The sequence below is a fragment of the Salinimicrobium sp. CAU 1759 genome, from assembly GCF_054482715.1.
The window spans coordinates 1,229,603-1,287,273 of sequence record NZ_JBTLRK010000001.1 but is presented as its reverse complement, the minus strand read 5'-3'; the positions used below and the strand labels follow the sequence as shown (position 1 = coordinate 1,287,273).

The following is a 57,671-nucleotide window of genomic DNA, read 5'->3' as shown; positions in this document are numbered from 1 at the left end:
CCGTTGGGTGATCTTCATGTCCATCAAATACAATTCTTCCGGGTCCTGTAGTTTTTGTTCCTTCCCAGTTCATGGGCTTCAGCACAAGAATACTTTTAATTCCTGCCCGACTTCCGGCGAAAGCGTGAGATAAATAGGCCTTGCCATCTTCGTCCCAGAGCGGCGCAGGATCAATAAGTCCTTTTCCGGATTCAACAAGAACGGGCTCTTCCCATTCGCCGGCGGGATCATCAGTTTTTACCATATAGATCCCAATATCGGGATCTCCCCAGTAGATATAATACTCTCCTTCGTGGTAACGGAAAGCAGGCGCCCAAACTCCGTTTCCATGCTGGGGGGAGCTGAAATGTTCGTCGGGCACCTGTCGGTCTAATGCATGACCAATAAGCTTCCAGTTAACAAGGTCTTTGGAATGTAAAATCGGCAAAGCCGGTGCCGAATTGAAAGACGATGACGTCATATAGAAATCATCACCAACCCGCACAACATCAGGATCCGAAGAATCTGCATGAAGAACAAGGTTCTTATAGGTGCCGTCTCCCTGGTCGGCCACCCAGACTTCTGACTTAAAATTTTCCTGAGCATTTGTTGTTACTCCCCCAAAAGCTGAAAGAATGATAATTGCCGCTAAACTTTTAAGTCTGTTCATCTTATTCCAATTTTCCGGCTTCCTGAAGTCTATTTAAATGCTCATCAAGTTCAGTCAAAAACGCCTCTTTTGTAGTTATCCCTCCCGGCTCCTGTTCCCAGGCGGCAAGGAAATAGTAGGTTACCGGGTCAGTAGTTTCATTAAAGATCACCAGGTGGTCGTGCGGACCTTCCTTTACTTCCTTTACATCCTTAGTTTTATAGAATAAGGCCATTCCCAGTTGGTCGGTGTCATTTACCAGAGTCTGACTTCCATAGGTAGCGATATAAGCCCATTCTCCTCCTTCACTTTGCTTCTGAAGCAGCTCGATATTTTCAGCTTTTACGATCCCCGTAGTTAAACCTGCAAGTGGTTCAGAAAGGTCAAGAGTCGCTTTGGTATATCTTCCTTCCGGAAAAATAGTGAGCGTAGAAGTAAGATCAACTGTATCATTTCCTGTCGCCCAATCTGTGTATTCAATTTTCACTTCGGAAGACGCTTCAGCATTAGAAACCTGAGCGTAAGTATTACCAACACTTCTGAAGTGAGCTACCGTATCATTCATAAACCTTCCGTAGCTACCGATTCCGAGGGACTTTCCGGCTTTTAGGATGTCCATTCCCCAGGCTGCTTCCTCGTGGTAAGAATCAAAACCATCCTGTCCTACTTGCGGCAGCACCATGGTATCTGTCTTCTTTCCGAAGACATCTATGGCGTTTCTCCAGTCGAGATACAGGCGATATCCCACCTGCGGGTTTTCCCAGCCCGGGCCTTCATACCTTATGTAGTAAGAATGATCTGTATGCTCGGCTGGCAGTGTTAGCTCCTCAACATTTTCAAAAGTACCACCAATATATTCCCGGCCTTCCCACTGACCGCCAGTCTTTACAGAAATTTCAGCATAAGTTTTTTGCGCTACCTCCTGGCTTTCAGGAATAAGGCGGGATTTTTCATCATTATTCTCCTTACAGCCCACTCCCAGAGTTAAAAGACTAAGTAATAAAGCTTGATTAAGTTTCATGTAATAATTATTGTTGGTTCAACTCTTCGTATTCTAAGGAGGCCAGGATAAAAGGCCCCACTCCTTTTGGATCATTGTCTCTTATGATCTCATTGATATAATATTCATAAGAACCGTCCCGGTATGGATCTCCACCCAAACCAGCGACTCCATTCACATCGGTAAGGCTGATAGTGCCATCCTCATTTTCCTCAATGAACTGTTCTAAAATCCCTTCATAGGCTTTAATTCCTGCGTCGCGGTATTTTGAATCCAGGTAACCCTCATCCACTCCTTTCAGAAGGAAATATGCAAACATGCTCGATGCGGAAGCCTCTAAATAGTTACCTTCTCTTTCGCCCTGATCCACTACCTGATACCACACTCCCGTTTCCTCATCCTGATATCTTACTATCCCGGCTGCGAGTTTCTGGGCAATGTTGATAATGTTTTGTCTTTCGGGGTGATCTTGTGGAAGAAAGTCCAGCACGTCTACAACGGCCATTGCAAACCAGCCGATACTTCTTCCCCAGTAATTGGAAGAAAGACCTGTCTCAGGATCTGCCCAGCGCTGCTCCCGGCTTTCATCCCAGGCGTGATGGAAAAGACCTGAATCTTCGCTATAGTGATACTTATTGACCAGTGCGAATTGATTAGCTACATCGTCAAAAAGTTCAGGTTCATCAAAGGTTGCGGCGTAGCGGGCAAGAAATGGTGAACCCATGTACAAACCATCAAGCCACATTTGATAAGGATAGATCTTCTTGTGCCAGAATCCACCCTCAGAGGTCCTTGGATGCTCCCGCATTTGATCTCTCAGGATTTCAACTGCCTTTTGGTATCTTTCCTCTCCGGTTTCTTCATACAGGCCTATCAGGAATCTGCCTCCCTGCACCCTGTCAATATTGTAATCAGATTGTTTATAGGTTTTGATCACGCCTTCTTCATTGATCATGAATTCAGCAAAATTCTTGATGTAATCAAGATATTTTTCTTCTCCTGTTGCATCGTGCAGCTTCTCCATAGAGGTCATGATAAGTCCATGGGTGTATTCCCATTTTGGCTTTTCATTAAAATCAAGAGTCCAGCCTTTCGGGTTTCTCTTAATTTCTGAGTCGGCCATCCAGGTGGAATATTTAAGCTGCTCTTCTACGGTACCTGCTGTGGCAAGCTTATTTTCTTCAGCTCCTTTGCACCCGGTTAAGAGGGTGAAAGCTGAGAAAAGGTAAAATCCAGGTTTGAGAAATTTTTTCATCTTTAAAATTGAATTATAGATTTTCTATTTCAGTAGGATTCCAGTGATCAGATCCTGCCAAAACATTTTTTACAGTATATTTCTTGGCTTCTTCGGGGCTAAGAATTTCTGCCCATTTTACCCTTTTTGAGGGGGTATATCCGGGTCCGCTATTGTTGCTTTCGGCGTAGAAGACTGTTTGCTCAGCATGGGGTTTGTTCCAGTTATGCCAGCCTTCATTTTTGATATGCGGACCCATCTGGGTATTTAAAAACACGGTCTTAGCAAAAGGCCTCCACGGCCGACCCAGATAAACTGACGCTACCGGAGCATTTCCGGTCAAATTACAATCCAGAAAAACAAAACCGTGTTCGGTACCTTCTTCGGTAGAAGCTGCCGTGATGTAATGCCTTCCTTCTTTTGAATAGATCTCGCAGTTTTCGAATACTGCTGTAGACCTTCCAAAAATGAAATCGGTAGTACCTTCTATATAGCAGTTGCGGTAATATTGCCTGCTGTTCTTGCCATGAGGGTATAAGGTATCCTGAAAGCCAAGAAATCTACAGGTGTCAAAAATGACTTTATCGCCATCAATTCTTACCGCCACTGCCTGCCCAATGGGACCAGCACTATTTTGAAAAGTGATATTGCTTGCGTGAAAACCATCTCCAAAAACGTAGAAAGAAGTAGAGCCTGTTGTACCGATCTCTTCCCCGAATTCATTCAGCTTTTGAGCAAAATCGTCGTAGGTGAGTATAGTCTTTTCCTGGTCCTCCCCAATAAATGTGACATTTGTCTTAGAAGCCGGTAATACTAGTTTTTCCTTATATGTTCCCCCTTTGATAAAGATCCTTGTCCGGTTTTTCCGGAAATCGGGAACGGCATTGATCGCTTCCTGAACGGTCTTGAAATCTCCGGAACCATCGGCAGCCACTATAAAATCATAAGAAGATGAATTCTTAGCAGTAATGCCAGACTTTCTATCAACCAGTTCATTCAAATAAATTTCAAGATTAGTATAAGCTTTGTCTAAAGCATGTGCCGAAGCATCATTTTGATTCGGATCCAGACCTTTTGTTTTTTCCCATGCATCGGGCATGCCGTCTTCATCGGAATCTTTTGGTGCAGTGCCAGCTTTCAATTTTGGCCAACCGCCCACCTGTTCCTGGGAATCAATGATCCCATTGCCATAGGTGGCTTTTCCGCTCCTGGTTTCATTAATGATCCTGATGTCCACGGCATCCCTGTTGAGACTGGCACCTGCTTTTTTCATCACCAGGTCCATGGCTTTACGGGCATCCTGAGTATCTACATTGTTGTTAATATCAAAAGGCTCATTAACACGGGTAGCTTCAGGATCATCGCCCTGCACGCCACCGTTCCAGTTGTTCTCGGTCACCTGCTTTGAACCTTCCACGAAATTTCCTTGAACGTAGAACTTTCCGTAGGGATCATAGGGCTCTACGATCCTTTCCTTATCTTCTGTCGCAGGACCGGGTTTGAAATAATTGTTGATAATATTGTACCGACCATTCTCACCTCCGTAGATGCTGTTATCTGCCCAATTGTAGATCACATTATTTCTGAAATCAACAAATTCGCCTTCCAGATTTTCAGTAGTCTTGGAACCGCTGAAGCGTGGATTCCTGCTGTAGTTATTTGCAATTAAATTGTGATGAAAACTTACATTTTCACCACCCCATATTCCGCCGTAACCGTGATCTCCCTTGGAATGTACCGAGCTGTTTAAAGCTTCAGAAATGATACACCACTGCATGGTGAAATCCTTATTTTGATAAAAAGAGGCGTTCTCGTCTGTAGCCCAGCTGACAGAACAGTGGTCTAAAATGACATTTTTGACATCTCTCCCCTTAAAGGAATCATCGGCAGTACCTTTAATATCCCCCATCCTGAAGCGCATGTACCGAATGATCACGTTATCATCCTTTACAGCTACAGGATAGCCCTTGATGGTGATCCCTTGCCCGGGGGCAGTTTGACCTGCAATGGTAAGATCTCCTTTGTTGATATCCAGGGGCCTCTCAAGTTCAATGGTACCCGAAACTGCAAAGACGATAGTGCGGGGACCATCCTTTAAAACACCTTTTCTAAGGCTTCCTTCTCCTGTATCATTAAGATTTGTTACCGTATAGACAATGCCTCCCCTGCCTCCTGAAGCATAGCGTCCAAAGCCTTCGGCGGTAGGGAATGCTAACTGTTGTGCCTGTAGCGGGAGACAGAACAAAAGTGAAGTTGCAAAAAATATTTTTAAAGTATTTAAAAAGAGTCTGTACATAAAAAATTTTCCTTCTTCTGTTCATTCAAGAATGCCTTTAGTTTTAGACATTTTTGAGATATAATTTTCAATACGTTTATTGGATCTTTTACAGGACTGTTCAACCTGAAAGCACGTTTGCCTCAGTTAGCTACAAAAAACTCCTGAAACTAAATAGGCACAATCACCCAATGATAAGATTGAGACGAGAGTGCCTATCTACTAAGAATCATTCAGCATAAAGCTCAATAATTCCCTTGTATCATGGCAGCTTAATATTCAAATGCTCCAAGATCTGGCGCAGAGCCGTTGTAAGGCAAGCCAACATCAACTCCCGCGTCTATCATATCACTGTCCGGTTCCAGGTGGAAAAAGTTTACATCGGGCAGGCTTCCATCAGGTTTTCTAGGTCCCGTTAGTTGTGAATAATCTATGCTCACAAAATCATCCACAGAAGATTCAATTCCTTCCATCCAGCTGTTATTGGTCACATCAAGAGTAGTTGCATTAATACTTCCAACTGCTCCAAGCACGTTGCTGTTCTTTATAGTCAGCTTTTCAAGAGGATTTGTACTGCCAAAGCCATAATTGGTTCCGTTATCATATGCAGAGCAGTTATAAAGTGTTACCTCTCCCCTGTTACTGTTATGGTCAAAACCATCAAACCTGTTACCTACTGCAATAGATCTTATGTAAATAGCATTGTGTTTTAGATCCTTATCATCACTTCCGCCTGTCTTGAAGCCGTTTCCGTCTCCGCCGCTTACAGATCCATCTTTTAAATAACCATTTTGAATGGACCAGCAATCTTCGTGAATTGTAGTGACATTATCTGCATTTCTAAGATAGCCATCCCATCCATCATCAAGGTTTTGCCATGCTCTACATCCTACGAACTTGTTGCCGGTGCCCACATCCAATTTACTTGCAAAACCATCGGCATTCTCTAAAGTTGAATCGGCATTGAAATAAGAATCTGAATTAAGAATAGTGTTATTGGATGCACCGCTTCCCAGCTGAAGTCCTGTATCTGAACATTCAGAAAAAGTACAGAATTCGATAAGGTTATTGTGACCTGTTATAAGCATCCCATTATCGCCGGCTTTGAAAACATCTATTCCTTTGATATGCCAGTAACTACCTTCCAGTTCTATTCCTCTGTTTGAAGAATTTTCAGTCATTGAGGAAAAGTCAAATTTAGGTCTTGTTTCATCTTCAGGATGTGCCAATAAGGAGATCACATTATCTTCACTACCACTAGCATTTATTTTAATTGTGGAATCAAAAACATATTCTCCTCCACGGATATAAATATTTTCACCAGGGACCGCAGCTGCAATGGCATCTAAGATCTCCTGGGGTGAACTTACCACCTTGCCCTGTACTGAAGAGGTGTTCTCTCCTGTCTTGAACGAGTAGGTGTTACTTATAGCTGTATTGCTTCCGTCGCTGGTTTCAACGTGCCAATAGTACAAACTATTGGGCTCCACCTCTATTTCCAAAGAATTTACCGTTAGACCTTTCCATTCTTCCGGAGGTTCCTGATTCCCATCAACCGTATCTGCAAATAGCGTAAAGACCAGAGGATCTCCATCTGTGTCCGTCGCGGCAGCTTCCCATTCAAGAGTAACTTTTCCATCAACAGGTGATACCGTTACTCCGGAGGTGGGTGTGGTTAGTGTTGCCGGAAATGGGACATTGTTAGAACCCGGCTCACCGGCAACATAGAACCTGAAGGAGTCTGACTCTGTAGTCTCTTCTCCAGAATTCTTTGAGATGATCTTCCAGGAATAGGCATGCCCTCTTTCCAATCTTACCATAAGACTGGTCTCCTTTAGATTTGGCCTTTGCTTTACTTCCTGAGTAGCTAAATTGGTTATTACCAGATCGTAGCTTTCAGCATCGGTGGCTTCATTCCATTCAAAAAACACTTCAGCCATATTAGCTACCACATCCCCTACTTCACATTGAGTGTTGTCCTGTGGAAGGACCAGGCTGGCTACCCCTGGAACTGCAGTGTTCACATCTAATTCATCATCATCGCTGGAGCAGGACACAGCTAAAGCAACTATGAAAAGAACCAGGAGACGTTGCATCTTGCTAAAAGGTATGTTTATAAATTTTTTCATGATTTAATAACTTTTAAAGTTCTGTTAACCGTAGCTGATTTTACTTGTAAAAAATATACTCCATTTCTAAAATTGCTAAGGTCAAGCTGAATAAGTCTGTCTGATGAAACATCCATCTTTTCAGAAATAAATTCAGTTCCACTGATATTTATAAGGGAAACATCTACTGTAGTGTCTGTTCCATTGATATAAACTTTCAGATCACCCTTGGTTGGGTTTGGATAAAGCACCACCTCTTCAGATAAAAAGACCTCATCAGAGAAAATACCCTGACAATCGGAATCTGTAGTTACAGTAAACCTGTTCATACCTGGTTTAAGATCTAAAGTTATTTTTGACTGGGATGTGGTGATATTGTTACCATTAAGCTGAATGTTATATAGTTCCGCTCCATCGAGAGACAAATTCATTGTATTATTCGCATAGTTGACATCCGAATAGGCTTCCAGAGGAGACGGCCCTTCTATGGTCACTCTAAAGCACTGTTCATAATCATCCCGGCCATCAACGGTAATGCATACATCATACGTTCCTGCCGGAAGATTTCCAATATTGGCTGAAAAATTATTTGATGATGATAAGGTTGCAGAACCTGTGGTAGGACCAAACACAGAAACTGAATAAGTATAATCAGGATCTTCAGCATTGACAGCAATAAAACCATCATTAGTTCCATTACAGCTTACCTCATGGGCGGTCAAATTATAATTATCTGCTGACAGGTTGAAAACTTCGCAGCCAAAGACATCAACAATTGCACCTTCGGGAGTATCCAGACAATTATCGTCATAATTTATAATTCCGTCTCCATCATCATCCTCACATACATCTCCAACACCATTTTCATTAACATCGGCCTGATCTGGATTAGGAGTTGAGACACAGTTGTCGACAGCATTGAGTATTCCGTCCCCGTCAATATCACCGTAAGGCCCGTTGGGTTCAGCCTCAAAGATTATATCACTTGTGGTTTCACCTGTAATCTCCAGAGTATTCTCGGGAATATAATATCCGTCTACACCATCAGCTGTAATGGTATACTGAATATTTGGCTCAAGTTTTACGCTGTAGGTACCCGCATCTGTATCGATTACAGGTTGCGGAATGTAAAGTGCACCAGTGCCGGCAGCCGGAGTAAACGTCAAGGTTAAATCTCCCACTTTTTCACCAAGACCTACAATTGACCCTGTAACAGGATAGATCTCAACTTTCTTAATACTAATCTCATGAGTGGATACACCTGTGGTGAGTTCCAAGGATGAGCCATTAGTAATCACATATCCATCTGCTCCTTCAAGAGAAATGTTGTAATTAAAATCCACCGGGAGTTCAAGCTGGTATGATCCATCGGTTGGATCAACCTTCCAGGTCTTACCTTCCTCAATAGAAAATACTATGGAATAATCTTCGGGAATTCCCGGTGCTTCGGTTAGATCAATGGTACCCGTCAAATTCACATAAGTGGCAGGCGTTCTAATAATCCTGAAATAACTTGGCTTATCAGCAGTATCATAAATGTGATAAGTTCCAGCGGCCTTTGCCACAAAACTCACTTCCTGAAGTTCGCCCCCCACACTTACAACATCATTCTGTATCTCAGGATTTGCAACATTCTCAAAATGAAGCTCACCATTTCCATCCTGGCCGAGCACCCATAGAGTAACCTTATCATCTTCCTCCAATTCCAGGCTCATGTAACGGTTGGTAGCACCTCTGGAATTTATATAAACTCTTCCTTTGAAATTTTCATACTCATCAATGTTCTCGTCATATCGGGTTAAATTGGTGTTGGTGGTACGCAGACGGTCACTTCCACCTCCCGTAAAGCTAAGATCTCCGGCTGTAAAGTCTGGTAAGGTATGGCCAGAGGTTCCAGGAGTAATTGATTCATCATACCAGGAGTTAATTCTGGCTTCATTCAACATGTTGTTGTATTGAGAATCGTCCAGTAGAGTTGCTCCAAAATCCCAAACATCTGGCAGCCCTTCTACATAGACCAGATCTTTACCTATATTGATATCGAATGAAGTAGTACTTTCTGTTACTTCGAGGCCTGCATTACCTTCAATAGAATAACCCTCAGCTCCATCCAGAGAAACTTCATATTGGTGTCCAACAGGAAGGACCACACTAAACGATCCTCCTGTAGTAAAAGGAAGTTCCCAGGTCTTTCCAAAATCATTCGTAAACACTATAGTGAAATCTGACGGAATACCCTCGGCTGCTGCCACATCGACGTTACCTGTTACAGTAGTGTAGGTCGCAGCATCACGTACAATCCTAAAGTAACTAGGCTTATCTGTGTCATCATAAATGTGATAAGTACCTGCAGCTTTAGCCATAAAGCTTATTTCTGTAAGCTCTTCTCCTACAGCAATAATATCATTTTGCAGGTCCGGATCGGCTACATATTCAAAATGAATATTTCCTGTACCGTTCTGCGTAAGGGTCCAAAGAGTGACCTCATCATCTTCGTTCAGTTCAAGGCTAAAAAATCTTCCAGTAGCTCCCGAAGAATTGATATAGACTCTTCCCTTCAAATCCTGATATTCATCAATGTTTTCGTCATAGCGGGTCAGGTTTGTATTGCTGGTTCGCAGACGGTCACTTCCACCTCCGGTAAAGCTAAGATCTCCTGCTGTAAAATCTGGCAAGGTATGACCTGAGGTTCCCTGGGTTATGGATTCGTCATACCAGGAGTTGATAACTTCGACGGAAAGCTGGTTATTGAATTGAGATTCGTCTAATTGTGTTGCTCCAAAATCCCAGACATCGGGTAATCCATTTCCTGTAGCTCCATCCTTTTGAACCAAAAGATTAAGAGCAGTATTTTCTGAAACCTGCATATTAGTACTTCCAATGATTGAGTAACCATCGGCTCCTTCTAAGGATATGTCATAGGTATAACCAGCAGGAACCTCTATAGTATAAGCACCCTCAGAAGGGGAAGAACTCCAGGAATCACCGTTTTCGTTGGTGAAAACGATTTGATAATCGGCAGGAATATCCGAAGCTGCTGCAACATCAACATTACCACTTACTGTAGCAAAAGTTGCACTTTTTCTAAGGATCCTGAAGTAACTCGGCTTATCGGTATCATCATAGATACGGTAAGTTCCCGCTGCTTTAGCGGTAAAGTTCAATTCGGTAATTTCTTCACCAACTGCTACCACATCGTTTTGTATAGAGGAGTCGGAAGCATTTTCGAAATGGATATTTCCCGTGCCATTTTGGGTAAGTGCAAAAATCGTTACCTCATCATAGGCCTCCAGATCAAGACTAAAAAATCTTCCCGCAGCCCCCGAGGAGTTGATATAAACTCTTCCTTTAAAATCTTCATGATCATCAATATTCTCGTCATACCGGGTGAGATTCGTATTGGTGGTTCGCAGACGGTCACTTCCACCGCCGGTAAAGCTTAGATCTCCAACAGTAAAATCTGGCAAAGTATGTCCTGAAGTTCCCGGCGTGATGGATTCGTCATACCAAGAGTTAATAATTTCTACTGATAGCTGATTGTTGTACTGAGACGCATCCAGTTGAGTAGCACCAAAGTCCCATACATCTTCAGCATTATCTGATTCTGCAGAACCGGTGCCGCTTTCTCGCATAATTCTGAAATAGCTCGGCTTATCACTACTATCATAAATACGATAGGTTCCGGCGGCCTGAGCAACGAAATTCAGTTCAGTGAGCTCTTCTCCTACAGCAACTACTTCATTCTGCAAGGACGGATCGGCAACATACTCAAAATGGATGTTTCCCGTACCATTCTGGGTAAGTGCCCAAATGCTTACTTTATCATTCTCATCTAAATTGAGACTGAAATATCTTCCTGTTGCTCCCGAAGAATTAATATAGACCCGACCTTTAAAATCCTCGTGTTCATCAATATTTTCATCATAGCGGGTAAGAGCCGTATTGGTAGTTCTCAAACGGTCGCTTCCACCCCCGGTAAAACTAAGATCACCTACAGTGAAGTCGGGCAAAGTATGGCCTGAAGTTCCCGGGGTAATAGATTCATCATACCATGAGTTGATAATTTCAACTGATAACTGATTATTAAATTGAGAATCGTCAAGCTGAGTAGCTCCAAAATCCCAAACATCGGGCAGATCTGAGGATTCCTGAGAAACTCCTGCGAAAATCCCCATTAAGAGGAAAAGGCATAATAAGTGTAATCGTTTCATCATTCCATAAAAGATTAAAGTTTATAATGTATCATATCCTGGTTTCGGAGTTGTTTAAATAAGCAACTCAAGTTGTTACATTCTGACATCAAATGCCCCAGGTCATAATCCAGAAATTAGATCATGATAAGTTTCAACTGTTACCACTTTGGGAAATAAAAAAGGGCGTACATCTTTATGATGCAGGCCCTTTCCCATATTTATTATTGAAATTCCATATTATCTCCAGCGAGGATCCCCCACCTGATTGTCTATTATTGTTTGGTTCGTCACAGTAAAATCTCCAGTTGATGGATCTACAAATCCAGGATCTAAAGTCGTGTAACTGCTGTCGTCGAAGATATACTGGTTAGTGTCATAGAATCCCGGTGCATTGAAATAATTGTTATTACTAAATGTCGGCGATTCATCTATTCCCTCTCTATCTGCGTAACCTTCAGATGCTGTATTCACTATCAAAGTATTCCTTACTGTTACATCATTGGAAACAAAACGAACATATAGCAATCTTCTACTGTCATTGTCGGAAACAGCATAAATTGTGTTACTGTCGATCAATATGTTGGAAGTCAAGCCTGTATCGTTAGAAGTTCCACTAGCATCCATTCTTATGAAGTCCCTCCCCGGAGCAACATTATAGAACGTGTTATCTATGAGGTTGATATTAAGCACATCAGAATTTCGAAAATCTATAAAATCCCCTCCTGAAGTAAAGATGTTGTAGACAATACTATTTTCTACAGTTAAGGTCTGTAAAATCGCATCAGTCTCATTACCTGCAATGAAAGAACGTGAATAGTCATGGATATTACTACCACTAATCAATAGAGAGTTATAATTTCCGGGGCCGGTATATCTCACCACATCCTGAAGTTCTGAAGAACCTTCACCCATTCCCATGAGATCAAGATCAATTAGTGCAACATCATCTGCTCCTCCTACTATTTCAAAATTCAGCTGTAGGAGTGGTTTGTCGTAACTTCTTAGACCGCGTATAGTTAAGGATTTATCAAGAGTTACTGTTCCAGTTTGGGCAGTATAATCACCGGGTTCAAGAACCAGGATATCTCCTGCACTGGCATCTGCTATAGCCTGTAATAAATCATCTTCAGCAGTAATTAATATTCCATCACCAATGTCAATGCCTGTGGTGAACTTTATAACACCTCTAATACTGGTGCCATTGTATAAAGTGGCAGTATATTCGGTTTCAGATGAAAGACCGCTAACTGTAGCTACACCACTCGCCATTTCTTCGGGGGTTATAGTATAGGTAATATCTCCCGGGCTTAAGCTTATTTCAGTAACATCACTTCCCGGCACCCATCGCAGGGTAGCTTCCTTGGCCTTAATATCTCCATCTTGACCTTCTATAAAGATTTGTTCGGTCAAGGTTCTAAAGGTGGTTACTGCCCAGGAGGAATCATCCAGCCCCCTGTCACTTATGGTTTTTACTCTAACAGAATATAAGGTTTCACTTTCTAAAGGCACCAGAACTGGCAGCTCATTTGGTTTCACCTCAAGGGTTTTTACTATGTTGTTGAATTGCAACGAATCATTAGCAAATTCTACTATATAACTGTTTGCATTTTCGTCTACCGTCCAGTTCAACTCTACATTTACCTGATTCCTAACAAAGGTTCTTAAATTAACCGGTGCAAATTCCCTGTTTACCGGAAGCTCTTCGATCAGCTCTTCATCATAATCGCAGGCTGTGACAGTCACTGCAACCAGAATAGCTATTAGTAAACTCTTAAAGATATCTTTTACTCTCATAACTTATAAATTATTCCGTTTTATTAGGTTCTAGTAACCGTAATCGTTTACTAATTGACCATTACTTGCATCTATGAAGACCTGCCAAATTGGCCAGAACTGTCTAGTATCAGGATCTACTCCCGGTTTGACAAGGGTATTTTGAATCTCCTCCAATGGTTGATCCCATGGGTATGCCGAATATTCAGGTCCGGGATTACCGGTTTCCCCTCTGTTTAAACCATAGATATCAAGAGTATAACCATCATCTTCATACTTATAATAAAGGGTGGTTGGCACATTTGCGTAGTCTCCTGTTCTGTTTGCAAGATTCTCCAACTCCTGTTTTTCTTCTTCAAGCTTTTCACTTAACAGGTTCCAACGGATTAGATCCATTTTTCTATCCATTTCCCCTGTGAATTCATACTTGTATTCTTCTACAATTGCTTTGAACATTTCTTCTTTAGAACCAAGGGCATCTACATAAGCATCTACTTTTTCAGCATGAAGTGCAGATGGAAAGGCTCTACGACGAATTTCCTTCAAATATGGTGCTGCCGCACCAGGTCCTTCTAATTCATTGGCGGCTTCAGCAGCAGTCAAGAGAACTTCGGCATATCTCATATAAATAAGATTAACACCATCATCATTGGTAGAGGTTACATAGCGATCCATCCATTCGTACCGATATTTCCCAAAATACCACATATCAATACCAGTTAGCTCCTGCTGTGCAACACCGTCTACAGCAGCACCCCATTGATAGGGCACAGCGGTGACATCTCTTCTGGTGTCATCCTCATCAAAATCGTAATAAACAGTTGGTGTAGGTCCCGCGGTACCACCTCTTGGCTGACCGGTAAACTGGTCTACACTCCGGTGACGTACGGCAAAGGAAAATAATACCCGTCCCCGTCCATCTGCAAAAGGAATTTCCCATAAAGATTCTCCACCTGCATTAATGTCTTCCCTATTGTACTTCCTCCAAAAAGTTTCAAAAGAAGGCTCTAAATGTGCTCTACCGCTATTAATGACAGATCTTGCTTCATCAAGTGCTAAACGATACATTTTGTCAACGGAAAGATCGGGATCGTTACTCCTTCTTACTCCGTCAGGATACTGTTGATAACCTGCTGCCACCAGGGCCAGTCTGGCTCTCAGTCCCTTTACAAATGCTTTGTTTATGCGCTCCACAGAGGAGGTGGCAGCGGTTTCGTTTGGCCATGCAACCAAAGTAGATGCTTCCCCTAAATCTGCAATAAGCTTTTTGTAGATGGTATCCCTGCTTGTTTTAGGTAAGTACAGTGTTGCAGAAGTAATTGGTTCGAAGCGAGCAGGAACATCCCCCCAGGCTTTCATAAGGTCGGCATAATATACTGCTCTATAGGTAAGTGCAGCTCCCAGAAGTTGTCCAAATTCGTTACCTGGCTCAGGATTTCCATGGTTTCTCAGACCCCGAATTACAATATTTGCCCGCTCGATCCCCTGATACATCATAGCCCAGGCATTATTGTCTGTATTCATCCTTGAGTTAGTTGGCTTGGCATCGTAATAAACAAGATCTGCATCTGTACCTTCATCCCCGGCACTATAATTATATTCTACATCAGTATTAAAGCCATAGTAAGGAATAAATCGACCACGGTAAGAATTTGTCTGACCCATTGGCTCTAAAATTCCATCCACAGCTCCTTTTGCCAAATCTACTGTAGAAAAAATTGTAGATTCATCAAGAGTAGATTTTGCCGGAGCTTCAAGGAAATCTCCATCTATAAATTCTTCCTCACAGGATGCCATCATGCATGTAAGGAGAAGTACCGAACAGATTTTAATTAAGTTTTTCATTTTCATCTAAATTTTTAAAAATTAAGGTTTAACCCAAATACCACTTGTCTACTTCTTGGGAACGGAGAATAATCAACTCCCGGTGTAAGCGGAGTTTTTCTTCTGGTAGAAACCTCGGGATCAAGACCGGAATAATCGGTAAGGATAAATACATTATTTGCCGTAGCGTAAAATCTTAATTTAGTAAGGTTAGCTCTGGATACCAGAGACGCGGGTAAGGTATAACCCAAAGTAAGTGTATTCAATCGCAGAAAAGAACCATCCTCTACTGCCCAATCACTAAAAACGTAATTACGCATATAAGGCGACCACATGGTGGTGCTGGCATTTGCAGCCGCAAGTGCATCAGGATCTGTAATGAGCTGTCCGGTTTCCGGGTTCAGATTTGTCCACCTGTTCCCATCGGCCATAATAGCACTTAGGTTACGATACTGACCATTTTCATTAGCAGTTGTAAATTGAACTTTATTCGCGTTATAAACATCATTCCCTACGCTAAAGTTAAAAGCAGCCGAGAAATCAAATCCATAAGCGTAAGCATCTATAACAAATCCACCTGTAAAGTCTGGATTGGCATCCCCTATGATGGAATTATCATTAATATCTACAACTCCATCTCCATTGATATCCTCTAGCTTTAAGGATCCAGGCATTAATTGTCCTACTACATCTGTAGCGTCCACGACATCGGGTTTTAAGGTATAAGAATTTGTAGCTGGATCGTAGTTAAAATCAGAAACCTCATATCTACCGTCGTTCCTGTAACCGTACATGGCTCCTACAGGCTGTCCCACCCATACTGCATAGTCACTTCCAATCTCTGATGATGCCCATCCGGAATAATCCTGATAATTTTCCAGGGAACCTAAGGAGTTGATCCTGTTTTTGTTTGCCGACATATTTAAAGCAAAACTAAGTCCATAGTCCTCCTCCATTATCGGGTTGTAATTTATTGCCCCTTCAATACCTGTGTTCTGGATCTCTCCCAGATTTCTATACTGAAATTCGTATCCCGAACCGGGAGTCCTAAAGGCCAGCAAGAGGTCTGTCGTGACATTTTTATAAGCTTCAATACTACCTCTTAACATGCCATTCATGAGTTCATAATCAAGACCGGCATTTTGCGTTACCGTTGTCTCCCATCTAAGATCAGGATTGGCAAGTACTCTTGAAGCAGACCAGTAGGTTGGAATACCATTTAGGTAAGTTGTAGTATTGGACTGAAAACTCTGAACCGTTTGCCCAGCAGGAATGTTATTATTTCCGGCTTCACCATAACTCAATCTTAACTTAAGCGCATCAAGCCATTCTACATCCTGCAGGAAATTCTCTTCGCTCATTTTCCAGGCTACTGCAGCCGATGGAAAATACCCCCAGCGATTGTCTCCTAAAAATTTACTGGAACCATCTGCCCTGTAAGTAGCTGTGATGAGATACTTATTCTTGAAATCATAATTCACACGGCCGAAGAAAGACAACAATTTATCATCTGGTCGATAAAAATTATCTACAGACTGGGGTATACCCTGGGTAGTTAGTTTCCTGGTAGTTTCAAAGTCGAAATCTTTCGGGAAACCCTGTATCTCAGCAGTCTCCTCGTTATCATTGGTGACGATCATCTCTTGCCCAAGAAGTAATTTCAGATTGTGATCTTCTCCAAGATATTCCTCAAAATTATAATTAAGTGTATTAGCATTTCTAAAGCTTTCCCGCTTACGATCACTGTAAACAAGTGAAGGTAATCCCTGATTATCAGCAGAAGGTCTGTTCCTGGAATAATAAGTTGACCTTCCATAGTAGCGGTAATCCTGCTCAATTCTATAATCAAGCCCGAAATCCGATTGGAACCTTAAATTATCCATTATGTCCCAGCCAAAGCTTCCCAGCATATTGTAATTTCTCCTCAATTGCTGTCTTTGATTATCGGAAGTTGCAACGAAAGGATTTACCAGGTAACCTGCCAAAGCCTCATCTGTGTTAGTTGTAGTAAGACCAGAAATAGGTATAGGAGAATACTGTACACTATATTTCAATCTGGAATCTGCAGAAGAGATCTCATTCTGCTCATTTGTCCCTCCCCCGTCGATCTCAGTATCTGAATATCTAACGGTAAAGGAAAGATCCACCTTTTCACCTGCCTGGCTCTTAAGTGCCAATGCAAGGTTATCCCTTTTGTAGGCCGAACCAATCATGATAGTGCTAACATCGTAATGGGCGTAATTAAAGTTATAGCTCGCCTTTTCAGATCCACCTCTAATGGAGATGTCATGACTTTGAACTTCACCCATGTTTCCATAGACCTGTTTTTGCCAGTTATTACCTTCCTGGCCAACATAGAGATCATAATCCTGCCAAAGTCCGAAGTAATTCTCGTATGAATCAATATTCTCAGGATCATCTAATAAGGCATATTCATACTGCCACTTAACAAAATCTGCAGGATCTAAAACATCAATAGTCTCTGCGATTTTTTGGAATCCGTGAAAAGCATTGACACTCACGCTTATCTTACCACTAACACCATCTTTAGTTGTGATGATAATAACACCATTGGCTCCCCGCGAACCATATATAGCCGTAGAGGAGGCATCTTTTAAAACAGAGATACTAGCTATATCTGTAGGACTAATATCTCCCATGCTGGCTACCGGGAAACCATCTACTATAATTAAAGGAGAACTATCCTGAGTTAAGGAACCATTACCCCGTATTCTAATATTGATCTCGGCATCTGGAGAACCTTCAGTGGATAAAACCTGAACCCCCGGCAGTCTACCTGTCAAAGTCTCTGCGACACTGGCTCTGGCCTGCTCATCAAGTTTTTCTCCCGAAATAGAAACAACAGAACCGGTGAGATCTGATCTTCTTGCTGTACCATAACCTACAACTACGACCTCATCCAGCGCATTTTGATCTAATTGCATCTCGACTTTAATATTGTTCCTTCCGTTAACCCTAACTTCCTGAGGCCGAAATCCCATAAAACTATAGACCAGAACAGCATTAGGTCCGGAAACCTCTATAGAATATTCCCCATCAAAGTTGGTCATTGTTCCGTTAGAAGTACCCTTTTCAAGGATGTTCACCCCGGGGAGAGGCTCCTGAGATTCGGCGTCCACTACTGTACCGCTAACAGTAACACTCTCCTGAGCATTTGCCCCTGCTCCCAGCAGAAGGAAAAAACCAAGTAAGAACAGAGATACCCGCGAAGACAGCTCATTTAGTTTAGAATTCATAGTACAAAATAATTTGGTTTAGATTTGATCATTTTTGAGAGCTTATGCTCCTCCATATTCAACTCAAACGATTTCGTTTAACCAAGAAATTACTTGACCTGTAAAGCAACTTTTTCATTATGGCTAGAATGAAATAACAGAATGAGCAAATGAAATTGACAGTCTAAGCTCCTAAAAAACACTTTTCTTGTTAAGGCGAAAATTAAAAAGGAGTTACATTGACAATTTCACAATGTAATCGATTACACAAACCTAGATAATTATATCATGAAAACAAATTTTCTTATAGATAAATTTAATAGAAAATTAGGATTTTACTAAAATATAGCTAAAAGGTCTTCTGCCAGAAGTCTTTGCTCGAGTTTTATTACTGCTTTATCTATAAATATTTTTTGAAAGGAGGACCGTAATCCTTTTATTGTAATCGATTACGGGAGTATGGAAAAAGAAACGCAGTAATGTGGAAAAGAGAAAAGCAGGAGGATTTGCTCAATCCAAACCCAAACAAATCTAAAGGAATTTTAGACTTCATAAGGACACTTGAGATAAGAATTCTTACTCAAATAAAATCCTGCTTATACTTTTGATCAAGCGAAGTTCTAAACAACTACATAACTAATAACCGGCAAAAGTAGCAATACTCCAGGGACAGATTTCCCTTATAAATATTGGGAATGCAAAGGCTGGCGATCACTGAATAGTCTATTAGTACTATTTAAACCTTCTCACAAAGGCTATACTTTAGAAGAAGCACTTGTTGACCAGTTAAACCTCCTTTATCCCGTATTCTATCAATTACTTAGTAAAAATGAGGCCGATTTGTAACCAATGTTTAAACCACAAAAAAAATCCGCAGCTCTCACTGCGGATCATTTTACATAATGAATACTTTTAAGACTCCCCAATAATTGAAACTCTCATAGGTTTTAAAGACTCTCCACTTCTTTCTACCTGGACTTCTAATTTCTGCCCTTGTTTAAGAGCATCGAAGTCCACCGTTTGCCCATTGCGCATGATTTGAGTATCATTAGAGAAGTAGAGTTCAATGATGGTAGTATCATTCAGTTGAACATAAACTTCTTCCTGTTGCGAATCTACAATTGTAGCAGTTCCTGTGTATGTACCTGAATCTACAAGATCTGTATTCTCAAGTTCTTTCTCACCAGCCATAGTAGTATCAAGAGAATTCATATTGTCATTCATATCCATGGAAGACTCTTCCATTTCCGTCATCTCCATGACTTCTTCATTCTTCTCTTCAGCATCTTTACAAGAAATTACTGTAGAAAATATCATCGAAGAAACAGCTAAAATCATTATTGATCTTTTCATAATTTTTCTTTTTAATTAATAGACCCTATTCTTTTAAAGGTCCGATTATTACAATTGGCGAATATATGAAAGAAAAACCCTGTGCTTCAATACTTTAGAATAGGTTTAAGTCAAAATTGGTAGATTTAACCCCACTTTAAGGAAAATTGTAGGTATGATCCTAACTAAGCTTCTTCCTAACGATACCGGAGATGGTTTTTCCATCTGCCCTACCGGCTAATTCCTGTGAAGCCATACCCATGACTTTTCCCATGTCCTGCATTCCACTGGCGCCGGTCTGTTCAATTATCTTATCAATCTCTTTTTCAATTTCCTCCTCACTCATCTGCTCGGGAAGAAAACTTTCTATTACTGCGGCCTGATCCAACTCCGGCTGTGCCAGGTCTTCTCTTCCCTGCTCTTTATAAATAGCAGCGCTCTCCTTTCGTTGCTTTACTAATTTTTGAAGCAACTTAAGCTCCTCATCCTGGCTCAGTCCATCTCTACCTGCAGCATCTGTCTGTGCTAAAAGAATTGCACTTTTAACAGCTCTTAAAGCCTCCAGTTTATTGCTATCCTTAGCTCTCATTGCCGCTTTCATTTCGGTCATCACTTTTTCCTGTAAACTCATCTTAATTGGGATTTTGTTAGTCCTGCGAAGATAGGCAGGAATCCCCTTCAGCACAAAATTGTATTCAAATTACCTTATCAGAGGATCTTTTATGGCTTCTCCCTTTGAACTTCTCCTACCAGCGGCAACTGGATATTGAAAGTAGACCCACTACCTATTTCAGTCTCAAAGAAAAGTTCTCCCCCATGAGTTTTTACGATATCAGAAGACAAAGAAAGCCCAAGGCCTGTTCCTTCACCCGATGGTTTGGTGCTAAAAAAAGGCTGAAATATTTTGTCCCTGATGTGCTCCGGGATTCCAGTTCCATTATCAGATACACTCACCACTGCTTCTGCTCCCACCCCCCGAGTTTGAACAGAAATAAGGGGTTGATAACTATCATTATAAAGTTCCCCGTTACTTTTCTTTGCCAAAACTGCGTGAAAAGCATTTGTAAGTAAATTGATAAGTACACGCCCCAGATCTTGTGGAACTGCTAACACGCTTTTCAGGTTTCTGTCATAATCTTTCGTGATTTCTATCGAAAAGCTTTTATTTTTATTCCTGAATCCGTGATAAGCTAACCTCAGGGAATCCTCCACTAATTTATTCAGATCAACAGGCTCCTTTTGGCCGGTGCTTGAGCGACTATGCTGTAACATTCCTTTTACAATGGCATCGGCTCTTTTTCCATGGCTGGTTATCAATTCAAGGTTCTGCCGAATATCTTCCATGATTAATTTGACGTCTTCGAGATTTCCCTTTCCCAGTTCCTCCCCAACTTCCTCAATTAGGTCTTTACTGACGTCAGAAAAATTTGTCACAAAATTGAGTGGGTTCTGGATCTCATGTGCAATCCCCGCAGTCAATTCTCCAAAAGATGCCATCTTTTCGGCATGTATTAATTGTGCTTGTGTCGCTTTTAATTCCTTATATGCTTCTTCAATCTTATGAGCCTGTACAAGTTCCCGCTTCATTGCTTTTTGTCTCTCTTTAAGAAGCACTCTCTTCTTTTGATATTTATCAACAAAATAGAGAAGTATAAGAAATAATAATACATAAGTGATGTAAGCATACCAGGATCGATACCATGGCGGCCTCACTTCAAATGCATAATCTACTGGTTTACTCCAGACCCCCTGGGGGTTTCTCGCCTTTACTACAAAATTATATTCTCCTTCGGGCAAATTCCCATAACTGGCCAGGCCTGTACTGCTAGCGGGAGACCATGTCTCATCATAACCTTCAAGTTTGTATTGGTATTGCACCATTGAAGGCCGTGAAGTTTCCACACCAAGAAATTCTATCTCTATATCATTTTGTGAATACGGAAGAGAAAGCTCCACCGGTACCGGATAAAAGGGAAGAATTCCTGAAAATCTCACTTTTTGAAAGCTGTCGATCATGGTGTCCCGCTCCTTTTTGTCAAGTTCTTTATTAAAAACAAGAAGCTCATTGGTTTTAAAGGCCGCAGTCCTGTCTTCCTGTACAGGTTTTTCTTCATTTCTGGCCCATGCAACACTGTGCCAGCTTATATTTTCATTCCTGATCTTTAAATTTTCCAGGAATAGCGGAGGTGGAATAGTATCCTTTAAAATATTGCTGTAATTGAATTTCAGAAACTTATCCCCTGTTCCCAGCCAGAAGTTCCCATCCCTATCTTTTACCATGCTAAAGTTGTTGCTAATATCCTTAATCGCATATCCTGTTCTTTCGTTGAAATTCTCTATTCCGGAGTCACCAATAGGAGAGTCGGGTTTTATTCCCGCCTTAAGGAGAGTAAAACCCCGGTTGGTTCCCAGTACTATATTTTTATCATCATCCTCCAGAATGGTATATACCACATCATTAGAAAGCCCCTGGGTTGTAGTGAAGTTCTCAAATATTGAATCATCATTTTGAAATAGATCTTCAAACTCAAATTTTTGAAGCCTTTCTTTTCGAATCACCATCAATCCTCCACCCCAACTCCCAACGAGCAAATTCCCCCTGGAATCCTGGAAGACTCTGGACAATTTGTTATCTGTGAGTCCTTGTTCCTCATAAAAGTTCATCACGCGCTTCCCATCATACCGGCTAAGTCCACCGCGGGTAGCTATCCAAATTACCCCATCTTTATCCTGAAGAATATCCCAAACAGTTTTGTGTGCAAGTCCCTGTAGAACACCAAAGTTTTTAAATGCTTTTCCATCAAACATAGAAACCCCTCCTTCAAAGGTACCGATCCACAAATCTCCATTGCTGTCCACCGTTAGGGAAGTTACATCTGTATCTGGTAGACCCTGTTCTTCTGTAAAAGTTGTGAAATATTCTCCGTCATACCTGCAAAGACCTTCATCACTTGCAAACCATAAATTACCATCATGATCTTCAACAATATTTAAAAAGGTATTATCGGGAAGTCCCTGTTTAGTAGTAAAGGCCGTAAAACGGTTTTTTTGTCCCGGCTCTAAGGCCCGTTCCAACTTTACTATGCCACCATCGGACGGGGCAAACCAAATGTTAGCGTTTTGATCCTCCAAAACTGCGTAAACGGCTTTCCAGGAAGGGCCATTCTTTATTTTATATTCCACAACGGTTTCCCCGCCCAGCTTGTTCAACCCTCCACCATAGGTTCCAAACCAAAGGCTGCCCGATTTGTCCAAGGTAATATTCCGAATAGTATTGTCGGCCAATCCATTTTCTTTGGTAAGATTCATAAAAGTACCTGTCGTCTTTGAGAACTTTGATGCTCCTCCTTTAGTTCCAAACCAGATATTGCCATTGGAATCTTCGGTACAGCTAAAAATGTAGTTATCGATCAATCCATCATTTTTATCATAATGCCGCACCTCTCCGGTTGAAGGATCAAACCTGCCAACAAATCTCTCTGTAGCTATCCAGATGATCCCCTCAGCATCTTCCAGCATTTCGTTTACTCCCACTCCCTGTAGCTTCAGGATATCAGAAAGATCCACAAAAGCTTCTCCCCCTGCAATGTCAATAGCAGGATCATAACAGTAAACTCCTCCCCTTCCGGAAAACCAGATGTCTCCATTCTTAGTCTCTAAAATATCATCCATAAAGATATCCTTCAAGCCGGTTGAGCTACCATAATTAGTAAACTGCCGGACATTCTTATCATATTTGCTCACCCCTTTTATAGTTGCAAACCATAGGTTTCCTTTGGAATCTTCCAATATCTCATGAACATCGTTATCAATAAGTCCATCTTCAGTAGTATAGTTATAGAAATGAACTCCATCATATTTACTAGCTCCTCCATAGGTTCCGAACCATATATTCCCGTCGCTATCCTCAGTAACATTATGAATGTAGTTGTGGATGAGTCCGAATCCGGAGGAAAAGGTGATAAAAGATTTACCGTTGTACATACTTACTCCGTTCCCATTAGTTCCAAACCACAAATTGCCTTTACTGTCTTTAAAGCCGCACAATAAGCTGCTCATGGCCAGCCCATCTGCAGTATTAAAATTTTTCATACTGAAGAAATGATCAGCTTCCGTTCTTGTCGGCGCTGGTTTGGATGAAATAAGGATAGATGTTGGAGGTGGAAATTCAGCTATATAATTTACCTGAAATTCACCTGGATAGATGACTTCCGGAGCTGCTAAGGGAACTGATTGCTCAAATTCACGATACCTTTCTTCCTGAACCGATTCACAAGCCAGAAAGAAGAAAAATAATAACACAACATATGTTTTGCCCCCCTTTTTCATACGCTACACAATTATCCCTCTATGAATAATTGAGACTATTGAATACAAGTTATAACTATTACCAGACCCTGTAGTCTCGGGGGCGACAGAGACCAGCATTACCAGATCCGGAGAACTTCGTGGTGCTATTTTTTGCTGAATTAGCTTTCAGGTAAAACTGTCAGGGGGGAGATAAAAATTTTATCTAAAATACTGAATTTGAAGATGATAATTAACCTACGTGAAATTTTTATTTTTAATACTTAAAATGAATGGCCAGGAAACTTCCACCTTTTAAACAAAAAACCCGAAGCCGGGGGGCAGGCTTCGGGTCAGGAAATAGTTGGGGAACTATTTAATCTACATTATCATGTAAAAAAGAATTATTGGTCCTGAATCTTATCTCATCATCCTCACCGGAACCCAGGGTGGTGCGGGATAATTTTTCCTCTCCCGGTTTTGAGCTATCAAGATCTATTCCCTGTCTTTTGTATGCAGGTTGTCTCTCATACTCATCCACCTTTGTGAGATTATTGCGGAACTTATAATTGAATTCCTTCATTTTGGCTCTTCTTTCAGCCGTTCTTTTCACCAGGCTTTCATTAATAGGGATGTTGAAAGGATCAACTTCCTCATCTGGAGATTGCTTTTTCTCTTCGGGCTTGGGTGCAACTTTTGAAACAGGAGGTTGTACAGGCTCCGGAGATTTCTTAAGCTCCGGCTCAATCTCAGGTTTAGCCTTTGGAGCAGGCTCAGAGGTTCTAAGCATCTCTTCCACCTGCATATAATCGTCTAAAGAATAACGGGTAATCCCGTTATGTGTATTCTTCATTTGGGATGAAAGTTCTTTCTTAGCCTCAGCTTTCTCCTCCATTTCATCAGTAAGGGTATGAATTATCCTCTGTTCTTTCTCAGGCTGCTGTTGCTCCTCCGTTCGCATTTGCGGCCGCTCTGTCTTTTGTTCTTCCTCCTTTGAAGCATTGTTCTTCGGCAAGTCAAAAGTGAACATGAACTGCTGCTCCTGGGGTTCTGGGCTTACAACTTCCGGCTCTGTAACTTCTATGTCCTTTACACTTTCAGTAATAATAAATTCAGGCTCTTGTTCAGCTTTCACTTCTTCAAACTGCACTTCCATATCCCTTATGGCTGCGGAAGGCTTACTCTCCGGCTCTTCCTCTACATCTTCATCTTCTAGAGACAGAGTGTGAACGATCTTCTTTTCCTCTTTTGGTGCAGGAGCTGGTCCATCATAAGCTGAAGAAGTTTTCCTGGGAGAAAGTTCGTGTTCAGCTTTTTGCTCATCCTCAAGCGTGTGAATGATCTTTTTAGCTTCAGTATTTACAATGTCATTTTGTTGCTCCACGTCAAAACCTGTAGCAATAATAGTAACTGAAATTGCGTCGTCAAGGCTCTCATCTTCCCCAACACCCATGATGATGTTCGCGCTGTGGCCGGCCTCTGCCTGGATATGATCTGAGATCTCCCCGATCTCGTCAATAGTAATTTCTTCGGAACCAGAAATGATAAGCAGCAACACATTTTTAGCACCTGTAATTTTATTGTCGTTAAGCAGCGGCGAATCCAGTGCCTTGGAAATGGCATCCTGGGCACGGTTTCCTCCCGATGCCTGCGCAGATCCCATTATGGCTGTACCACTATTGCTAAGAACGGTCTTAGCATCCCGCAAGTCAATGTTTTGAGTGTAGTGGTGGGTAATTACTTCGGCAATACCTCTGGAAGCAGTTGCAAGGACTTCATCAGCTTTTGAAAATCCTGCTTTAAATCCGAGATTTCCGTATACCTCTCTAAGTTTATTATTGTTGATCACAATTAGTGAGTCTACATGCTTGCGCAGGTTCTCAACTCCCAATTGTGCCTGTTCATTTCTTGTTTTACCTTCAAACAGAAAAGGGCTGGTTACGATCCCCACCGTAAGTATCCCCATGTCTTTAGCCTGTTTGGCGATGATAGGTGCAGCTCCTGTTCCGGTTCCACCACCCATTCCGGCGGTGATAAAGACCATTTTGGTATTGGTATCCAAAAGTGCTCTTATCTCATCAAAACTTTCTTCTGCAGCTTTGCGACCGACTTCAGGATCGGCCCCTGCTCCAAGACCTTCGGTCTCTCTTACTCCTAACTGGATCTTGTTTGGTACAGGACTGTTCTCCAGGGCTTGTGCATCTGTGTTACATATCACAAAGTCAACACCCTTGATACCTTGCTGGAACATGTGGTTGATCGCGTTACTACCGCCTCCACCAACACCAATAACTTTTATAACGTTCGATTGATTCTTGGGGAGATCGAAGGTAATGTTTCCGAATTCTGTGCTGCTCATAAATTCTGTTTTACTGGTTGCGTACTTCTTTTATCTTTCTTTTTCATAGTTATATTCTCGCCGATCCTATTACTCGGCGTTGTCTAAAAAATCCTTGAACTTTTCAAACCATTTTTCAAATATCGTTCTGCGAGGCTGACTTACCGTGGTAGGCTCTTCCCGCTCTTCTTCCTCTTCTTGAGGAACTGCCGTAGGTGTCGCTCCTGCCGCCACTTCTTCCTGTTCAGGTTCTTCCTCTATGTAGGAATGTTTGCTGTTGATCTCCAGGCTGTTCAAGACCAGACCAACTGCGGTTGCGTACACAGGACTTGTAGTTTCGGTGTCACTATCTCCGGCTAAATGCTCGTTTGGATATCCAATCCTGGTATCCATCCCTGTAATATATTCTACCAGCTGCTTGATATGCTTAAGCTGGGCTCCACCACCGGTCAAAACAATTCCGGCAATAAGCTTCTTCTTTTGCTCCTCGTGTCCATAATTCTTGATCTCGAGGTAAACCTGCTCAATGATCTCCACTACTCTGGCGTGAATGATCTTAGACAGGTTTTTAAGAGTAATTTCTTTAGGCTCCCTGCCGCGAAGCCCGGGGATGGAAACGATCTCGTTATCCTTATTTTCTCCCGGCCAGGCCGATCCAAACTTCACTTTCAACAGCTCTGCCTGCTTTTCTATGATCGAACAGCCTTCTTTGATGTCCTCGGTAATTACACCTCCACCAAAAGGAATAACTGCAGTATGTCTTATGATTCCATCTTTAAAAATGGCAAGATCTGTTGTTCCTCCTCCTATGTCGACAAGAGCAACCCCGGCTTCTTTCTCTTCCTGGCTAAGCACTGCATTTGCAGATGCAAGCGGCTCCAAAGTAACTGCCGAAAGGTCCAATCCGGCACTCTTCACACATCTTCCCACGTTTCGTATGGAAGAAACCTGCCCCACTACTACATGGAAATTCGCCTCCAAACGACCACCGTACATTCCTATTGGCTCCTTGATCTCTGCCTGCCCGTCAACTTTAAATTCCTGAGGTAATACGTGAATGATCTCTTCCCCCGGAAGCATTACCAGTTTATGAACCTGGTTGCAAAGTGTTTCAATATCTGTTGCGTCGATCACCTCATCGGGATTGGGACGGGTGATGTAATCGCTGTGTTGTAAGCTGCGAATGTGCTGGCCGGCTATACCTACCACCACATCTTTGATCTTCATTCCGCTATCTGCCTCCGCCTCCTGTATCGCCTGCTGAATGGATTGAATAGTTTGGGTGATATTATTCACCACGCCGCGGTGAACCCCAAGGCTTTTCGCCTTTCCTATTCCAATGATCTCCATTTTGCCGTAGTCATTTTTACGGCCAATCATGGCTACGATCTTAGTAGTACCAATATCTAATCCTACTGCGATGTCGTTTTGTTCCATACTTTACTTTTTAGTGCATACAACCTGGTCGCCAAATTGTAGATCCACTTTTTGATATGCGTCAAGCTTTTTATCCTTTAGTGCCTTTTGATAAAAAGCTTTAAAATTTTTAAATTTTAATTCTATGTCTTTCACCTCACCAAACACCACCACAAAATCGAGCTTCCTAAGGTGAATCTCATATTTACCGTTAGAAGCACGGTTAATTCCCGTCACATGCCGCGTTAGAAATTCATCGTTATTGATGAAATCCATAAGTGGATGCACTTCCTTCAGCTGTTCTTCATTTACCCCGGTCACCAATGGCACCCTTGCGGAATGGTATTGCGACAACGGCATCTTAAGTCCTTGTCTATCAAGGTAAAAAGGCGCACTGGCCATCACTCTTGCCAAAGGTTTCCGTTGGGTGATCTCGGCTCCCATTTTTCCGTCTACAGTGAGAAAAACTTCAGCATTTTCAACCATTTCATGAGATTCCAGCAGAGTCTCCACCCTACTCAAATCTAAAGTTTCTTTGCCTATGCTCTTAGCCCTTACCTCATTTTGTATTAACAATTTATTAACCGCTTCTTCAGTGAGATACAGGTTTTCGCTGTTGGTAAAATGCAGATTTACTTCGGAAAGAACTCTTGCGCTGTTGCGTTTTTCGGCGAATGCAAATAAAAAGAACACTACGCCAATGAGCAAGAATGTTTTTATGTAATTCCAGTTAATTTTCACCGCTCAGTTCTTTACGTATTTTCTCTACTTCTTCCCCAATATCACCGGCTCCCATAAGCACCACTACCTCAGCATTTTTAGTTTTTATTACTTCGGAAAGTTCCTCTTTTTGAACCAGCTGTTTTTTGTCATTTTTAACAAGCTTTAGCAGCCATTCTGAAGTAATTCTCTCAATAGGCTTCTCCCGTGCCGGGTAAATATCCAGCAGCAGCAGCTCGTCGAACAGGCTGAGGCTTTCAGCAAAAGCTTCAGCAAAATCCCGAGTACGGCTGAAGAGGTGTGGCTGAAATACCGCCAAAACCTTTTTCCCCGGATGCATTTCCCTAACGGCCTGATGAATTGCCGCAATCTCGGCAGGGTGATGCGCGTAATCATCGATCAACACAAGATCCTCCCGCTTGATACGGTAAGAAAATCTGCGCTCCACGCCTTTAAAAGAAGCTATAGCATTAGCAAGGAGCTCGGGGGGGGCACCGAACTCCATTGCCATTGCCAAAGCTGTGACTGCATTCTGTAAATTATGTTTTCCCGGAAGGCTCAATTCAAAGCCTTTGTATGTTTTTTCTTTTGTTTTTAAATCGAAATGATAACTGCCATTTTTGACACCTATGTTCACTGCCGCAATATCGGCGTCGTCATCAACTCCTACAGAGGTTCCCAACAGGGGTAAACCATTTGCAAAGAACAGCTTCCCGTCCTCAGGTACGAGGGCTGCAAAGGCCTTAAAAGATTCTTTGATCTGCGCATCTTCCCCGTAGATGTCTAAATGATCGGCATCCATTGAGGTGATGGCGGCAAGATTAGGGGAAAGTTTGAGGAAAGACCGGTCAAATTCATCGGCCTCCACTACCATCGCCTGGTCTCCGTCAAGGATAAGGTTGGAGTTATAATTCTCGGATATACCTCCCAAAAATGCAGTTATTTCACTACCCGTTTCCTTCAGTAAATGTGCCAGCATAGTGCTGGTGGTTGTTTTGCCATGAGTTCCCGCAACCGCAAGTGTGAAATGGCCTTTTGTAAGGTTTCCCAGCACAGCAGCCCGCTTTTCCATGGTGTAGCTATCAGCTGTAAAATGCAAATACTGCGCATGTTCCTGCGGAATTGCAGGTGTATAAACGATCAATGATTCTCTGTCCTCTAAAATGGCATTTGGAAGGTCCTCTACTTTTTCTGAAGTGATTACCTCTATCCCCTCTTTTTGCAGCTCACGGGTAAGTTCTGAATGGGTGCGGTCGTAACCTGCAACATATTTTCCGGCAGCATTGAAATACCGGGCGAGGGCACTCATCCCGATCCCGCCGATGCCTATAAAATAAATGTTCTGTATGTTATCGTAGTGCCCCATTATGGCCAGGTTCTCAATATTTTTTCAACTTCATTTACAATATTCGCCGTTGCATTCGGCTTCTCCAGCTTCTTGATATTCCTGCCGAGATCCTTCATCTTCTCATCTGACTCCACCAGCGGAAAAAATATCGACCTGAAGCCCTGCTCCAAATGACTTTCGGAAAGGATCACTGCAGCATCTTTTTCGGCTACTGCCATCGCATTTTTGGTCTGGTGATCTTCGGCCACATTCGGCGACGGAATAAATACCACCGGCTTCCCAACTATACACAATTCTGAAACTGTTCCGGCACCGGCACGGGAGATGATAATATCTGCCGCAGCATAAGCCAGGTCCATCCTTTTCAAAAAGGCGAAAGTTTGTATGTCTTTCTTTTCTGCGTACTTGCTATACTCATCAAAGTAAAGCGTTCCGGTTTGCCATAGTACCTGCAGGTCGTGTTTTTCAAACTCCTTCAGGTTGTCTTCGACCAGTTGATTTATTTTTCGTGCACCAAGACTTCCGCCAAGAACTAAAACTGTCTTTTTTGACGGCTCGATTCCGAAGAACTTTTGCGCCTCCTCCCTTTTTTTATCGACATTTAGCAGATCCTGCCGAACAGGATTTCCTGTAAGCACGATCTTCTCTTCGGGAAAGAACCTTCCCATATCGGGATAGGCCACACAGATGCTGTTTGCGCCTTTAGCTAAAAGTTTGTTTGTGATTCCGGGATAGGAATTCTGCTCCTGGATCAAGGTGGGAATATTCTCCCTGTTCGCCATTTGCAGTAAAGGTCCGCTGGCAAATCCGCCGGTTCCAATTACCACATCGGGCTGAAATTTTTTAATAATATCCCGTGCTTTCCACAGACTCTTCACAAGCTTGACCGGGAAAAGCAGGTTTTTGGCAGTCATTCTGCGTTGAAAGCCACTGATCCATAGACCTTCGATCTTGTAACCAGCCTCAGGAACTTTTTGCATTTCCATTTTATCCTCGGCACCTACGAACAATATTTCACAGGTGGGATACCGAAGCTTCAATTCATTGGCAATAGAAATTGCCGGGAAAATATGTCCTCCCGTACCTCCGCCAGATATGATCACTCTTAACTGATTTTTCATATTGCCTCGCTTAATATTTCCAGCGGATTATCTTCATCCGCATCATTTTCTTTTTCTATTTGCTGCAGTTCCTCTTCGCGTTTCGCACTTACACTCAGCACCATTCCCAGCGCCAGGCAGGTCATCCAGATGGAAGAACCACCACTGCTAATTAGCGGCAAAGTTTGCCCCGTCACCGGAAACAATTCTACTGCCACAGCCATATTTACCAGTGCCTGGAAAATTATTGGCAGGCCAACACCTATCACAAGTAATTTTCCAAAGACCGAATTTGCTTTAGTAGCCACAATAATTATTCTAAAAAAGAGCAACAGGTATGCGAACATCACTCCAATCCCTCCAATGAGCCCCATTTCCTCGACAATGATGGCATAAATAAAATCTGAAGAAGATTGTGGAAGAAAGTTTCTCTGCACACTTTTCCCAATTCCCTGTCCTGTAACTCCGCCACTGGCAATTGCGATCTTCGCTTTCTCTATTTGATAATCGGCTTCAGTAACCTCATCATTTGTAAAATTCTCTACCCTGCTAATCCAGGTGTCAACGCGGTTGGGGAACAGCCCGGGAAAAGCTTTGGCTGTCAACATAAAGATACTGAGCATTACTATACCCGCACCAACAATAGCCAGCAAATATTTCCAAGGATACCCGCCTATAAAGGTCACCAGCAGGACCATTAGGAAAAGAATGGCCGTGGTCGAAAAGTTCGCCGGTAAAATGAGCCCCATTACTACTGCTACAGGCAACCACAGCGGAACTATAGTTTGTTTAAAGGTGTATTCTTTGTCTTTGACCTTTGCCATGTATTTGGCTACATAAGTCAACAACACTACAGAAGCCAGAGTCGAAGGCTGAAAGGTCTTATTAAGGATTGGAATATTGATCCACCTACTCGCATTGGCTCCATCGATCACTACTCCCTGGGATACCGTGAACAACAGCAACAGGATCAACAAGGGAAGCGTAATTATGGAGAGGCCCACGAAATAATGGTAAGGCACCTTGTGCACAAAGAACATGATCACAAAGCCCAGGAACAGGTGAATGAAATGATTGACAAGATAAGGCAGGGTGCTCCCGTCGCCATATAGATAGGCGAGATTACTGCTGGCGCTGTACACCGGCAGGAACGAAAAGATCGCCAGCAATGCTGCCGAAGCCCATATGGTTTTATCACCCTTTATCCTTGAAAAAAATCCTGTCATTTATTCCCTTTTTGACACCTGTATTTTTAAAGATTCCTTACCGCCTCTTTGAATTGACGACCTCTGTCCTCGTAATTCTGGAAAAGATCAAAACTTGCGCATGCAGGTGAAAGAAGAACGGTATCCCCTCTCTCTGCAATTTTGTAAGCCTGCTGCACAGCTTCTTCCATTGAGCGGGTCTCGAAAATAAGATCCACACAATTTCCAAATGCATTCAGGATAGGCTCATTATTTACTCCAAGACAAACGATTGCCTTAACCTTTTCATTCACCAACGGCAGTAATTCGGCGTATTCATTTCCTTTATCTACACCACCCACGATCCACACGGTTTCAGCTTCCATACTTTCAAGTGCATAATAGGTCGCGTTCACATTGGTCGCTTTGGAATCATTGATGTACTGCACATTGTTTATTTTAAGCACTTTTTCAAGACGGTGCTCCACCCCTTGAAAACTCTCCATGCTCTGTCTTATAGTTTCTTTTCTAATGCGTAATAATTGTGCAACAGTAGCTGCGGCCATCGCATTCTTGGCGTTGTGTTTTCCTTCTAAGGTTAAATTGGATGTTGGCATGGTCAATTCTGAATTATCTGTACGAATAATAAGTTGTTCATCTTTTATAAAAGCTCCTTTCTCAAACTCCTCCCGGAGTGAAAAAGGCATTTTTTGGGACTGTATTGGATTTTCTTTAAGCCATTTCGCGATCACGGGATCATCGGCATCATATATAAAATAATCTTGGTCTGTCTGGTTCTTTACGATCCTGAACTTGCTGGCGATGTACTGGTTAAAGTCATGCCTGTAACGGTCCAGGTGATCTGGGGTTATGTTGGTCAATACTGCAATATGCGGCCTGAAATCTTCTATCCCGTCTAACTGAAAACTGCTAATTTCCAGCACATAATGATCTGCTTTGGTCTCTGCCACCTGTTTGGCAAAACTCTGCCCAATATTTCCGGCCATTCCCACATTCAATCCACCGTCCTTAAGCAGGTGGTGTGTGAACATGGTGGTGGTGGTTTTTCCGTTACTCCCTGTAATTCCTACCAGCACCGCATTGGTAAAGCCGTAGGCGAATTCAATTTCAGAAATAACAGGAATTCCTTTTCCTCTCAGCCGACTGACGAGGGGGGCATCGTCAGGTATACCCGGACTTTTCATTACCAGGTCGGCTTTGAAGATCTTTTCTTCGGAATGATTCTCTTCTTCCCAGTCTATTTCATGTGAGTTTAGCTGAGCTTTAAAATGATCTTTGATCTTGCCTTTGTCTGAAACAAAAGTGCGGAAGCCTTCCTTCTTTCCAAGGATGGCTGTACCCACGCCGCTCTCACCTCCGCCAAGGATGACGAGGAAATTGCGGTCTCTGTTTTTTGTTTCTGTCGACATTATCGAATCTTGAGAGTTACAATAGTTACTATCGCAAGGAAGATCCCAATGATCCAGAACCTTACTACGATCTTGCTTTCATGAAATCCTGCCTTTTGAAAATGATGATGCAAAGGCGACATCAGGAAGATCCTTCTTCCTTCTCCATATTTTCTGCGGGTATATTTGAACCAGCCCACCTGCATTACTACAGAAAGGTTTTCGATAAGGAAAACCCCACACAAAATTGGGATCAGTAATTCTTTTCTTGTGGCGAGAGCTAAAACAGCGATAATTCCGCCAATGGTAAGGCTCCCTGTATCTCCCATGAAAACCTGCGCAGGAAAAGTATTATACCAGAGAAAACCTACCAAAGCTCCCGCAAAAGCCGAAATGTAAATCGTCATCTCGCCTGTTCTGGGGATGTACATGACATTGAGATAATCAGAAAATATGATGTTACCGGAAACCCATGCAAAGATCCCAAGCGTTAGTACAATAATAGTTGAAGTTCCGGCTGCGAGACCGTCGATGCCATCAGTAAGGTTGGCTCCATTGGAGACCGCTGTCACAATGAAGATCACGATTGGAATAAAGATCAACCAGGCATACTGAGCATAATCAGGATTGATCCAGGTGATTAGATCGGCATAATCCAGCTCGTTGTTCTTCACAAATGGAATTGTTGTTTTGGTCGACTTCTCCTCCTTAGAGGTGGTCACAGGATTCTCTGCTGAAGAGATCAATTCTACCGTCTGTACACTTCCCGGCAACTGCGGATTCTCATTAATGGTTATATCGGGATGAAAATAAATGGTAGCTCCAACAATAAGACCAAGACCTACCTGTCCTACCACCTTAAAAATGCCTTTTAAGCCTTCTTTATCTTTTCTGAAGGTTTTGATATAATCATCCAGGAAACCAATAGCACCCATCCAAAGGGTGGTCACTATCAACAGGATCACATAGATGTTATTAAGCTTGGCCACCAGCAACACAGGAATTAGCGTTGCAATGATGATAATCAACCCTCCCATGGTTGGCGTTCCGGCCTTTTGAGTTTGACCTTCCAGCCCAAGGTCCCTTACACTCTCTCCAATCTGCTTCTTTTGAAGGAAATTGATGATCTTCTTACCGTAAATGGTCGAAATACCCAACGAAAGAATGATCGCCACAGCCGATCTAAAGGAGATATACTGATATAGTCTCTCCCCGGGAAAGGTATAGACATCTTCAAGATATTCGAACAGATGGTATAACATATGCTTTAGCTTCTTCTCCGGAAGAGATTATTTTTTTAGTTCTTTTAAATATTCACTTACGATCTTAAAATCGTCAAAATCCTTTCTTACTCCATTGATCTCCTGATAGGTTTCATGTCCTTTCCCGGCGATCAAAATGATATCATTCTTATTTGCCAGCTGGCAGGCGGTTTTAATAGCCTGAAGTCTGTTTGTAACTGACATTACTTTCTTGAAATTCTGAGGCTCTACCCCTGCTTCCACTTCTTCAATGATCTTATCGGGATCTTCTGTGCGGGGATTATCACTTGTAAAAACCACCTTTGTACTCAATGCTGAAGCAATGTGACCCATTTTTGGCCTTTTTGAGCGGTCACGATCTCCACCACAACCCACAACTGTGATCAATTCCTCATTTTTGGTCCTGATGCTGTTAATGGTGTCCAGCACATTTTGTAAAGCATCGGGTGTATGTGCGTAATCAACTATTGCAGTGATCTTATTATCTGAGATGTAATACTGAAATCTTCCGCTTACAGCATTAAGTTCGCTGATGTACTTAAGACTTTCCAGAGTGGTTAATCCGAGTAATTCTGAAGCAGCATAGATTGCCAGCACATTATAGGCATTAAAGTTTCCGATAAGCTTTGTCCAAACTTCCTGCTCATTGATCTTCAGCAGCATTCCGCCGAAACCGTTCTCCAGGATCTGTGCCTTGTAATCGGCTACAGACTTTAAGGCATAAGTGTATTTCTTTGCCTTCGTATTTTGAAGCATCACCCGCCCATTCTTGTCATCTCCATTGGTCAAAGCAAAAGCTGAAGCAGGAAGCTGGTCAAAAAAGGCTTTTTTGACATCCCTGTATTCCGCAAAGTCTTTGTGATAATCAAGATGCTCATGGGAAAGATTAGTGAAGATCCCGCCGGAAAATTTGAGTCCGGTGGTGCGATGTTGTGCGATCCCGTGGGAACTAACTTCCATGAAGCAGTACTCTACCCCTGCCTCGTTCATCTTCTTCAGGTAAGAATTAATGGTAAGGGAATCGGGAGTGGTATGTGTGGCCGGGAATTTTTCTTCAGCGATCAACACCTGAACTGTAGAAAGCAATCCCACCTTATATCCCGCTTTTGTAAAAAGCTGATACAATAGCGAAGCCACTGTGGTCTTTCCATTAGTTCCTGTAACTCCAACAAGCTTCAGGTTTTCTGAAGGGTTTCCGTAAAAATTATCAGCCATGAAAGCCAAAGCCTGCTGTGAGTTCTTAACCTTTACATAGGTGATCCCGTTCACGGTTTTCTCAGGCATCTCTTCACAAACAATAGCCAACGCCCCCTGTTCAACAGCCTTCTCAATATAGGCATGACCATCGGTCTGGGTCCCGCGAATTGCCACAAACACGTCATTAAATCCCACTTTTCGGGAGTCAAAGTGAATTTCATTGACAGCAATATTGGTATTTCCAACTACCGCTTCCAAAGAAACCCTGTATAATATGTCTTTTAAATAATTCAACTCAATTTCAATTTTATCACGAGGTTCTCAGCTATTTCAGTTCCCGGTTGAACCGACTGCTGACTCACCTCTCCGTTTCCGGATAATTCATACTTCACACCCAGGTTTTCCAAGAGAGAAACAGCATCCATAGCTGGCATTCCTCTTAGATCTGGCACCACCTCCTGCTCATTCCTGGCTGTGGCAAAATATTTTTCGTAGTTCTTTTCAATTTCCGGATTGATCACCTCCAGAGTTTCAAACTCATCCAGCACAGGGTTGTCTGTGTATATCTTTTGGGCGATTCGTTTAAAGACAGGTCCGCTAACATCTGCACCATAATATCCCACCTTGTTGTTTGGCTTATGTATCACCACTATGCAGGAATATTTCGGATTTTCCACAGGGAAGAAACCAACAAAGGAAGAGATGTACTGCGGATTCTGTGCCCAGCCTTCTTTCCAGTATTCCGTTTGCGCAGTTCCGGTTTTTCCGGCCATAGAAAAATTTGGCTCATACAAACTTTGTCCTGTTCCCCTTTCCACAACATGCTTTAGCATATCGGTCACCTTTGCAACAGTTTCGGGACTGCAGATCTGTGGATCTATTACTTTCTTCTCAAATTTCTCAACAGTCCTGTCCCACTCTTTCACCTCTTTGATAAAACGTGGTTTTACCATTTCCCCTCCGTTAGCAATTGCGTTATAGAAAGTGAGGGTTTGCAGCGGCGTGATCTGTATACTTCCATAACCATACGCCATCCAGGGCAGGGACAATCCACTCCAGGTCTTATCTCCTGGCGTGGGAATGTATGGAGTTCCTTCTCCTTTTATGGCTAAGCCCAGGCTTTCATCCAGATGCATGGCTTTAAGTCCATCCACGAATTTCTGCGGCTGGTCCTTATAATTTTCATAAATGAGTTTCACTATCCCTACGTTGGAAGAAACTTCGAAAGCCTTACCTGCTGATATCTTTCCGTAGCCACCGTGTTTCGAATCCCGTACCCTTCGGCGGTGAATGATCATTTGGCCGTTCTCTGTATCTACAACTGTACTTGTATCAATTACCTTATCTTCCAAAGCGACGACCATTGCCATCAACTTAAAAGTTGAACCGGGTTCGTGGGCTTCGCCTACGGCATAGTTCAACCTTTCGTAATAGGTGCCTTTTGAAGTACGACCAAGATTTGATATTGCTTTGATCTCCCCCGTTTCAGTTTCCATTACTACAACAGAACCGTGATCGGCTTCATATTTTTCAAGCTGCTTGAGCAAAGCGTGATGTGCGATATCCTGAATTTTGACATCAATAGTGGAAATAAGATCATAGCCATCCTTTGGCTCCACTTCGTTATTATCACTTATAGGTTTCCACTGGCCTTTTGCAATTCGCTGCTTTAAACGCTTACCTTCCTTTCCTCGCAGGTAAGGACCAAATGCCCCTTCCAAACCAACCCGGGTATAGTAACCACTATCATCCTGCCGCTCATAACCTACGGTACGTTCAGCCATAGTTCCAAGCGGGTGTTCACGAACGGTTCTTTGTTCGACTATAATTCCGCCGCGGTTGGAACCCAGCTTGAACATTGGGAAATTCTTGATCTTGATATATTCTGAATAACCTAGGTTTCGTGCAATAAGAAGATAACGATGTTTATTAGCTCTTGCTGAACGTAACTTCTGCGCCCAACGGGAAGAAGACTCTCCGAACATCTTTGCAAGCTCTTCTGAAAGCGGACCTACATTCTCCTGAAAATTCTTATCTGAAACAGTTACTGCATCAAACCTGATGTCGTATTTGGGAATTGAGGTAGCAAGTAAGTTACCATTGGCATCATAGAGATTCCCACGGTTGGCAGGAATAACAAAATTGCGGTAGGTACGCTCCTCTGCCATCTCCCGGTAATTCTCCCCCTCCACGATCTGAATATTAAGCAACTTCACGCCAACAGCAACAGCCAACAAGAACATGCAGCCTGCCACAACATAGATGCGGTACAATATGTGCTTTTCGGTAGTTGCCATTGAGCCTTACTCTTTTTCTTTAACTATGATCTTGGTTGGCGGCACATCTGAAGGTTTTATCCCCCTGTCTGCCATCCTCTTTGTTATGGTCGATTCCATTTTGAGCTTCATGAGATTGGACCTGCCGTCAAGGAACTCTGTCCTCAACTCTAAAACCTCATCATTCAATCTTGCAATTTCATGGACCTTTTGCTCTGCACTGTGTGAACTACCTATCATAAAGATGGCCAGCACGGTGCAAAAAAGGATAAAACGCCAGTTGTTAAAGGCGTCATTGCTTATCAAAAATTTACCTTTCAGGATGTCGTAAAAGCTCTCTTTCATTCTACTCTATTCTTTCAGCTATACGTAACCTCGCACTTCGGGCACGGTTGTTCCTCTTTATTTCTTCGGGAGAAGGGGTGATCATTTTACCCACTTTTCGAAAGGGAACAGAGATATTTCCGTAGAAATCTTTTTCAGGCTCCCCTTCAAACATGCCACTCCTTATGTATCTTTTTACCAGTCGGTCTTCCAGGGAGTGATAGGAAATAAGGCTTAACCTTCCTCCCGGCTTTAGCAGATCTTCGGTTTGCAGCAAAAATTCCTTCAATACTTCGATCTCCTGATTCACCTCAATTCTTATTGCCTGATAAACCTGCGCAAGTACTTTATGCTCCCGGCCTACAGGTAAAAACGGCTTTAAAACCTCCTTCAGTTTTTCACTGGTAGCTATTGCCTCTTCTTTACGGGCAGAGACTATGGTGCGGGCAATTTTTGGCGCACTTCTTAACTCCCCATAATTGAAAAGCACATCCCGCAATTGCTTCTCATCATAATTATTTACCACTTCGAAAGCGCTAAGAGTGCTGCCCTGGTTCATCCTCATGTCGAGTTTGGACTCAAACCGGGTAGAGAAACCTCTTTCAGCAACATCGAACTGGTGCGACGAAACACCAAAGTCACCCAGAATTCCATCTAATTTTTTGATTCCGTAGAACCTTAAGAAGCGTTTTATGAACCTAAAGTTCTCATTGATAAGGACAAACCGCTCATCATCAATCTTATTTTCTAAAGCATCCTTATCCTGATCAAAAGCGTATAACTTTCCATTTGGCCCAAGTCGATTCAGGATCTCACGGGAATGACCGCCACCACCAAAAGTCACGTCCACATAAACGCCGGAAGGCTGAATATTCAGCCCGTCAACAGTTTCTTCCAGTAAGACCGGATTATGGTAGCTCATTTGCATCGTTACTTTTATTTCCCATTACACGTTCAGCGAGCTCGGCAAATTCTTCAGGCGGCGTATCGATCGCCTTTTCATACTCGTCCTTATCCCAAATCTCGATGATGTCAATTGGAGAAGCGATCACCACCTCCTTGCTTATTCCGGCAATACGAATTAGGTCTTTCGGAATTAGAAGTCGGCCGTTAGTATCAACCTCCACAATTTTAACACCAGCTGTAAATTTTCTTATAAAGTCCATATTCTCCTTCACAAAACGGTTCAATTTTCCCACCTCCTGCATTACTTCATTCCATCTTGCCATGGGATAGAGCTCCAAACAATTTCCGAAAAGAGAACGTTTAAGAACGAAACCATCTTGAATTATTGGCACAAGTTGCTTCTTCATAGGCGCCGGGATCATTAACCGTCCCTTAGCGTCTACCTTGCATTCATATGTACCAATGAGATTTACCACTTCTATAGTTTACGATTCAAATATATTGAAATTTAAACCACATTTTACCACTTTTTACCACATTGTTGATAAATTTTCCACTTCCCCTCCCAGCAGCACCTGTTAAACCAACTACTTGAAGCAGATTTAGTTGTAAGATCATTTTGTTAAAAAAAAATTTAAAAATGAAAACGATTGAGCAGCAGAAATGTGAAATTTCCCCGCCCGAAAATTATGGCAGCTTCTGTAAAATCGATATACTTGTGGGGAAATCATTATATTTGCGAAGCTAACAGCAAAGGCATCAATGGAAAATAATCTAAGGGAAGAAGGTAAATTCAGTTATGTAGAGGAAGGTGAAGGAACACCTATAATTATTCTGCACGGTTTAATGGGAGGACTAAGCAATTTTGAAGGCGTCCTTGATTTTTTCCCGAAGAACGGCTACAAAGTGATCTTGCTGAAGCTACCCTTGTACGAACTGTCCCTGCTAAAGACGAGTGTTGCAACTTTTGCGAAATACCTTAAAGAGTTCATTGATCATAAAAAGTTCTCACAGTCTATTCTCCTGGGGAATTCCCTGGGCGGTCACATCGCCTTGCTGTGCACCAAGTTATATCCTGAGTGCATAAAAGCGCTTGTTATCACCGGAAGCTCCGGTCTTTACGAAAGCGCTATGGGAGAAAGCTATCCCAAAAGGGGAGATTACGAATACATTCGCAAGAAAGCCGAAAATGTATTTTACGACCCTAAGGTAGCCACCAAAGAAATTGTGGATGATGTCTATGAAACAGTGAATGATCGCAATAAGCTGATAAAGACATTAGCAATTGCCAAGAGTGCGATTCGCCACAACATGTCTAAGGACCTTCCAAAAATGCAAACTCCCACCTGTATCATTTGGGGAAGAAATGACAATGTAACTCCGCCGGAAGTTGCCGAAGATTTCCACCGCCTCCTGCCCGACTCCGATCTTTACTGGATCGAAAAGTGCGGTCATGCAGCAATGATGGAACATCCCGACGCTTTCAACGAGATCCTTTTCCGATGGCTTACCGCCCGGAAGTATTAAAATTTTATCATGAAGATCAAGTCGGCCGAATTTGTTATCAGCAATTCTGATGTTGCGAAATGTCCGGATACCAAGCTCCCGGAATATGCTTTCATCGGCCGAAGTAATGTAGGGAAATCCTCCCTCATCAATTCTCTTACAAACAGGAAGGACCTTGCCAAGACGTCTGGACGCCCGGGAAAGACTCAGCTAATCAATCACTTTTTGATCAACCAAAGCTGGTATCTGGTTGATTTGCCTGGTTATGGTTATGCAAGAGTTTCTAAATCGGCTAAAAAGACATTTCAGAAGTTCATTACCCAGTATTTCGAGAAGCGGGAGCAAATGCTATGTGCTTTTGTACTCATTGACAGCCGCCACAAACCTCAGCCAATAGACATGGAGTTCATGACCTGGCTGGGAGAACATCAGGTGCCGTTCTGCATTATTTTCACCAAGGCAGACAAGATGAAACCTAAAGCCCTGGAAAGAAACATCAATGACTACCAGGCAGAGATGCTTCAAACCTGGACAGAGATGCCTCAATACTTCGTAACCTCCTCAGCTAGTGGAAAAGGAAGGGAAGAAGTTCTTGAGTTTATTCAGGGTATTAATGAAAATCTGCTTCCGCAGAACTGATTCAAGGTTCAAAATTCGGAGCTAAGAGCTAAAATTTGCTTTTAAGATTCCTAAGATAAAAGCTCCAAAATGTCTTTTTTGAAGGTGCTTTTTTTTCGCCACGAGTATATGGAACTTGTTTGGAGTCCAGAGTTCGGAGTTCGGAGAAAAAGCATACCGTCACTTCGAGTAAAATTGTACGAACGAGAGCGAGGAAAATTTTGTATCGAGAAGGACGGGAATTTACAATCTCTTTTTACTCAATACAGCTTTCCACCTGCGCCACAGCTGGAAAACCACCCGAACTGACAGAGGAATAGGTGATTGTCCGGATTTTCTGTTCGGTATTAAATCCCCCTTCAAAAGCTTTCAAAAAATACCTTCCAAAAATGTCATTTTTGAGAGTCATCTTTTAAGAAAAACACTCCATTCATCTGACCACCGATCACCGACAACTGAACATTACTTTTTTATCTCCATCTTCTCGGCGAAGAAATCGCAAAAATCCTTCATGGTGTCCCGCATCTTGTCATCCTGGGTTGCACGATAAAAGGTGTCACTCATGGTCACCAGCGTTTGATGAAAAAACATTTTCATATCATCCAGCGGCATATCCTTTGTCCACAGGTCGATCTTTAAAGTCTCTTTTTGCTGGGCATCCCACATAGAAAGGAGCATCGCCTTGGCCTCCTGGTTTTCTACCCCTCCATCTTCAGCGCTCCAGTGAAGCTCTTCGGGCACACGGTTCTCATCTAATGAAACTTTAATATTGATATTTGATTTCTTTGTTATAGCCATTATTTTATTGGTTTATATTTTGACTGTTTGAATATTGTTTCTGCATTTGCCTGTATCATTTCATCAACAGGAACACCATTCTTTTCCATGTACTGCTTTACGATCTGCCAACCTATGAATTGCCCTAAACGCGGCGGAGCTTCAGCATCAAGTTCAAGGAAGAACTTTGAAAAAGGCGCCGGAAATAGAAATCTTGTCTGCAGATCATTATCTGAAGAATATAACAATTCCCGCTCAACAAAATACCTCCATATCTGGTCCTCATTAGCTTCGGCCCAATTCATTTCTTCGGGCAAATAGGTCATCTTTTGCGCATCTGTTTTAAACGGCAGTAGAAGATCTTTTAGATAAAGAACTTTTCCGTAGTAGATCATGTGTGCGAGAAAACTGCGGGAAGCCGGTCGGGGAACTACAGTTTGGGCAAAAGCTTCGGCGGCATCTACAGCAATCTGCTCTTTCCGCATTTCCTTTTTGATATAATCCTGTACGCCCATATACAGGGGATGATCCATTCCCAGATAGGTATCGAGAGCCACCAGCATCAAAGAATCTGCCCACACCACCTGGTTGCGGTAATCTACATCTGAAGTGAGGGTGATGATCCTGGGGATCTTGCGCTGCGGAAAATAATATCTAATATGCTGAAAAAGCCTTTCCAGTTCTCTTTCAGTTTGTTCAATGTCAGGGAATTTCTCCGCCACAGCCTGATTTAATTCCAGCTGAATGGTATCCTCCATTTTCTCCACCCACAGGATATCTGGATACTGCCTCGGAAAAAGGAACGGAAATTCCCTTTTTAGAGCAGGCAGACTGTCGGCCGTTGCATTAGCAAACCTTTGATCAAATCTGTCAATCTCCAGTTCTATTGGAATGGCAGCTATTTCCTCTTCTCTACCATCATCTTCAGCACAAGAGATAAAAGCGGAAAGCAGGCAACAAAACAAGATCTTTTTAAGCATATGCAAATTAAGAATGGTTTAACGCGGGCTATTTCGTGAAAATTAGCTGAAGGATTATATTTGTTAACAAAGATATTATTTCCGCTACAAACGAACCAACTATTATGAAAACTAAAGAGGTTATCGACCATATTGTCAACTGGCTTAAAGAATATGCATCAAATGCCAAAATGAATGGTTTTGTAGTTGGAGTGAGTGGCGGAGTGGATTCTGCAGTTGTTTCTGCACTTTGCGCCAAGACAGGGATGAGAACTTTATGTGTGGAATTACCAATTCATCAGTCCCGGGACCAGGTGACCAGAGCCCAGGAGCATATTGCAGGTTTAAAGAAGAAGTTTGCCAACGTGACCGATGTACAGGTGGATCTTACCAGGACTTTTGACACCTTTGGTGAAACAGTCCCGGAAGTAGAAGCGAGTCCTAAGTTGCACCTTGCCATGGCCAATGTTCGCGCCAGGTTGCGAATGACCACCTTATATTATTTTGCCGGTTTACACAACTATTTGGTGGCAGGAACGGGCAACAAGGTGGAGGATTTTGGAGTGGGTTTTTTTACCAAGTACGGTGATGGCGGCGTAGATCTTAGCCCAATTGCCGATCTAATGAAGAGTGAAGTATATGAAATCGCCCGGGAAATGGACGTGATCAACAGCATCGTAGTGGCCGCGCCAACCGACGGATTATTTGGGGATAGCCGTAGTGACGAGGACCAGATTGGTGCAAGTTATGATGAACTGGAGTGGGCAATGAAAGAAGCCGAAAAAGGAAGAACAGAAGATGATTTTTCAGGAAGACAGCAGGAAGTCTTCAGGATATATAAAACGAGGCATAGTGCAAACAAGCACAAGATGGAACCCATCCCTGTTTGCGAAATTCCTCTTCACCTGAAATAATTGCAGTTAATCGAAAAAATTATTTTCAGACAGAATAAGGCATTATCTTTCATTCTCCCCCTGATTTTACTATTAAAAACTAACAATCAGAATTTTACCAGACCCCCGCGAATGAAATTCTTTGTGCTAAAATTCAAACAATGACGAAGATTCTAATAGCAGACCACCATCCCATCACCCGCATGGGAATTTCCTCTCTTTTAGAGAAGGAAGGAGTGTATGAAGTAGTAGGAAAAGTTACCAATGGAAAAGATCTTTTCAGAGCTTTGAAGAGTAAGAATCCAGATGTTCTGATCCTCGAGATCGATCTTCCCGACATTAATGGAATTACTGCCCTTAGAACTATAAAATCCGAAAACCCGGGCACTAAGATCCTCATTCTTAGCTGTCATCCCGAAGAAATGTATGCGCTTAATGCCATCAAGGCCGGAGCTGCTGCTTACCTTTCAAAAACGGCATCTACAGAGATCCTTAGTGAGGCCGTGCACCAGGTTGCACGGGGAGGAATCTATCTCAACAAGGAGATCAGTGAAAAGATCAATTCCGGCACCACAAGATCCAACAATCTTGTTTCCCGCTACAAAAAGCTGTCTACCAGGGAAATTGAAGTGCTAAATCTTCTTTCCACCGGAAAAAGAAATAAAGATATTGCCGAAGCTTTAGATATTAATGAAAAAACAGTGAGCACCTATAAGACAAGGTTGCTCAAGAAACTACGGGTAGATAACCTGGCCGATCTTATCAACCAGTCACGCCTGTTGCAGATAAGGCCTACATAACCCGGTTAAGCTTTCCGGAAAGCACCTTTTTTAAAGTAATATAATCCATGATATCCTGGAGGATAACGGGAGACTCTTCAGGCGGGACTTCTTTTATTTCCCGGTTGAGCTCATGGATCTTTTTGTTGACAAGATATCTTCGCAAAGAAAGTATGGTCTCATTTACAAGTCGACCAATTTCAGCTTTTTTGCCCTTTACAAAGATCTCCATCCTTTCCCAGTCGTGAAGTACGTACTGCTCTTCATCCATAAGAATACTGGTCACTTCCGAAGCATTTTCGGGAGGTAGTTCATTGACAAAGGTTTCTATGGAAAATTCATCCTCCTCGTTGTATTTTTTGATCACATGCTGATAGATCTTTTGAAAATGCTCATTTGCAAAAGCCACTTCATCTTCCTGTAGATCGAGGAAGATCTTTTCATGAACTTTTGCCCTAACCATTTCCGGCTCAAGCGAGATCTCACCCTTATCATCCACCTTTACCACCAGATCTTCAAAGTCCTCTTCCATCATTCCGTAGTGAAGTAATAGACTAATTATTGTTCGCTCAAGAATATAAAGTTCATCAACTTTAGGTTGCGGCGTAACATCATCCCTTACTACTTCAAACTGCTTTGTTTTCTTTGGAGCCGCTTTCCCTGTGGTTTTCCCACTGAGTTGGGCCAGAGTGGTGAAGAGTACTTCTTCAGAAATATCCATAATACGGGAAGTCTCCTGCACATATACCTCCTGCTGAATATTATCGGGAATCTTGGAGATACTGCTCACCATGTCGCGAATGAGTGAGGCTTTTTTAACAGGATCGTTCTTCGCCTCCTCCATCAAAAGAGAAGCCTTATAATTGATAAAATCCTTAGAATTTTTCTCCAGGTAAAGCCTTATATCCTCTTCAGTATTTTTCTTGGCAAAACTATCGGGATCCTCTCCTTCCGGAAAGGCACAAACCTTCACGTTCATTCCTTGCTCGAGAATAAGATCTATCCCGCGGATGGAAGCCCGCTGTCCCGCAGCATCACTGTCAAAAAGTACTGTAATGTTCTTTGTCAGCCGATTGATGAGCCTTATCTGTTCAGGCGTAAGCGCAGTTCCCGAGGAGGAAACTACATTCTCAATTCCGGCTTGGTTGAACTGAATTACATCGGTATATCCTTCAACTAAAAAACAATTATCCTCTTTGGCAATGGCCTGTTTGGCGTGATAGATCCCGTAGAGAACTTTGCTCTTATGGTAAATATCACTTTCCGGACTATTGAGGTATTTAGCAGCTTTTTTGTCCTTATTCAGGATCCGACCTCCAAAGCCCAGCACCCGTCCGCTCATAGATTGGATGGGAAACATTACCCGGCCTTTGAACCTGTCAAATTGTTTTTCTTCCTTGACAATGCTAAGACCGGTTTTCTCCAGGTATTTCAACTGGTAACCCTTCTTAATAGCTTCAGAAGTAAAGGCATCCCACTCATCAAGACAATATCCTAAACCAAATTTTTCTATGGTTTCATCTGTAAATCCGCGCTCCTTGAAATAGCTTAAGCCAATAGCTTTCCCCAGTTCGTGTTTGTGGAGAATGTTCTGGAAATATTTTGCAGCATATTCCGATACGAGGAACATGCTTTCCCGCTCATCGGCCTGTTCTTTCTGCTCCTGACTTTGCTCTGTTTCCTCGATCTCAATATTGTACTTTTTTGCCAGGTATTTTATGGCTTCAGGATAAGTGAAATGCTCATGCTCCATTAAAAAAGCAACCACATTACCTCCTTTTCCGCTGGAGAAATCCTTCCAGATCTGTTTTACGGGAGATACCATAAAACTGGGAGTTCGCTCGTCGCTAAAAGGACTAAGCCCCTTATAGTTACTCCCCGATTTTTTCAGGCTTACAAAATCTCCAAGCACCTCCTCTACCCGGGAGGCTTCAAAAACTTTGTCTATGGTGTTTTTTGAGATCAAGACTTATTGCGGAAATTTTTCCAAATGTACATAAAAGAAGGAGGTTTTCGAAAGCAGATTTCTGCCGCCCTGTTTCCAAAGAAAAAGGGCACCTATTTGGCGCCCTCTCCTTACTAATCATTACTACAAAGGCTAATTCGCATCAAACCTCAATCCTATAGAAAGGTTATGCATTTGAGGATTAGGATCTTTAAAGATTGGATTCAGGTCATATTTCACGTACACGGAAGTACCACCAAAACCAATGTAACCGCTCAACCCATAAATAAATTCATTGGTATTGTAATCTCCTTTCAGCTTTTCCTTTACATTCTCACCATCTGCTTCATATTTGAGTTTTTGGCGCTCTCCAAGGTTAACTCCTGCGTAGCCTCCAACACCTATTTTGAATTTGTTATGTGTTGAAAACCACACACTGCGATCGGATTCCACTTTTTTGGAAGGCCCGAATTCAAAATGCACGGGAAAAACGAGGTTGTCCATTCGAAATTTGGATTTATCCAGTTCAATGGGATAAGTTTCAAGAACTGTAAGCTCTTCATCTTTCACCAGATATCGATTATCTGTAGGTTTCAGGCCATTAAACTGGAATGAGAATCCATACCTTAATCTCATGAAGTTGGAGCGTTCAAAAATCCTTGTTCTCCAGGCTATTCCCAGCTCAAAAAAGCGGCTCCCACCCACTTTAAAATCTGAATCGTTTATTGATTGATCTTCAGTAAGAGCATTATTAAATCCAACTGCCATCACCATGTGAGTAGACGTCCTGCTATAACGGCTCTTGTTATACCAGTTATCATGATCCTCCTCATCTTCTTCCTCTTCCCAGTCCCAATCTGGCTTCTCTTCCCTTGTAAGCAGGGCGATCTGGTTATCAATGATCGCTACCCTGTTTTGAATATTCATGGCATGCTTTTTTGCAGCCTCGCTCTTCAACTTCTCTGCCTCTTCCCAGTCGATCTCTTTAGCTTCGGCCCTGCGGTTAATTGCCTCTACTTCCTGTTTCAAAGCTTCTTTTTCTTCAGCAATGATCTGCTCCTTCTGCTTTTGCAATTGTTCGATCTTCTCTTTGTTGGTTTTTTCCTGTGCAAAAGCAGGCTCAACAGCAAAGATGGTTAAAACAAGGAGTGCTAAAAATGTAACTTTTTTCATGGTTTAGAATTTTGCTTTTCCCTTAGGAAAGTCCGTTAAATGATTGATTGATGGATTAATTGAATTTAAGATCTCTTGTAGCTACGGCAGTTTTGGCCTTTTTGAGTCCGTCTTTGACCACCTCAAAGACCTTTTCTCTAAAAGACTGGTCCAGCTCATATTCCACCTGGTGCAAAAGATCGCCGGAGTTGACAGTATAGGTAGAATCGGCTTTTAATTCGGCAGTAGCCAGTAAGAGGAGTGCTTCAACTTCAAGATCTACATTTTCCATTTTCGTATCCTCTTGAGCAATGGCAATTTCGGATTGAGAAATTACTTCAATATTTTCTGAAGGCGCCTGTATTTCTTCGGAAGGATCATTAGCTGCTACCGCTATCTCTGCTTCAGAAGATCTTTTAACAGGGGCTTCAAAAATGACATTTCTGACACCTCTTTCTGCCGAAGGTTCTTCCTTGACTTCCGGTTTTTCTTTCTCTTCGGAAGCAGCCACTTGAATAACTTCAGGCTCAGATAATTTTTCTTCTAGAATGGGTTCTTCGGTCGCTTGCTCTACTATTTGTTGTTCTTCCGAAGCAATGGGAGCATTGAATTGTGTGCCAATCACGAAAAATATCGCCGCGATTGCTGCTGCCGAGCTCATCCACAACAGATAAGGCCGCTTTTTCTTCTTTTGCTGAAGCCTTTGATCCAGCTTCTCCCAGGCGGCGGCAGATGGCATGATCTCCCTCTCCCCAAGCACCTTTTTTACGCTACTTTCAAATTTTTCCGGTTCCATATCCTGTCTTGTTTTCCTGTTCCAGCTTTTCCTGAAGCATTTTTCTAGCCTTGAAAAGCTGTGATTTAGAAGTTCCTTCTGTAATGTTCAGCATTTTTGCTATTTCATGGTGTTTGTAGCCTTCCACAGCATACATCAAAAACACCATTCTATAACCCTCGGGCAGACTGTCGATCAACTCCTGAATATGCGCCGCATTAAAATCAGATGTAAAGGAGTACGAAAAATTGTCATTTTCGGGCACCTCATCTTCAGCAAACATGGAGCGCTTGTCGGTCCGCAGGAAAGAGATCGCCTCTCTTATCATGATCCTTCGCATCCATCCTTCAAAGCTGCCCTCATCCCTAAAATCCTCCAGGTGAGAGAACACCTTAAAAAATCCGTTGAGCATAACTTCTTCGGCATGCTGAAAATCCTTTACATACTGCCTGCAAACGCTGAGCATCTTTCCCGAATGTTTCTCGTAGATCTTTCGCTGCGCCTGTCGGTTACCCGCGGCTGCACGTTTTATCAATTGAGAATCATTTTTAAAGAGTTGAATTACTTTCACCTGCTTAGCTTTTCAAAAGGCCTTCTATTAACATAGACGAGGGAAAGTTACGAAAGGTTGCCTGAGGGGTAGATTTTTTTTGAGATTTATCCCGAGCTAAGAGCTTTCACTTTCCAAAAAACGCTGTTCATGACCCGAAATTACTGAAGTTTAAGCTTCTGAAAATTCAGAAAACCTTATCTTAGGGCTTCCAAAATTCCCTTTCGAATGCGCTACTTTTTTACCCTAGGTTTCCTCTTCCTTTCCTTTGTTTGCCCCGCGCAAGAACGTTTCTTAAATGACATTTTTGAAGCTGAAGCTGCGGTAACAGAAACCTATGCTGTCAAAGACGGGGAAGAACTAAAGCTCGATATCTATCTGCCAAAGAACGACTCTGCCAGCGCGAGACCTTTGATCGTATTTATGCATGGCGGCGGATTCGCAGGCGGCACCAGAACTAATGAAGCTGAAGTAAAGTTCGCACAGTCAGCCGCAAGAAAAGGTTATGTAGCCGTCCAGATCTCCTATCGCCTCACCCGGAAAGGCCAGTCTTTTGGCTGTGATTACAGAGCTTCCGGAAAGATGGAGACCTTTCAAAAAGCTGCTGAAGACCTTATGGATGCCGTTCAGTATATGCTGAACAACAAGGAGAAATACGGGATCAATGCTGAAAAAGTGATCGTGGGCGGCAGCAGTGCCGGTGCCGAAGCTGTTCTCAATGCTGTTTACAACGACCGGCTCATGTTCGAAGATCCTGATAAATATTCATCAATTGATATTGACGGCGTATTCTCCCTCGCCGGAGCCATTGTTGATGCCCGCTACATCACTCCCGAAAATGCAGTTCCCGGAATCTTTTTCCACGGAACTAAAGACAATCTGGTGCCATACGCAACTGCACCGCACCACCTCTGCAAACCCGATGCTCCCGGATATATCATCCTAGATGGCTCCAGAACCATCACAGAAAAACTAAATGAACTTGGTCAGTCATATTTGTTGTACAGCTTTAAAGGCGGAAAACATGAACATTCGGGCATGCCCTTTGACTATATGGAAGATGTTTTTAGCTTTTTTAGTTCTGTTTTTCTTGAAGGTGAGAAGAAACAGATCGAAATATGGAAATAATACCCCAAACCATGAAACAATTTAGATCATATAGCACTATTATAATCATTTTCTTTAGCTGTAGCCTTTCTTTCGCGCAGAATGAGAAATACTACAAAGGAAATCTCCACACCCATTCCTACTGGAGTGACGGGGATGAATTTCCTGAAATGATCATGGAGTGGTATAAGAATCAAGGCTATGACTTTGTCGCCCTTTCTGATCATAATATCATTGCTGAAGGTGAAAAATGGAAAAAGATCCCAAAGGATACTTTGTACGAGCAGGCTTTTCGGGATTACTTGAAGAAGTACGGAGAAGATTGGGTTGTGTACAGAAAAGATGCTTCAGGAACTCACGTGCGCCTAAAAACACTTGAGGAATTCAAGCCACTCTTTGAAGAGAAGGAGAAATTCCTCATTTTCAAAGCCGAAGAAGTTACTGCTTACCTCGATAAAAAAGCGGTACATATGGGCGCGATAAATATTCAGGAGGAATTACAGCCTCTAGAAGGAAAGACTATAGTCGAGCTTATTCAGAATAATCTGGATGCGATCAAAGAGCAAAGTCAACGCACGGGAGAACCAATCCTTCAACACCTCAACCATCCAAATTTCACCTATTCCATAACGACGGAAGACATTATCCAGGTCGACGGGGAAAGATTCTTTGAGGTTTTTAACGGGCATCCATACGTCAATAACTATGGCGACAGCATTCACAGCAGTACCGAGGAAATGTGGGACGAGGTGAATATAGCTTATTCACAAGCCGGAAAGCCCCTGCTCTACGGACTTGCGACAGATGACAGCCATCACTACCACAAATTTGGCAGCCGCTATAGCAATGCCGGCCGCGGCTGGGTGATGGTAAAGGCAGAAAAGCTGCATCCTCATGTTTTGATTGAAAACCTGGAAGCCGGGAATTTTTACTCGTCCACAGGAGTAGTGCTTGAAAATGTCATTTTTGAAGACAATGTGCTCTCAATAAAAGTAAAACCTGAGGCAGGAGTGAATTATCAAATTCAGTTCATTGGCGCTCATAAAGACCGGCTGGAAAGTGAAGTTTTAAAGACAGTGAAAGGGCCGGCAGCCGACTTTCAACTTTCAAAAGATCACATGTTCATACGGGCTAAAGTTATCTCAAGTAAATTCAAAGACAATCCATATCGGGAAGGCGATCTAGAAGTGGCCTGGGTGCAACCTTACCAACCGGTAAAACAATAAATATCATGACCTTGTCCAGATCTCTCATTTTTACCTTTTTATTCTTAAGCAGTTTAGCTTATTCGCAGCGACAGGTCCAGACATTAAATTCTGCCTGGAAATTTTCTTCGGAAGTACATCCTGAAAAGATCGTAGACCTTCCCCACACCTGGAATGCCGAAGATCCTTTTAGAGACGGCAAGGAATATTTTCGTGGCAAAGGCACTTACAAAAGAGCTTTGTATGTCCCTCAAAAATGGCAAAATAAGCAGGTCTTTCTAAAGTTTGAAGGCAGCAACCAAATAACCACTGTTTATGTCAACAATCAGCTGATTGGTGAACACCGTGGCGGCTATACCGGATTTACTTTTGATATCACAGGAGCTTTGAATCCCGGGGAAGAAAACAAATTGAGGATAGTAGTTGATAACAGTCATAATGTAGATATTCCTCCCCTGGATGCTGACTTTAATTTCTACGGCGGAATCTATCGCGATCTTTGGTTGATCACCACACCAAAATTGCACTTTGAAGTCGCAAGTGAAGCGGCAGGTAATTTTCTTATAAGAACTCCTGAAGTTTCTGCAGAAAAAGCTTCAGTTAATATTGAGGCAAGGCTGGTGAATCAATCAAATAAAAGAAGTTCAGTTAGCGTTGAGGCCGAGATCTTTGATCCGAAGGGGAATTCAGTTAAAACTTTGAAGAAGAAGCTAAGAGTAAATTCCGGAGAAACAGCAGCAGTGAATTTTGAAGAACAGATCCTCTCTCCCCAGCTGTGGTCGCCTACTTCTCCAAATCTTTACAAAGCTGAAGTACGCTTAGTGGCAGATGGAGAAGTGCAGGATATTCTAAGCTCCAACTTCGGATTGCGCTGGTATAAAATTGATCCTGATAAAGGCTTCTTTCTTAACGGGGAACATTTAAAGCTGATCGGAGCAAACCGGCACCAGGATTTCCCAAGCTTAGGAAATGCCCTTCCCGATGAACTCCATCAGAGCGACTACAAAGTGATTAAAGAAATGGGCTCGAATTTCATTCGTACCGCCCATTATCCGCAGGATCCTGATATTTACAGGATCTGTGACGAATTGGGGCTGCTGGTTTGGAGTGAAGTGCCGGTGATCAATGATGTTACAGATTCTGAAGCTTATCATGATGTTTCCCTGAAAATGCAACGGGAACAGATCCTGCAATTCTTCAACCATCCCTCGGTGATCATGTGGGGACATATGAATGAGATCTTCATCCGGCTGGTTTTTAATAACAAAATAACAGAATCCGAAAAAGAAGCAAAGATCAAAACTTCTGTAGAGCTCGCTGAAAAGCTGGAGGAGGAGACCAAACGCCTTGATCCCGAACGGTTAACAGTCATGGCATTGCACGAGAATGAATTGTACAATACCAGTGGCATAGCAGATATTCCAGATGTGATTGGCTGGAACCTATATTTTGGCTGGTATTCCCCCGGACTCGACAGCTTCGGAAAATTTATGGATGAGCAGCACGAGCGCTATCCAAACCGGCCACACTTCATTTCTGAATATGGGCCCGGTGCCGATGTTCGAATTCAAACTACAGATCCACAACCCTGGGATTACAGTGAGGCTTATCAGCTCAAGCTCCACCGCAGCTATTTGAATCAGGTGATGGAAAGGGATTACATCTTCGGAATGGCCGCCTGGAACTTTGCCGATTTCGGATCTTCCTTTCGGCAGGATGCAATGCCATATATCAACCAGAAAGGACTGGTGAATTTTGACCGCAGCAAGAAAGACATCTACTATTACTATCAGGCGAGATTACTGGAGGAACCAATGATCTATGTTGCAGGCAAGAACTTTCAGCAGCGATATGTTGAGAATGCCGGAGATCCTGTGGAGATCACAGTTTTCTCCAATACTCCGGAAGTTTCTTTAATGGCAGACGGCAAGACTTATACTGCAAAAACGGAAGATGCAATTGCCATTTTTAAGATCCCACTTCCGGAGGGAACAACTCAGGTAACTGCAAAGGCCGGTGAGGTTTCGCATTCCAGGGAATTTACGGTTTATTACCGGGAGAATCTTCTTGACCCAATTTCAGAAGAAGACTTGAGGATCAACATCGGGGCTCATGTTCAATACATTGATCCTGTGACAGGAGAGGTTTGGATCGCCGATCAACAATACACTCCCGGCAGCTTTGGCTACGTGGGTGGCGAAGTTTACCAAAGGGATAAGAACAAGATCCAGGGAACAGCTTCAGATATACAGGGCACGGAGAACGATCCCCTATTTCAGACCATGAGGGAAGGATTGGAGGCCTATAGCTTTGACGTCGGAAAAGGACATTACAGGATAAGCCTTTTATTTGCCGAACCACAATTCAATGCTTCGGAAGCTTTGATCTACAACCTGAATTCTTCCGAAGGAATTTCAGAAGAAAGCCTAAGAAGCTTTGATATTATGATCAATGGAGAGCCGGTACAACAAGATCTCAATTTGGCCAGGGACTACGGAAAGATCCGTGCGGTAACAAAAACCTATCTGGTGAGAACCAATGGTAAGCTCAATATCCAATTTTCTGAAAATCGTGGAAGATCCTTACTTTCCGGAATTAAACTTGAAAAACTCTGATGAAATTCTTTTATAGCTTTTTATTTCTGACTTCAATTATAACCGGCTGCAAAGAAAAAGAACCTGAAACCGCCATTCTGCGGGAAAAACCTGAAGGCATTGCAACTCCGGAAGGGATGGTCTGGATTCCGGGTGGGGAATTTAGCATGGGTGCAGTTGAAAATGATAAAATGGCGCTGGACCATGAAAAACCTGCACATCCTGTAGCCGTAAACGGATTTTTCATGGATGTCACCGAAGTAACAAACAAGGAATTTGAGGAATTTGTTGAAGAAACAGGATACGTAACCGTAGCCGAGCGGGAAATTGACTGGGAAGAAATGAAGAAGCAATTTCCTCCCGGCACTGCGAAGCCACACGATTCTATTCTACAGCCGGGATCTTTGGTATTTAAAAAACCGGGGGAAACTGTACCTAATCTTTATGACTTCTCTCAATGGTGGGAATGGAAAATTGGCGCGAACTGGAAGCATCCTGCAGGCCCGGATTCTTCCATTGAAGGAAAAGAAAATTATCCGGTTGTACATATAGCCTATGAAGATGCCGTAGCTTACGCCAATTGGGCCGGGCGGAGATTACCCACCGAAGCTGAGTGGGAATACGCCGCAAAAGGAGGTGCCAAAAATGCCATTTTTGGATGGGGTAATGATGACAGTCTTATAAAGGATAAAGCGAATACCTGGACCGGAGTTTTCCCAACTCAAAATTCCCTTGCAGATGGTTACGAACGTGTTGCTCCTGTCAAAAGTTTTGCTCCCAACGATTATGGTCTTTATGAAATGACGGGAAATGTTTGGGAATACACTTCAGACTGGTACAACACCAAATACTATAACGAATCTTTAGAAAAAGGAACTCTTGTAAATCCTACAGGTGCAAAAGAGCCTTATAATCCGCACCATCCACAGGTACCCGAAAAAGTGATAAAAGGTGGTTCTTTTCTATGTCATGTTTCCTACTGCGCCAGCTTCAGGCCTTCGGCGCGAATGCAGAACACACTGGATTCCTCCCATGAGCATTTAGGGTTTAGGACAGTGGCTACGCCGGAAATGCTTGAGCAGGAAAAACAGGAATAAAATCTTCTTTTTGTAAATTGAGTAAAAAGACGGCTATGGACATTCGAGCAACTAAGCTTAAACTATTACAGACTATTCTGGATAATGAAAATGAAGAATTCATCCAGAAGCTTTCTGATTTTGTCCAAAAAGAACAACCAGATTTTTGGAAAGAATTGAGCTCAGCAGAGCAAGAAGAAATAGAACAGGGAATTAGGGAATTAGAAAATGGGAAAAGGATTTCTTATGAAGCTTTCCTAAAGAAGATCTCCTGATGAAGGTTTTTCTCTCTGAACTTGCTGAAAACAAACTCCTTCGACTAAATTTTTATTTACTCGAAAAATGGGACAAAAAAACCCGCGATATTTTTCTTCAGAAGTTAAAGGAAAAGATTGAACAAATTTCTCAGCAACCAGAAAGCTGACCAAGATCAAATGATATCGATGTGTGGTAACTAAACAAACTACTTTCTACTACCGGATATTGATGAATTCAAACGAGATTGAAATTATTACTGTTTTTGACACCCGACAAGATCCTGATAAGTTGACTGGGGATCTACAGTAGATAGATTTGTCAGTGGCCAGTGGGCAGAAAAATTGTCATTCTGAACGAGCGGCAGCGAAGTCAAAAATATTAGGGAAAGATATTTCTCTCCCGAAGTTTCGGGATCGAATTGAAGCTACTCATTGCTAATTGTTTATGGATAATTGACCTCCAGATCTCTTAGTGCTCTTCTTTTTAAATCTTGGTGTGCTTTGTGTGAAATTTTTTCATTTTCAAAATCTTAAATTTCCACATCTTCAAATCTTTTCGTCTTGGTTCTTGGCTCTTGATTCTTAAAGCGCAGCGGTCTTTATTTCACATTCTTCGGTACCTTGCCAGAACCATATTTCCTTACATAACCTTCATAATTCCGTACATCATCATCTGCGAGTCGGGCGAAATTACGATAGGCACGTTCCACTTTTTCCGGCGGAGTTTGCTCAAATTCTCGATCAGTTACCTGGTACTGCTCCTGAAGAGAAAGTAATGTTTCATGCAGCTCCTTCTGAATTTCAGCATAATCGGGATGATCATAGATGTTGTTGATCTCCCGCGGATCTTCCTGCAGGTCGTACATTTCCCACTGATCGATATCGTCGTAAAAATGCATGAGTTTATATCTGTCGGTCCTTACCCCGTAGTGTCTCTTCACCATATGGAAAGCAGGAAAATCATAGTAGTGGTAATAAATTGCATTTCTGAAATCTTTTCCGCTTTCACCCTCAGTTAATAAGCCTTTCAATGATTTGCCTTGCATTTCTGAAGGGATTTCGGCCCCGGCAAAATCAAGGAACGTGGGTGCGAAATCCAGGTTTTGAGTAAGCGCATCGATCTCAATACCTGAAGGGATCTCTTGAGGATATTGAACCAGCAACGGCATAGCAAGGGATTCTTCATACATGAAACGCTTGTCAAAAAAGCCTTTTTCACCCAGGTAAAAGCCCTGGTCTGTAGTGTATACTACAATAGTATTTTCCATGAGCCCGTTCTGCTCCAGGTAATCCAGGATCTTTCCTACTCCTTCATCTACAGAGGCCACGGTAGCTAAATAATCTTGTAAATATCGCTGTCCCTTCCATTCTGCCAGTTCCTTTCCTTTCAAATTCGCTTCATGAAAAGCATCATTTTTGGGTCGATAGGCTTCATTCCATGTTCTCCTTTGTTCTTCAGTCATTCGGTCAAAATCGCTGGTCCAGGGATTGTGTGCCAGCGAATCACTTCCTTTTCTAACGCTTAATTTAAGATCATGACCTTCGTACATATCATCATATATGGTTTGAAGTTGCTCCTGTGAGGCAATAGATCCTTCGTGTTCTATGAAGTAAGTCTCCGGTAGCGGGAACTGAACAGTATCATACATGTTGAGGTGCCTCAATGCCGGCATCCAGTTGCGATGCGGCGCCTTGTGCTGTACCATCAAGAGGAAAGGTTCTTCGCTGCCCCCATTTTTCTTCAACCAGTCAAGCCCCATTTCGGTCACAATATCTGTGGCATAACCCTCAATACGCGTTGTGTCTCCCTGCTTAATAAAGTCTGGGTTATAGTAATTTCCCTGATCCACAAGAATATTCCAGTCATCAAAACCTTCGGGCAGGCCGTGCAAATGCCACTTCCCAAAAAGTGCAGTTTTATAGCCCTCTTTTTTTAGATACTTTGGCAACGTGGGCTGGGAACCATCAAACACTTCCCCATTCATTCTGAAGCCGTTCAGGTGACTGTGTTTTCCTGTAAGGATCACCGCCCTGCTCGGTCCGCAAATGGAGTTGGTACAGAAATTAGTGTTGAACTTCGCCCCGTTCCGGGCAATACGATCAATATT

General features: G+C 42.5%; 41 protein-coding genes (2 of these 41 running past the window's edge). 9 read left to right on the top strand and 32 right to left on the bottom strand.

The features are described 5' to 3' along the window. The 25 genes from ACXYMT_RS05765 to mraZ form a co-directional block, all read right to left on the bottom strand. On the bottom strand, positions 1–649 hold the 5' end (the start) of the coding sequence (locus tag ACXYMT_RS05765) for a glycoside hydrolase family 43 protein (RefSeq protein ID WP_459058134.1). It extends 989 nt beyond the left edge of the window; the window shows 649 of its 1,638 coding nt (coding positions 1–649); its start codon is at positions 647–649; the stop codon falls past the left edge of the window. Between the two features lies 1 nt (position 650). Then, on the bottom strand, positions 651–1,649 hold the full coding sequence (locus ACXYMT_RS05760; protein WP_459058133.1) for a DUF4861 family protein: 999 nt from the start codon (positions 1,647–1,649) through the stop codon (positions 651–653). A 7-nt stretch (positions 1,650–1,656) separates the two neighbouring features. Next, positions 1,657–2,883 (bottom strand): glycoside hydrolase family 88/105 protein, encoded by a 1,227-nt coding sequence (locus tag ACXYMT_RS05755; protein WP_459058132.1) that lies wholly within the window; start codon positions 2,881–2,883, stop codon positions 1,657–1,659. Between the two features lie 13 nt (positions 2,884–2,896). Beyond that, entirely contained in the window at positions 2,897–5,158 is a 2,262-nt protein-coding gene (locus tag ACXYMT_RS05750) for a pectinesterase family protein (protein WP_459058131.1), read from the bottom strand. A gap of 251 nt (positions 5,159–5,409) precedes the next feature. Next, complete coding sequence (locus ACXYMT_RS05745; protein ID WP_459058130.1) at positions 5,410–7,266, bottom strand: right-handed parallel beta-helix repeat-containing protein; 1,857 nt, start codon at positions 7,264–7,266, stop codon at positions 5,410–5,412. Next, a complete protein-coding gene (locus ACXYMT_RS05740) occupies positions 7,263–11,459 on the bottom strand; it encodes a T9SS type A sorting domain-containing protein (RefSeq protein WP_459058129.1) in 4,197 nt (1,398 codons plus the stop codon). The genes ACXYMT_RS05745 and ACXYMT_RS05740 overlap by 4 nt, the downstream gene beginning before the upstream one ends. Before the next feature lie 216 nt (positions 11,460–11,675). Further along, positions 11,676–13,232, bottom strand: a complete 1,557-nt coding sequence (locus ACXYMT_RS05735; protein WP_459058128.1) for a DUF5123 domain-containing protein — start codon at positions 13,230–13,232, stop codon at positions 11,676–11,678. Positions 13,233–13,262: 30 nt separating this feature from the next. Further along, positions 13,263–15,056: a RagB/SusD family nutrient uptake outer membrane protein gene (locus ACXYMT_RS05730; RefSeq protein WP_459058127.1), complete on the bottom strand. Its 1,794-nt coding sequence runs from the start codon at positions 15,054–15,056 to the stop codon at positions 13,263–13,265. A 14-nt stretch (positions 15,057–15,070) separates the two neighbouring features. Beyond that, entirely contained in the window at positions 15,071–18,292 is a 3,222-nt protein-coding gene (locus ACXYMT_RS05725; RefSeq protein WP_459058126.1) for a SusC/RagA family TonB-linked outer membrane protein, read from the bottom strand. Between the two features lie 891 nt (positions 18,293–19,183). Further along, complete coding sequence (locus ACXYMT_RS05720) at positions 19,184–19,624, bottom strand: hypothetical protein (protein ID WP_459058125.1); 441 nt, start codon at positions 19,622–19,624, stop codon at positions 19,184–19,186. Between the two features lie 160 nt (positions 19,625–19,784). Continuing rightward, complete coding sequence (locus ACXYMT_RS05715; protein WP_459058124.1) at positions 19,785–20,234, bottom strand: GatB/YqeY domain-containing protein; 450 nt, start codon at positions 20,232–20,234, stop codon at positions 19,785–19,787. An 89-nt stretch (positions 20,235–20,323) separates the two neighbouring features. Next, entirely contained in the window at positions 20,324–23,695 is a 3,372-nt protein-coding gene (locus ACXYMT_RS05710; protein ID WP_459058123.1) for a two-component regulator propeller domain-containing protein, read from the bottom strand. Positions 23,696–24,266: 571 nt separating this feature from the next. Beyond that, the gene (gene ftsZ / locus ACXYMT_RS05705) at positions 24,267–26,249 is read right to left on the bottom strand and encodes a cell division protein FtsZ (RefSeq protein WP_459058122.1); all 1,983 of its coding nucleotides are present in this window, start codon (positions 26,247–26,249) and stop codon (positions 24,267–24,269) included. A gap of 69 nt (positions 26,250–26,318) precedes the next feature. Then, the gene (gene ftsA / locus ACXYMT_RS05700; protein WP_459058121.1) at positions 26,319–27,665 is read right to left on the bottom strand and encodes a cell division protein FtsA; all 1,347 of its coding nucleotides are present in this window, start codon (positions 27,663–27,665) and stop codon (positions 26,319–26,321) included. A 3-nt stretch (positions 27,666–27,668) separates the two neighbouring features. Next, positions 27,669–28,385 carry a cell division protein FtsQ/DivIB gene (locus ACXYMT_RS05695; RefSeq protein WP_459058120.1) on the bottom strand — a complete coding sequence of 239 codons (717 nt, stop codon included), beginning with the start codon at positions 28,383–28,385 and terminating at the stop codon, positions 27,669–27,671. Beyond that, a complete protein-coding gene (murC, locus tag ACXYMT_RS05690; protein WP_459058119.1) occupies positions 28,375–29,730 on the bottom strand; it encodes a UDP-N-acetylmuramate--L-alanine ligase in 1,356 nt (451 codons plus the stop codon). The genes ACXYMT_RS05695 and murC overlap by 11 nt, the downstream gene beginning before the upstream one ends. Then, on the bottom strand, positions 29,730–30,833 hold the full coding sequence (gene murG, locus ACXYMT_RS05685; RefSeq protein WP_459058118.1) for an undecaprenyldiphospho-muramoylpentapeptide beta-N-acetylglucosaminyltransferase: 1,104 nt from the start codon (positions 30,831–30,833) through the stop codon (positions 29,730–29,732). The genes murC and murG overlap by 1 nt, the downstream gene beginning before the upstream one ends. Beyond that, positions 30,830–32,038 (bottom strand): FtsW/RodA/SpoVE family cell cycle protein, encoded by a 1,209-nt coding sequence (locus ACXYMT_RS05680; protein ID WP_459058117.1) that lies wholly within the window; start codon positions 32,036–32,038, stop codon positions 30,830–30,832. Before ACXYMT_RS05680 ends, murG begins: the two co-directional genes overlap by 4 nt. Positions 32,039–32,064: 26 nt before the next feature. Further along, a complete protein-coding gene (murD, locus tag ACXYMT_RS05675; RefSeq protein WP_459058116.1) occupies positions 32,065–33,426 on the bottom strand; it encodes a UDP-N-acetylmuramoyl-L-alanine--D-glutamate ligase in 1,362 nt (453 codons plus the stop codon). Beyond that, entirely contained in the window at positions 33,426–34,667 is a 1,242-nt protein-coding gene (gene mraY, locus ACXYMT_RS05670; protein ID WP_459058115.1) for a phospho-N-acetylmuramoyl-pentapeptide-transferase, read from the bottom strand. The genes murD and mraY overlap by 1 nt, the downstream gene beginning before the upstream one ends. Before the next feature lie 27 nt (positions 34,668–34,694). Next, complete coding sequence (locus ACXYMT_RS05665) at positions 34,695–36,158, bottom strand: UDP-N-acetylmuramoyl-L-alanyl-D-glutamate--2,6-diaminopimelate ligase (protein WP_459058114.1); 1,464 nt, start codon at positions 36,156–36,158, stop codon at positions 34,695–34,697. After that, positions 36,155–38,161 (bottom strand): penicillin-binding protein, encoded by a 2,007-nt coding sequence (locus ACXYMT_RS05660; RefSeq protein WP_459058113.1) that lies wholly within the window; start codon positions 38,159–38,161, stop codon positions 36,155–36,157. Before ACXYMT_RS05660 ends, ACXYMT_RS05665 begins: the two co-directional genes overlap by 4 nt. A gap of 6 nt (positions 38,162–38,167) precedes the next feature. Beyond that, entirely contained in the window at positions 38,168–38,485 is a 318-nt protein-coding gene (locus ACXYMT_RS05655) for an FtsL-like putative cell division protein (protein WP_459058112.1), read from the bottom strand. Position 38,486: 1 nt separating this feature from the next. Further along, positions 38,487–39,386: a 16S rRNA (cytosine(1402)-N(4))-methyltransferase RsmH gene (rsmH, locus tag ACXYMT_RS05650; protein WP_459058111.1), complete on the bottom strand. Its 900-nt coding sequence runs from the start codon at positions 39,384–39,386 to the stop codon at positions 38,487–38,489. Beyond that, positions 39,373–39,846: a division/cell wall cluster transcriptional repressor MraZ gene (gene mraZ, locus ACXYMT_RS05645; protein ID WP_459058110.1), complete on the bottom strand. Its 474-nt coding sequence runs from the start codon at positions 39,844–39,846 to the stop codon at positions 39,373–39,375. Before mraZ ends, rsmH begins: the two co-directional genes overlap by 14 nt. 286 nt (positions 39,847–40,132) lie before the next feature. Here mraZ and ACXYMT_RS05640 point away from each other — a divergent pair, with 286 nt between their 5' ends. Further along, positions 40,133–40,897 (top strand): alpha/beta fold hydrolase, encoded by a 765-nt coding sequence (locus ACXYMT_RS05640; protein WP_459058109.1) that lies wholly within the window; start codon positions 40,133–40,135, stop codon positions 40,895–40,897. A gap of 9 nt (positions 40,898–40,906) precedes the next feature. After that, positions 40,907–41,515 carry a ribosome biogenesis GTP-binding protein YihA/YsxC gene (gene yihA / locus ACXYMT_RS05635; RefSeq protein WP_459058108.1) on the top strand — a complete coding sequence of 203 codons (609 nt, stop codon included), beginning with the start codon at positions 40,907–40,909 and terminating at the stop codon, positions 41,513–41,515. A 441-nt stretch (positions 41,516–41,956) separates the two neighbouring features. On the opposite strand, the gene gldC is transcribed toward yihA, so the two are convergent. Both gldC and gldB read right to left on the bottom strand, forming a co-directional pair. Next, entirely contained in the window at positions 41,957–42,292 is a 336-nt protein-coding gene (gene gldC / locus ACXYMT_RS05630; RefSeq protein WP_459058107.1) for a gliding motility protein GldC, read from the bottom strand. After that, positions 42,292–43,251, bottom strand: a complete 960-nt coding sequence (gene gldB / locus ACXYMT_RS05625) for a gliding motility lipoprotein GldB (RefSeq protein ID WP_459058106.1) — start codon at positions 43,249–43,251, stop codon at positions 42,292–42,294. The genes gldC and gldB overlap by 1 nt, the downstream gene beginning before the upstream one ends. A 104-nt stretch (positions 43,252–43,355) precedes the next feature. Here gldB and nadE point away from each other — a divergent pair, with 104 nt between their 5' ends. Further along, positions 43,356–44,144: an NAD(+) synthase gene (nadE, locus tag ACXYMT_RS05620; protein ID WP_459058105.1), complete on the top strand. Its 789-nt coding sequence runs from the start codon at positions 43,356–43,358 to the stop codon at positions 44,142–44,144. A 140-nt stretch (positions 44,145–44,284) separates the two neighbouring features. After that, positions 44,285–44,923 carry a response regulator transcription factor gene (locus ACXYMT_RS05615; protein ID WP_459058104.1) on the top strand — a complete coding sequence of 213 codons (639 nt, stop codon included), beginning with the start codon at positions 44,285–44,287 and terminating at the stop codon, positions 44,921–44,923. On the opposite strand, the gene dnaG is transcribed toward ACXYMT_RS05615, so the two are convergent. The 4 genes from dnaG to ACXYMT_RS05595 all read right to left on the bottom strand — a co-directional run bounded on the left by dnaG (position 44,916) and on the right by ACXYMT_RS05595 (position 49,345). Continuing rightward, positions 44,916–46,868, bottom strand: coding sequence for a DNA primase (gene dnaG / locus ACXYMT_RS05610; RefSeq protein ID WP_459058103.1), 1,953 nt, complete (start codon positions 46,866–46,868; stop codon positions 44,916–44,918). The two genes, ACXYMT_RS05615 and dnaG, sit on opposite strands and share 8 nt — an antisense overlap. Positions 46,869–47,000: 132 nt before the next feature. Then, the gene (locus tag ACXYMT_RS05605) at positions 47,001–48,020 is read right to left on the bottom strand and encodes a porin family protein (RefSeq protein WP_459058102.1); all 1,020 of its coding nucleotides are present in this window, start codon (positions 48,018–48,020) and stop codon (positions 47,001–47,003) included. A 55-nt stretch (positions 48,021–48,075) separates the two neighbouring features. Beyond that, positions 48,076–48,795 (bottom strand): hypothetical protein, encoded by a 720-nt coding sequence (locus ACXYMT_RS05600; protein ID WP_459058101.1) that lies wholly within the window; start codon positions 48,793–48,795, stop codon positions 48,076–48,078. Beyond that, positions 48,776–49,345: an RNA polymerase sigma factor gene (locus ACXYMT_RS05595; RefSeq protein ID WP_459058100.1), complete on the bottom strand. Its 570-nt coding sequence runs from the start codon at positions 49,343–49,345 to the stop codon at positions 48,776–48,778. The genes ACXYMT_RS05600 and ACXYMT_RS05595 overlap by 20 nt, the downstream gene beginning before the upstream one ends. Positions 49,346–49,552: 207 nt before the next feature. Between ACXYMT_RS05595 and ACXYMT_RS05590 the strand changes: the two genes are divergently transcribed. Genes ACXYMT_RS05590 through ACXYMT_RS05570 form a run of 5 tightly spaced genes read left to right on the top strand, consistent with a single transcriptional unit; the run spans position 49,553 to position 55,581 of the window. Continuing rightward, positions 49,553–50,452, top strand: a complete 900-nt coding sequence (locus tag ACXYMT_RS05590; protein WP_459058099.1) for an alpha/beta hydrolase — start codon at positions 49,553–49,555, stop codon at positions 50,450–50,452. Beyond that, on the top strand, positions 50,443–51,657 hold the full coding sequence (locus ACXYMT_RS05585; protein WP_459058098.1) for a PHP domain-containing protein: 1,215 nt from the start codon (positions 50,443–50,445) through the stop codon (positions 51,655–51,657). The genes ACXYMT_RS05590 and ACXYMT_RS05585 overlap by 10 nt, the downstream gene beginning before the upstream one ends. 5 nt (positions 51,658–51,662) lie before the next feature. After that, positions 51,663–54,251, top strand: a complete 2,589-nt coding sequence (locus ACXYMT_RS05580; RefSeq protein WP_459058097.1) for a glycoside hydrolase family 2 TIM barrel-domain containing protein — start codon at positions 51,663–51,665, stop codon at positions 54,249–54,251. Beyond that, positions 54,251–55,327, top strand: a complete 1,077-nt coding sequence (locus ACXYMT_RS05575) for a formylglycine-generating enzyme family protein (protein ID WP_459058096.1) — start codon at positions 54,251–54,253, stop codon at positions 55,325–55,327. Before ACXYMT_RS05580 ends, ACXYMT_RS05575 begins: the two co-directional genes overlap by 1 nt. A gap of 35 nt (positions 55,328–55,362) precedes the next feature. Continuing rightward, positions 55,363–55,581 (top strand): hypothetical protein, encoded by a 219-nt coding sequence (locus tag ACXYMT_RS05570; RefSeq protein ID WP_459058095.1) that lies wholly within the window; start codon positions 55,363–55,365, stop codon positions 55,579–55,581. A gap of 581 nt (positions 55,582–56,162) precedes the next feature. Here the strand turns inward: ACXYMT_RS05570 and ACXYMT_RS05565 are convergent. Next, positions 56,163–57,671, bottom strand: the 3' portion of a protein-coding gene (locus ACXYMT_RS05565) for a sulfatase family protein (RefSeq protein ID WP_459058094.1). 192 nt of this gene lie beyond the right edge of the window; the window shows 1,509 of its 1,701 coding nt (coding positions 193–1,701); the start codon falls outside the window, past its right edge — the gene reads right to left on this strand; it ends in the stop codon at positions 56,163–56,165.

What these genes read in the sequence shown, in the direction of transcription:
- ACXYMT_RS05750 (WP_459058131.1), bottom strand. Translation starts at nt 5,158, where the DNA reads ATGTACAGACTCTTTTTAAATACTTTAAAAATATTTTTTGCAACTTCA.
- ACXYMT_RS05710 (WP_459058123.1), bottom strand. Translation starts at nt 23,695, where the DNA reads ATGAAAAATTTTAATACTGCAGATGGGCTGGCCATGAGCAGCTTATTG.
- murG (WP_459058118.1), bottom strand. Translation starts at nt 30,833, where the DNA reads ATGAAAAATCAGTTAAGAGTGATCATATCTGGCGGAGGTACGGGAGGA.
- ACXYMT_RS05730 (WP_459058127.1), bottom strand. Translation starts at nt 15,056, where the DNA reads ATGAAAAACTTAATTAAAATCTGTTCGGTACTTCTCCTTACATGCATG.
- ACXYMT_RS05760 (WP_459058133.1), bottom strand. Translation starts at nt 1,649, where the DNA reads ATGAAACTTAATCAAGCTTTATTACTTAGTCTTTTAACTCTGGGAGTG.
- ACXYMT_RS05640 (WP_459058109.1), top strand. Translation starts at nt 40,133, where the DNA reads ATGGAAAATAATCTAAGGGAAGAAGGTAAATTCAGTTATGTAGAGGAA.
- nadE (WP_459058105.1), top strand. Translation starts at nt 43,356, where the DNA reads ATGAAAACTAAAGAGGTTATCGACCATATTGTCAACTGGCTTAAAGAA.
- murD (WP_459058116.1), bottom strand. Translation starts at nt 33,426, where the DNA reads ATGTCGACAGAAACAAAAAACAGAGACCGCAATTTCCTCGTCATCCTT.
- ACXYMT_RS05605 (WP_459058102.1), bottom strand. Translation starts at nt 48,020, where the DNA reads ATGAAAAAAGTTACATTTTTAGCACTCCTTGTTTTAACCATCTTTGCT.
- gldB (WP_459058106.1), bottom strand. Translation starts at nt 43,251, where the DNA reads ATGCTTAAAAAGATCTTGTTTTGTTGCCTGCTTTCCGCTTTTATCTCT.
- ACXYMT_RS05585 (WP_459058098.1), top strand. Translation starts at nt 50,443, where the DNA reads ATGGAAATAATACCCCAAACCATGAAACAATTTAGATCATATAGCACT.
- mraY (WP_459058115.1), bottom strand. Translation starts at nt 34,667, where the DNA reads ATGTTATACCATCTGTTCGAATATCTTGAAGATGTCTATACCTTTCCC.
- ACXYMT_RS05590 (WP_459058099.1), top strand. Translation starts at nt 49,553, where the DNA reads ATGCGCTACTTTTTTACCCTAGGTTTCCTCTTCCTTTCCTTTGTTTGC.
- ftsA (WP_459058121.1), bottom strand. Translation starts at nt 27,665, where the DNA reads ATGGAACAAAACGACATCGCAGTAGGATTAGATATTGGTACTACTAAG.
- ftsZ (WP_459058122.1), bottom strand. Translation starts at nt 26,249, where the DNA reads ATGAGCAGCACAGAATTCGGAAACATTACCTTCGATCTCCCCAAGAAT.
- ACXYMT_RS05615 (WP_459058104.1), top strand. Translation starts at nt 44,285, where the DNA reads ATGACGAAGATTCTAATAGCAGACCACCATCCCATCACCCGCATGGGA.
- ACXYMT_RS05575 (WP_459058096.1), top strand. Translation starts at nt 54,251, where the DNA reads ATGAAATTCTTTTATAGCTTTTTATTTCTGACTTCAATTATAACCGGC.
- ACXYMT_RS05725 (WP_459058126.1), bottom strand. Translation starts at nt 18,292, where the DNA reads ATGAATTCTAAACTAAATGAGCTGTCTTCGCGGGTATCTCTGTTCTTA.
- gldC (WP_459058107.1), bottom strand. Translation starts at nt 42,292, where the DNA reads ATGGCTATAACAAAGAAATCAAATATCAATATTAAAGTTTCATTAGAT.
- ACXYMT_RS05720 (WP_459058125.1), bottom strand. Translation starts at nt 19,624, where the DNA reads ATGAAAAGATCAATAATGATTTTAGCTGTTTCTTCGATGATATTTTCT.
- ACXYMT_RS05655 (WP_459058112.1), bottom strand. Translation starts at nt 38,485, where the DNA reads ATGAAAGAGAGCTTTTACGACATCCTGAAAGGTAAATTTTTGATAAGC.
- ACXYMT_RS05600 (WP_459058101.1), bottom strand. Translation starts at nt 48,795, where the DNA reads ATGGAACCGGAAAAATTTGAAAGTAGCGTAAAAAAGGTGCTTGGGGAG.
- ACXYMT_RS05660 (WP_459058113.1), bottom strand. Translation starts at nt 38,161, where the DNA reads ATGGCAACTACCGAAAAGCACATATTGTACCGCATCTATGTTGTGGCA.
- ACXYMT_RS05680 (WP_459058117.1), bottom strand. Translation starts at nt 32,038, where the DNA reads ATGACAGGATTTTTTTCAAGGATAAAGGGTGATAAAACCATATGGGCT.
- yihA (WP_459058108.1), top strand. Translation starts at nt 40,907, where the DNA reads ATGAAGATCAAGTCGGCCGAATTTGTTATCAGCAATTCTGATGTTGCG.
- murC (WP_459058119.1), bottom strand. Translation starts at nt 29,730, where the DNA reads ATGGGGCACTACGATAACATACAGAACATTTATTTTATAGGCATCGGC.
- ACXYMT_RS05715 (WP_459058124.1), bottom strand. Translation starts at nt 20,234, where the DNA reads ATGAGTTTACAGGAAAAAGTGATGACCGAAATGAAAGCGGCAATGAGA.
- ACXYMT_RS05580 (WP_459058097.1), top strand. Translation starts at nt 51,663, where the DNA reads ATGACCTTGTCCAGATCTCTCATTTTTACCTTTTTATTCTTAAGCAGT.
- ACXYMT_RS05735 (WP_459058128.1), bottom strand. Translation starts at nt 13,232, where the DNA reads ATGAGAGTAAAAGATATCTTTAAGAGTTTACTAATAGCTATTCTGGTT.
- ACXYMT_RS05570 (WP_459058095.1), top strand. Translation starts at nt 55,363, where the DNA reads ATGGACATTCGAGCAACTAAGCTTAAACTATTACAGACTATTCTGGAT.
- ACXYMT_RS05755 (WP_459058132.1), bottom strand. Translation starts at nt 2,883, where the DNA reads ATGAAAAAATTTCTCAAACCTGGATTTTACCTTTTCTCAGCTTTCACC.
- ACXYMT_RS05740 (WP_459058129.1), bottom strand. Translation starts at nt 11,459, where the DNA reads ATGATGAAACGATTACACTTATTATGCCTTTTCCTCTTAATGGGGATT.
- ACXYMT_RS05745 (WP_459058130.1), bottom strand. Translation starts at nt 7,266, where the DNA reads ATGAAAAAATTTATAAACATACCTTTTAGCAAGATGCAACGTCTCCTG.
- rsmH (WP_459058111.1), bottom strand. Translation starts at nt 39,386, where the DNA reads ATGAGCTACCATAATCCGGTCTTACTGGAAGAAACTGTTGACGGGCTG.